57 protein-coding genes and 1 pseudogene (1 of these 58 cut by a window edge) are annotated in these 55,306 nt (G+C 71.3%); 28 read left to right on the top strand and 30 right to left on the bottom strand.

The window, feature by feature from the left end:
- Positions 1-335, bottom strand: partial view of an alpha/beta fold hydrolase gene (locus ABZX11_RS17170; RefSeq protein WP_354913907.1) — the 5' portion only. The gene continues 514 nt to the left of window position 1, outside the view; the window shows 335 of its 849 coding nt (coding positions 1-335); its start codon is at positions 333-335; the stop codon falls past the left edge of the window.
- A gap of 88 nt (positions 336-423) precedes the next feature.
- Between ABZX11_RS17170 and ABZX11_RS17165 the strand changes: the two genes are divergently transcribed.
- From ABZX11_RS17165 to ABZX11_RS17140, 6 genes are all read left to right on the top strand, one after another.
- Positions 424-1,473 carry an acyl-CoA dehydrogenase family protein gene (locus ABZX11_RS17165; protein WP_354913905.1) on the top strand — a complete coding sequence of 350 codons (1,050 nt, stop codon included), beginning with the start codon at positions 424-426 and terminating at the stop codon, positions 1,471-1,473.
- Between the two features lie 5 nt (positions 1,474-1,478).
- Positions 1,479-2,633, top strand: a complete 1,155-nt coding sequence (locus tag ABZX11_RS17160; RefSeq protein WP_354913903.1) for an acyl-CoA dehydrogenase family protein — start codon at positions 1,479-1,481, stop codon at positions 2,631-2,633.
- Entirely contained in the window at positions 2,630-3,538 is a 909-nt protein-coding gene (locus ABZX11_RS17155) for an OB-fold domain-containing protein (protein ID WP_354913901.1), read from the top strand. Before ABZX11_RS17160 ends, ABZX11_RS17155 begins: the two co-directional genes overlap by 4 nt.
- Positions 3,535-3,921 carry an acyl dehydratase gene (locus ABZX11_RS17150; RefSeq protein WP_176176014.1) on the top strand — a complete coding sequence of 129 codons (387 nt, stop codon included), beginning with the start codon at positions 3,535-3,537 and terminating at the stop codon, positions 3,919-3,921. Before ABZX11_RS17155 ends, ABZX11_RS17150 begins: the two co-directional genes overlap by 4 nt.
- On the top strand, positions 3,918-5,087 hold the full coding sequence (locus ABZX11_RS17145) for a lipid-transfer protein (protein ID WP_176176015.1): 1,170 nt from the start codon (positions 3,918-3,920) through the stop codon (positions 5,085-5,087). The genes ABZX11_RS17150 and ABZX11_RS17145 overlap by 4 nt, the downstream gene beginning before the upstream one ends.
- Positions 5,088-5,168: 81 nt before the next feature.
- Positions 5,169-5,711 carry a DUF5134 domain-containing protein gene (locus ABZX11_RS17140; protein WP_354913898.1) on the top strand — a complete coding sequence of 181 codons (543 nt, stop codon included), beginning with the start codon at positions 5,169-5,171 and terminating at the stop codon, positions 5,709-5,711.
- An 86-nt stretch (positions 5,712-5,797) separates the two neighbouring features.
- On the opposite strand, the gene ABZX11_RS17135 is transcribed toward ABZX11_RS17140, so the two are convergent.
- Genes ABZX11_RS17135 through kstD form a run of 6 tightly spaced genes read right to left on the bottom strand, consistent with a single transcriptional unit; the run spans position 5,798 to position 11,220 of the window.
- Positions 5,798-6,253 (bottom strand): riboflavin kinase, encoded by a 456-nt coding sequence (locus ABZX11_RS17135; RefSeq protein WP_354913896.1) that lies wholly within the window; start codon positions 6,251-6,253, stop codon positions 5,798-5,800.
- Positions 6,254-6,285: 32 nt separating this feature from the next.
- A complete protein-coding gene (locus tag ABZX11_RS17130) occupies positions 6,286-7,134 on the bottom strand; it encodes a MaoC/PaaZ C-terminal domain-containing protein (protein ID WP_354913894.1) in 849 nt (282 codons plus the stop codon).
- Between the two features lie 10 nt (positions 7,135-7,144).
- A complete protein-coding gene (locus tag ABZX11_RS17125; protein ID WP_354913892.1) occupies positions 7,145-8,176 on the bottom strand; it encodes a ferredoxin--NADP reductase in 1,032 nt (343 codons plus the stop codon).
- Complete coding sequence (locus tag ABZX11_RS17120) at positions 8,169-8,426, bottom strand: hypothetical protein (RefSeq protein ID WP_310974809.1); 258 nt, start codon at positions 8,424-8,426, stop codon at positions 8,169-8,171. Before ABZX11_RS17120 ends, ABZX11_RS17125 begins: the two co-directional genes overlap by 8 nt.
- A complete protein-coding gene (locus ABZX11_RS17115; RefSeq protein ID WP_354913890.1) occupies positions 8,423-9,559 on the bottom strand; it encodes a Rieske 2Fe-2S domain-containing protein in 1,137 nt (378 codons plus the stop codon). The genes ABZX11_RS17120 and ABZX11_RS17115 overlap by 4 nt, the downstream gene beginning before the upstream one ends.
- Positions 9,556-11,220, bottom strand: coding sequence for a 3-oxosteroid 1-dehydrogenase (gene kstD / locus ABZX11_RS17110; protein ID WP_354913888.1), 1,665 nt, complete (start codon positions 11,218-11,220; stop codon positions 9,556-9,558). The genes ABZX11_RS17115 and kstD overlap by 4 nt, the downstream gene beginning before the upstream one ends.
- Before the next feature lie 99 nt (positions 11,221-11,319).
- On the opposite strand from kstD, the gene ABZX11_RS17105 reads away from it, so the two are divergent.
- The 7 genes from ABZX11_RS17105 (at position 11,320) to ABZX11_RS17075 (ending at position 17,963) form a co-directional block, all read left to right on the top strand.
- On the top strand, positions 11,320-12,921 hold the full coding sequence (locus ABZX11_RS17105; protein WP_354913886.1) for an FAD-binding protein: 1,602 nt from the start codon (positions 11,320-11,322) through the stop codon (positions 12,919-12,921).
- A gap of 35 nt (positions 12,922-12,956) precedes the next feature.
- Positions 12,957-14,120, top strand: coding sequence for a 3-hydroxy-9,10-secoandrosta-1,3,5(10)-triene-9,17-dione monooxygenase oxygenase subunit (gene hsaA / locus ABZX11_RS17100; protein WP_176176023.1), 1,164 nt, complete (start codon positions 12,957-12,959; stop codon positions 14,118-14,120).
- Positions 14,120-14,965, top strand: a complete 846-nt coding sequence (hsaD, locus tag ABZX11_RS17095) for a 4,5:9,10-diseco-3-hydroxy-5,9,17-trioxoandrosta-1(10),2-diene-4-oate hydrolase (protein WP_176176024.1) — start codon at positions 14,120-14,122, stop codon at positions 14,963-14,965. The genes hsaA and hsaD overlap by 1 nt, the downstream gene beginning before the upstream one ends.
- A complete protein-coding gene (gene hsaC, locus ABZX11_RS17090; RefSeq protein WP_354913883.1) occupies positions 14,965-15,876 on the top strand; it encodes an iron-dependent extradiol dioxygenase HsaC in 912 nt (303 codons plus the stop codon). The genes hsaD and hsaC overlap by 1 nt, the downstream gene beginning before the upstream one ends.
- Positions 15,873-16,412 carry a 3-hydroxy-9,10-secoandrosta-1,3,5(10)-triene-9,17-dione monooxygenase reductase subunit gene (hsaB, locus tag ABZX11_RS17085; RefSeq protein ID WP_354913881.1) on the top strand — a complete coding sequence of 180 codons (540 nt, stop codon included), beginning with the start codon at positions 15,873-15,875 and terminating at the stop codon, positions 16,410-16,412. Before hsaC ends, hsaB begins: the two co-directional genes overlap by 4 nt.
- Positions 16,413-16,542: 130 nt before the next feature.
- The gene (locus ABZX11_RS17080) at positions 16,543-17,142 is read left to right on the top strand and encodes a hypothetical protein (protein ID WP_354913879.1); all 600 of its coding nucleotides are present in this window, start codon (positions 16,543-16,545) and stop codon (positions 17,140-17,142) included.
- Positions 17,143-17,210: 68 nt separating this feature from the next.
- Entirely contained in the window at positions 17,211-17,963 is a 753-nt protein-coding gene (locus ABZX11_RS17075; RefSeq protein ID WP_354913877.1) for a hypothetical protein, read from the top strand.
- Between the two features lies 1 nt (position 17,964).
- Here the strand turns inward: ABZX11_RS17075 and ABZX11_RS17070 are convergent, their stop codons facing one another.
- The 9 genes from ABZX11_RS17070 to ABZX11_RS17030 form a co-directional block, all read right to left on the bottom strand.
- Complete coding sequence (locus ABZX11_RS17070; protein ID WP_354913875.1) at positions 17,965-18,231, bottom strand: Smr/MutS family protein; 267 nt, start codon at positions 18,229-18,231, stop codon at positions 17,965-17,967.
- Positions 18,216-19,277 carry an MBL fold metallo-hydrolase gene (locus ABZX11_RS17065; protein WP_176176029.1) on the bottom strand — a complete coding sequence of 354 codons (1,062 nt, stop codon included), beginning with the start codon at positions 19,275-19,277 and terminating at the stop codon, positions 18,216-18,218. Before ABZX11_RS17065 ends, ABZX11_RS17070 begins: the two co-directional genes overlap by 16 nt.
- Before the next feature lie 26 nt (positions 19,278-19,303).
- A complete protein-coding gene (locus tag ABZX11_RS17060) occupies positions 19,304-20,320 on the bottom strand; it encodes an acyl-CoA desaturase (RefSeq protein ID WP_354913873.1) in 1,017 nt (338 codons plus the stop codon).
- A 109-nt stretch (positions 20,321-20,429) separates the two neighbouring features.
- Entirely contained in the window at positions 20,430-22,787 is a 2,358-nt protein-coding gene (locus ABZX11_RS17055) for an excinuclease ABC subunit UvrA (protein WP_354913871.1), read from the bottom strand.
- Positions 22,784-23,023, bottom strand: a complete 240-nt coding sequence (locus ABZX11_RS17050; RefSeq protein ID WP_354913869.1) for an AraC family transcriptional regulator — start codon at positions 23,021-23,023, stop codon at positions 22,784-22,786. The genes ABZX11_RS17055 and ABZX11_RS17050 overlap by 4 nt, the downstream gene beginning before the upstream one ends.
- A complete protein-coding gene (locus ABZX11_RS17045; RefSeq protein WP_354913867.1) occupies positions 23,008-24,213 on the bottom strand; it encodes an MFS transporter in 1,206 nt (401 codons plus the stop codon). The genes ABZX11_RS17050 and ABZX11_RS17045 overlap by 16 nt, the downstream gene beginning before the upstream one ends.
- A 32-nt stretch (positions 24,214-24,245) precedes the next feature.
- Positions 24,246-24,656, bottom strand: coding sequence for a VOC family protein (locus ABZX11_RS17040; RefSeq protein ID WP_354913865.1), 411 nt, complete (start codon positions 24,654-24,656; stop codon positions 24,246-24,248).
- 10 nt (positions 24,657-24,666) lie between these two features.
- On the bottom strand, positions 24,667-25,107 hold the full coding sequence (locus ABZX11_RS17035) for a helix-turn-helix transcriptional regulator (RefSeq protein WP_176176035.1): 441 nt from the start codon (positions 25,105-25,107) through the stop codon (positions 24,667-24,669).
- Between the two features lie 218 nt (positions 25,108-25,325).
- Positions 25,326-26,216, bottom strand: a complete 891-nt coding sequence (locus ABZX11_RS17030; RefSeq protein WP_354913862.1) for a LysR family transcriptional regulator — start codon at positions 26,214-26,216, stop codon at positions 25,326-25,328.
- A gap of 111 nt (positions 26,217-26,327) precedes the next feature.
- Here ABZX11_RS17030 and ABZX11_RS17025 point away from each other — a divergent pair, with 111 nt between their 5' ends.
- Positions 26,328-27,734: an MFS transporter gene (locus ABZX11_RS17025; RefSeq protein ID WP_354914134.1), complete on the top strand. Its 1,407-nt coding sequence runs from the start codon at positions 26,328-26,330 to the stop codon at positions 27,732-27,734.
- A gap of 363 nt (positions 27,735-28,097) precedes the next feature.
- On the opposite strand, the gene ABZX11_RS17020 is transcribed toward ABZX11_RS17025, so the two are convergent.
- The 5 genes from ABZX11_RS17020 to ABZX11_RS17000 are packed head-to-tail and all read right to left on the bottom strand — an operon-like array spanning position 28,098 to position 31,758.
- Positions 28,098-29,540 (bottom strand): FAD/NAD(P)-binding oxidoreductase, encoded by a 1,443-nt coding sequence (locus ABZX11_RS17020; RefSeq protein WP_176176037.1) that lies wholly within the window; start codon positions 29,538-29,540, stop codon positions 28,098-28,100.
- Positions 29,533-29,763, bottom strand: coding sequence for a ferredoxin (locus ABZX11_RS17015; RefSeq protein WP_013224408.1), 231 nt, complete (start codon positions 29,761-29,763; stop codon positions 29,533-29,535). Before ABZX11_RS17015 ends, ABZX11_RS17020 begins: the two co-directional genes overlap by 8 nt.
- 1 nt (position 29,764) lies before the next feature.
- Entirely contained in the window at positions 29,765-30,382 is a 618-nt protein-coding gene (locus ABZX11_RS17010) for a ferric reductase-like transmembrane domain-containing protein (RefSeq protein WP_176176038.1), read from the bottom strand.
- On the bottom strand, positions 30,375-31,178 hold the full coding sequence (locus tag ABZX11_RS17005; RefSeq protein ID WP_176176039.1) for a DUF4142 domain-containing protein: 804 nt from the start codon (positions 31,176-31,178) through the stop codon (positions 30,375-30,377). Before ABZX11_RS17005 ends, ABZX11_RS17010 begins: the two co-directional genes overlap by 8 nt.
- A complete protein-coding gene (locus ABZX11_RS17000; protein WP_176176040.1) occupies positions 31,162-31,758 on the bottom strand; it encodes a hypothetical protein in 597 nt (198 codons plus the stop codon). The genes ABZX11_RS17005 and ABZX11_RS17000 overlap by 17 nt, the downstream gene beginning before the upstream one ends.
- Before the next feature lie 240 nt (positions 31,759-31,998).
- Between ABZX11_RS17000 and ABZX11_RS16995 the strand changes: the two genes are divergently transcribed.
- From ABZX11_RS16995 to ABZX11_RS16980, 4 genes are all read left to right on the top strand, one after another.
- The gene (locus ABZX11_RS16995; RefSeq protein WP_176176041.1) at positions 31,999-32,559 is read left to right on the top strand and encodes a sigma-70 family RNA polymerase sigma factor; all 561 of its coding nucleotides are present in this window, start codon (positions 31,999-32,001) and stop codon (positions 32,557-32,559) included.
- A 7-nt stretch (positions 32,560-32,566) separates the two neighbouring features.
- Positions 32,567-33,355, top strand: a complete 789-nt coding sequence (locus tag ABZX11_RS16990) for a zf-HC2 domain-containing protein (RefSeq protein WP_176176042.1) — start codon at positions 32,567-32,569, stop codon at positions 33,353-33,355.
- A gap of 274 nt (positions 33,356-33,629) precedes the next feature.
- On the top strand, positions 33,630-35,018 hold the full coding sequence (locus ABZX11_RS16985) for a DUF1996 domain-containing protein (RefSeq protein WP_354913858.1): 1,389 nt from the start codon (positions 33,630-33,632) through the stop codon (positions 35,016-35,018).
- Positions 35,019-35,048: 30 nt separating this feature from the next.
- Positions 35,049-35,972 carry an SCO0930 family lipoprotein gene (locus ABZX11_RS16980; protein WP_354913856.1) on the top strand — a complete coding sequence of 308 codons (924 nt, stop codon included), beginning with the start codon at positions 35,049-35,051 and terminating at the stop codon, positions 35,970-35,972.
- A gap of 942 nt (positions 35,973-36,914) precedes the next feature.
- Here the strand turns inward: ABZX11_RS16980 and ABZX11_RS16975 are convergent.
- Positions 36,915-37,979 carry an Lrp/AsnC family transcriptional regulator gene (locus ABZX11_RS16975; protein WP_354913854.1) on the bottom strand — a complete coding sequence of 355 codons (1,065 nt, stop codon included), beginning with the start codon at positions 37,977-37,979 and terminating at the stop codon, positions 36,915-36,917.
- Between the two features lie 68 nt (positions 37,980-38,047).
- Here ABZX11_RS16975 and ABZX11_RS16970 point away from each other — a divergent pair, with 68 nt between their 5' ends.
- The 4 genes from ABZX11_RS16970 to ABZX11_RS16955 are packed head-to-tail and all read left to right on the top strand — an operon-like array spanning position 38,048 to position 42,055.
- Positions 38,048-39,241: a M20 family metallopeptidase gene (locus ABZX11_RS16970; protein ID WP_354913852.1), complete on the top strand. Its 1,194-nt coding sequence runs from the start codon at positions 38,048-38,050 to the stop codon at positions 39,239-39,241.
- On the top strand, positions 39,241-39,444 hold the full coding sequence (locus ABZX11_RS16965) for a hypothetical protein (protein ID WP_176176046.1): 204 nt from the start codon (positions 39,241-39,243) through the stop codon (positions 39,442-39,444). Before ABZX11_RS16970 ends, ABZX11_RS16965 begins: the two co-directional genes overlap by 1 nt.
- The gene (locus ABZX11_RS16960; RefSeq protein WP_354913850.1) at positions 39,441-40,856 is read left to right on the top strand and encodes a sodium:solute symporter family protein; all 1,416 of its coding nucleotides are present in this window, start codon (positions 39,441-39,443) and stop codon (positions 40,854-40,856) included. Before ABZX11_RS16965 ends, ABZX11_RS16960 begins: the two co-directional genes overlap by 4 nt.
- Positions 40,853-42,055 (top strand): amidohydrolase family protein, encoded by a 1,203-nt coding sequence (locus ABZX11_RS16955; RefSeq protein WP_176176048.1) that lies wholly within the window; start codon positions 40,853-40,855, stop codon positions 42,053-42,055. Before ABZX11_RS16960 ends, ABZX11_RS16955 begins: the two co-directional genes overlap by 4 nt.
- A 35-nt stretch (positions 42,056-42,090) precedes the next feature.
- Here the strand turns inward: ABZX11_RS16955 and ABZX11_RS16950 are convergent, their stop codons facing one another.
- Positions 42,091-42,888, bottom strand: coding sequence for an alpha/beta hydrolase (locus tag ABZX11_RS16950; protein WP_176176049.1), 798 nt, complete (start codon positions 42,886-42,888; stop codon positions 42,091-42,093).
- A gap of 43 nt (positions 42,889-42,931) precedes the next feature.
- Here ABZX11_RS16950 and ABZX11_RS16945 point away from each other — a divergent pair, with 43 nt between their 5' ends.
- Entirely contained in the window at positions 42,932-43,321 is a 390-nt protein-coding gene (locus ABZX11_RS16945; protein ID WP_354913848.1) for a RidA family protein, read from the top strand.
- Here ABZX11_RS16945 and ABZX11_RS16940 read toward each other — a convergent pair.
- The gene (locus ABZX11_RS16940; RefSeq protein ID WP_354913846.1) at positions 43,305-44,462 is read right to left on the bottom strand and encodes a steroid 3-ketoacyl-CoA thiolase; all 1,158 of its coding nucleotides are present in this window, start codon (positions 44,460-44,462) and stop codon (positions 43,305-43,307) included. The genes ABZX11_RS16945 and ABZX11_RS16940 overlap by 17 nt on opposite strands.
- A gap of 232 nt (positions 44,463-44,694) precedes the next feature.
- Between ABZX11_RS16940 and ABZX11_RS16935 the strand changes: the two genes are divergently transcribed.
- Positions 44,695-45,921, top strand: a complete 1,227-nt coding sequence (locus tag ABZX11_RS16935) for a cytochrome P450 (RefSeq protein ID WP_217709685.1) — start codon at positions 44,695-44,697, stop codon at positions 45,919-45,921.
- Here the strand turns inward: ABZX11_RS16935 and ABZX11_RS16930 are convergent.
- Positions 45,893-46,474, bottom strand: a complete 582-nt coding sequence (locus ABZX11_RS16930) for a dienelactone hydrolase family protein (protein ID WP_354913843.1) — start codon at positions 46,472-46,474, stop codon at positions 45,893-45,895. The two genes, ABZX11_RS16935 and ABZX11_RS16930, sit on opposite strands and share 29 nt — an antisense overlap.
- Before the next feature lie 35 nt (positions 46,475-46,509).
- Between ABZX11_RS16930 and ABZX11_RS16925 the strand changes: the two genes are divergently transcribed.
- Positions 46,510-47,301, top strand: a complete 792-nt coding sequence (locus tag ABZX11_RS16925; RefSeq protein ID WP_176176054.1) for a transglutaminase family protein — start codon at positions 46,510-46,512, stop codon at positions 47,299-47,301.
- A 49-nt stretch (positions 47,302-47,350) separates the two neighbouring features.
- Positions 47,351-48,370: a YhjD/YihY/BrkB family envelope integrity protein gene (locus tag ABZX11_RS16920; RefSeq protein WP_354913841.1), complete on the top strand. Its 1,020-nt coding sequence runs from the start codon at positions 47,351-47,353 to the stop codon at positions 48,368-48,370.
- On the opposite strand, the gene ABZX11_RS16915 is transcribed toward ABZX11_RS16920, so the two are convergent.
- The 4 genes from ABZX11_RS16915 to ABZX11_RS16900 all read right to left on the bottom strand — a co-directional run bounded on the left by ABZX11_RS16915 (position 48,371) and on the right by ABZX11_RS16900 (position 52,400).
- Positions 48,371-49,534 carry a thiolase domain-containing protein gene (locus tag ABZX11_RS16915; RefSeq protein ID WP_354913839.1) on the bottom strand — a complete coding sequence of 388 codons (1,164 nt, stop codon included), beginning with the start codon at positions 49,532-49,534 and terminating at the stop codon, positions 48,371-48,373.
- On the bottom strand, positions 49,531-50,544 hold the full coding sequence (locus ABZX11_RS16910) for a thiolase domain-containing protein (RefSeq protein ID WP_354913837.1): 1,014 nt from the start codon (positions 50,542-50,544) through the stop codon (positions 49,531-49,533). Before ABZX11_RS16910 ends, ABZX11_RS16915 begins: the two co-directional genes overlap by 4 nt.
- 7 nt (positions 50,545-50,551) lie before the next feature.
- On the bottom strand, positions 50,552-51,529 hold the full coding sequence (locus ABZX11_RS16905) for an OB-fold domain-containing protein (RefSeq protein ID WP_354913836.1): 978 nt from the start codon (positions 51,527-51,529) through the stop codon (positions 50,552-50,554).
- A gap of 82 nt (positions 51,530-51,611) precedes the next feature.
- Positions 51,612-52,400, bottom strand: coding sequence for a crotonase/enoyl-CoA hydratase family protein (locus ABZX11_RS16900; RefSeq protein ID WP_176176060.1), 789 nt, complete (start codon positions 52,398-52,400; stop codon positions 51,612-51,614).
- 62 nt (positions 52,401-52,462) lie between these two features.
- On the opposite strand from ABZX11_RS16900, the gene ABZX11_RS16895 reads away from it, so the two are divergent.
- On the top strand, positions 52,463-54,079 hold the full coding sequence (locus ABZX11_RS16895; RefSeq protein ID WP_354913834.1) for an acyl-CoA synthetase: 1,617 nt from the start codon (positions 52,463-52,465) through the stop codon (positions 54,077-54,079).
- 13 nt (positions 54,080-54,092) lie between these two features.
- Entirely contained in the window at positions 54,093-55,193 is a 1,101-nt protein-coding gene (locus ABZX11_RS16890) for a nitronate monooxygenase family protein (RefSeq protein ID WP_354913832.1), read from the top strand.
- A gap of 28 nt (positions 55,194-55,221) precedes the next feature.
- On the opposite strand, the pseudogene ABZX11_RS16885 reads toward ABZX11_RS16890, so the two are convergent.
- Positions 55,222-55,296, bottom strand: a pseudogene (locus ABZX11_RS16885) (TetR family transcriptional regulator); the annotation flags it as partial.
- Positions 55,297-55,306: the final 10 nt, after the last annotated feature.

Raw genomic sequence — 55,306 nt, 5'->3', positions numbered from 1 at the left:
CCGGCGAGCGCGAACCGCGCCAGGCCGAGCGCGTCGGCGACCGCGGTGACGTCCTCGGCGCAGTCGGCGAGCCGGAACCGCGGCGACCGGATGCCCCGGCCGTGCCACCGCTGGTCGAACACGACGACGCGGTGACGGCGCGCCAGCGCTGCCAGGGCCGGATACCAGGTCAGCAGGCCCGTGCAGGCCACCGAGTGCAGCAGGACGAGCGCGGGTGCGTCCCGCGGGCCGACGTCGGTGACCACCGTGCGGCCGCGGCCGGGCAGCTCCACCGGGGCCGGCTCGGGCACGCCCGCGGTCGGCGGCACGGTGATCAGCCGTCGTCTTCCCGCCACCTGCGCCACCCCCGGGGGTTGCCGTGCCCACCCTTTCCGGTTAAGACTAGAACAGGTTTCAATATTGCGCCCGATCCGGAGGACAGGCGTGGACTTCGCCCTTGACGATACGCAGACCGAGATCGCCGCCCTCGCCGCGAAAGTGCTCGGAGCACCCGACGATCCCTGGCGCGCGCTGGCCTCCTCGGGCCTGCTCGCGCTGGCGCTGCCCCCGGAGCTCGAAGGCGACGGCCTGGGCGTCGCGGAGGTCGCCCAGGTCCTGACCGAGGTCGGCCGGGTCGCCGCGCCGGTGCCCGCGTACGCCGCGCTCGCCATGGGCGTCCTGCCGGTCGAGTCGCTCGGCACCCCCGCCCAGCGCGCGGAGTTCCTGCCACCGGTCGCGGCCGGGGAGGCCCTGCTCACCGCGGCCCTGCACGAGCCGTCCGCGCCGCTGGCCGCCGAACCCGCCACGACCGCCCGGCCGGCGGACGGCAAATGGCTGATCAGCGGCGTGAAGACGGCGGTACCGCACGCGGCGGGCGCCACCCGGATCCTCACGCCGGTGAGCACCGCGCACGGCAGCGCCGTCTACCTGGTCGACCCGCACGCCGACGGCGTCACGCTCGTCCCGACACCCACTTCGGCCGGGACGCCGGAGTTCACCGTCCGGCTCGACGACGTCGCCGTCGAGGAAACGGACCTGCTGTTCGACCGGGGCGCGGTCGCGGCCCTGCACCGGTTCGCGCTGGCCGGCGCGCTGGCCTTCGGCGACGGCCTGCTGGCCGGCGCGCTGGCGCTGACCGTCAAGCACGTCGGCGAGCGGACCCAGTTCGGCCGGCCGCTCTCCGCCTTCCAGGCCGTGGCGGGCCAGATCGCCGACGTCTACGTGGCCGCGCGGACCGTGCACCTCGCCGCGACCTCCGCGGTGTGGCGGCTGGCTTCGGGGCTCGACGCCGACGCCGAACTGGACGTCGCCGCCTACTGGTTCACCTCGCAGGCCCCGCAGGCGCTGGCGACCTGCCACCACCTGCACGGCGGGATCGGCGTCGACGAAACCTACCCCCTGCACCGGTATTCGTCGGCGGTCAAGGACCTGGGCCGGGCTCTCGGCGGGGCCGCGCACCGGCTCGGCCGGCTCGGCGAACGAGTGGCGGGGTGAGCCGGGTGCACGTCGAACTGACCACCGCGCAACGGCAGCTGCGCGCCGAGCTGCGCGAGTACTTCGCCGGCCTGATCAGCCCCGAGGAGCGCCGGGCGATGCGGCGCGAGCGGCACGGGCCGGTGTTCCGCGAGATCGTCCGCCGGATGGGCCGCGACGGCAGGCTCGGCGTCGGCTGGCCGGTCGAGTACGGCGGCCAGGGCTTCGGCGGGATCGAGCAGCACCTGTTCGTCGACGAGGCCGCCCGCGCCGACGTCCAGCTGCCGTCGGTCACGCTGCAGACGGTCGGCCCGACGCTGCAGGAGTTCGGCACCGACGAGCAGAAAGCCTTCTTCCTGCCGAAGATCCTGGCCGGGGAGATCCACTTCGCCATCGGCTACAGCGAACCGGAGGCGGGCACCGACCTCGCGGCGCTGCGGACCACGGCGGTGCGCGACGGCGACGAGTACGTCGTCAACGGCCAGAAGATCTTCACCACCGGGGGCCACGACGCCGACTACGTCTGGCTCGCCGTGCGGACCGCGCCGGACGCGCCCAAGCACAAGGGCATCTCGATCCTCATCGTCGACACGAGCGACCCCGGCTACTCCTGGACGCCGATCATTACCTGCGACGGCGCCCACCACGTCAACGCGACGTACTACTCGGACGTCCGCGTGCCGGTGAACCGCCTGGTGGGCCGGGAAAACGCGGGCTGGCGGCTGATCACGACGCAGCTCAACCACGAGCGCGTGATGCTCGGCCCGGCCGGGCGGATCGGCGGGCTGTACGACCGCGTCCGCGCCTGGGCGAGCGCGCACGGCCTGCTCGACCTCGCCGACGTGCGGGCCGTGCTCGCCGAGGCGCTGGCCGTGACCCGGGTGAACGAGCTGCTGAACTGGCAGGTCGCGGTGTCCTCGGCGAGCGCGCCGGTGGGCGTGGCCGACGCCTCGGCGACCAAGGTGTTCAGCTCCGAGGCCATCCAGCGGATCGGCCGGAACCTGGAGGAGGTCGTCGGCCGCCACGGCGACCTGGCCGATCCGGACACCGCCGAGCTGGCCGAATGGCTGGACCTCACCGCGAAACGCAACATCGTGCTGACCTTCGGCGGGGGCGTCAGCGAAATCCAACGGGAGCTGATCGCCTCGATCGGCCTGGGTCTGCCGAGGGTGCCACGATGAACGTCCGGGAAGCCGCCGACGCGATCGCCGCCGCGGGGGAATCCGCGCCGGGCCTGGCGCGGGATCCGGTCAACCAGGCCATGGTGAACAACTGGGTCGAGGCGATCGGGGACACCAACCCGGTGTACACCGATCCGGAGTTCGCTGCCGCGAGTGTCCACAAGGGACTGGTCGCGCCGCCGGCGATGGCCCAGGTGTGGACCATGAGGGGCCTGCACGGCACCCGGGCCGGGGACGACCCGCTCGGCGCGATGATGGCGGTGCTCGACGAGGCCGGGTTCACCTCCGTGGTGGCCACGAACTCGGAGCAGACCTACCACCGCTACCTGCGGCCGGGGGAGCACGTCGCGGCGACCACGCGGCTGGAGGACGTCGTCGGGCCGAAGAAGACCGCCTTGGGCGAAGGCTGGTTCGTGACCACGCGGACGACGTGGTACGTCGGCGAAGAGGCCGTCGCGGAGATGGTGTTCCGGGTGCTCAAGTTCCGCCCGCCCGCGCCGGAACCGCCGCCGTCGCCGGTGCTGCGGCCGGTGATCAGCCGGGACACGGAGTTCTTCTGGGAGGGGCTGCGCGAGGGCGAGCTGCGGATCCAGCGCTGGGGCGAGACGCTGCGCCACCCGCCGGGGCCGATGCCGCCCGACGGCTCGCTCGACACCAAGCCCGACTACGTCGTCGCCAGTGGCCGCGGGACGGTGTATTCCTACGTCGTGCACCACCACCCGGCGGTGCCGGGCAAGCTGCTCCCGTTCGTGGTGGCCCTGGTGGAACTGGAGGAGGGCGTGCGGGTGATGGCCGAGCTGCTCGACGCGGCGCCGGAGGAGGTCCACATCGGACTGCCGGTGGTCGCGGCGTTCGTTCGCGTCGACGACGACCTGACCCTGCCGGCGTGGAAGGTGGCCCGATGACCGTCGCCGAAGGGACCGAGCTGCCGCCGCTGACGATCGAGGCGACGCCGACGTTCGTCGTCAGCACGGCGCTGGCCACCCGGGACTTCCAGGACGTCCACCACGACCGCGACTCGGCGGTGGCCCGCGGCTCGAAGGACATCTTCCTCAACATCCTCACCGACACCGGACTGGTCCAGCGGTTCGTCTCCGCGTGGGCCGGGCCCGAGGCGCTGATCCGGTCGATCAAGATCCGGCTCGGCGTGCCCTGCTACGCCTACGACACGCTGACGTTCACCGGACGGGTGGTCTCGGCTTCGGGACGGGACGTCGTCGTCTCGGTATCCGGTGTGGACAGTCTCGGCGAGCACGTCGCCGGCACCGTGGAGGTGACGCTGCCGTGACGCTCTCGGGCAGGGCGGCGATCGCCGGGATCGGCGCGACGGAGTTCTCCAAGGACTCCGGGCGCAGCGAACTGCGGCTCGCGGCCGAGTGCATCTCCCACGCACTGGCCGACGCCGGACTGAAGCCGTCCGATGTGGACGGGCTGGTGTCGTTCACCATGGACGGCAACGCGGAGATCGCGGTCGCGCGGGAACTGGGGATCCCCGAGCTGAAGTTCTTCAGTCGCATCCACTACGGCGGCGGCGCCGCGGCGGCGACCGTGCAGCAGGCCGCGATGGCGGTGGCGACCGGGGTCGCCGACGTCGTCGTCGCGTACCGGGCGTTCAACGAGCGGTCCGGGCACCGCTTCGGCCAGGTGTCGTCCGCGGCGGCCGGGCAGGTCAACTCCTCGGGCGTGGACAACGCGTTCCACTACCCGATGGGCATCGCGACCCCGGCGGCGACGGTGGCCATGGTCGCGCGGCGGTACCTGCACGACTACGGCGCGACGAGCGAGGACTTCGGCCGGGTGGCGGTGATCGACCGCAAGCACGCGGCGACCAACCCCAACGCGTGGTTCCACGGACGGCCGATCACCCTCGAGGAGCACCAGGCGTCGCGCTGGGTGGCTGAGCCGCTGCACCTGCTCGACTGCTGCCAGGAGAGCGACGGCGGGGTCGCGCTGGTCGTCACGAGCGTTTCGCGGGCCCGTGACCTGGCGCGGCCGCCGGCGGTGATCGCGGCGGCGGCGCAGGGGAGCGGGCCGGACCAGTACGTGATGACCAGCTACTACCGCGACGACCTGGCCGCGCTGCCGGAGATGGGTGTCGTGGGGCGGCAACTGTGGGGCCAGTCGGGGCTGCAGCCGTCCGATGTGGACGTCGCGGTGCTGTACGACCACTTCACGCCGTACGTGCTGATGCAGCTGGAGGAGCTGGGCTTCTGCGGCCGCGGCGAGGCGAAGGACTTCATCGCCGACGGCGCGCTGGAGCTCGACGGCGCGTTGCCGCTCAACCCGCACGGCGGGCAGCTCGGCGAGGCGTACATCCACGGCATGAACGGCATCGCGGAAGGTGTCCGCCAGATCCGCGGGACGGCGGCCAACCAGGTCAAGGGGGCGGCCCGGGTGCTGGTCACGGCGGGTACGGGCGTGCCGACCAGCGGACTGGTCCTGACGGGTGACTGAGGCGTCACCTCATTGACGGCTGGTGCCCGGCCGTCGTGGGTGTCACGGTGGAGACACGACCCACGACGGAGAGTGAGGCCGATGGTCCACTGGGTGCTCACCGCGGTCTTCGCGGCGCTGGTGCTGCCGTGCGTGCTGCGCCTGGTCCGCCTCGACTACGCGCGGCTCGGGCCCGGGGTGCGCCACGGCGACCTGGCGGAGCTGCTGCTGGTGGTGGCGATGGTGGCGATGTTCTCCCCGGTCGGCGGCCCGATCCCGGCGGCGGGCTGGCAGGCGGTGCTGGTCCTGACGACGGGCTGGTTCGCGGCGGCCTGGTGGCGCGGCCGCGCCTGCGCCCACCACGCGCTGTCAGCGGCGGCGATGCTGTACATGGTGACGGCGATGCCCCATGCGGGGGACCACGGCCCGTGGCTGACGATGTCGGCGATGGACGCCCGGGTGGCGGTGCCCCTGGCCGGGTTGGTGGCGGCGGGGTACTTCGTGGCGGACGCGGCTTGGTCGGGGGTGTCGGCGGTGCGGGGCTCGGCGGCCGTGGGGGTGGGGTCCGGTCAGGCTTCGCGTGCGGTGTGCCGAGTGGTGATGGGCGCGGGGATGGGCTACATGCTGTTGGCCTCGTCCTTGTGAGCACGGCGCCGGGAGGTCCCCGCCCCGGGGGACCCCCGAATTTCACGTTACCGGAGACCACCGACATTTCCGGGCGGCGAGGCGACTCAACCCGTGATCCGCCGCACCTCGCCGAGCGGGGTCTCCTCGACGACGGGGAGCGAAGCCGCCGGGTGGGTCGCCGTCCACTGCGTCGCCGCCGCGATGTCGTTCTTCAACGCCGTGATCAGGTCCTCCGCCGAGGCGTACTTCTGCTGGTTCCGCAGGTGGGCGCCCAGCCACACCACCAGCGTCTCTCCGTACAAATCGCCCGCAAACTCCAGGACGTGCGCCTCCAGCAGGCGGTACCCGTCCGCGCCGTAGTACGTCGGGCGGCGGCCCACCGAGATCGCCGCCGGGAGGCGGGTGCCGTCCGGGCGGCCGATCCAGCCCGCCCACACCCCGTCGCCCAGGCTGCCGTCCTGGTCGCGCAACGCGATGTTGGCCGTCGGAAAGCCCAGCTCGCGGCCGCGCTTGTCGCCCGGTTCGACCGTTCCACGCACCACGAAGTAGTCCGAAGTCACTCCACCACGGTAGCGGCTCGGACAACCCCGGCTCAGGACGCGGGCACCAGCACCGTGTCCGCCAGCACCGGCGCGTCGTCCCGCTCGGCCGCCGACGTGGTGACCAGCAGCCGGTCGTCCGCACGCCACACCCGGATGCGCAGCGTCTCGCCCGGGAACACCACCCCGGCGAACTTCGCCGCGAACGACGCCACCCGCGCCGGGTCGCCGTCGAGGAGCTCGTTGACCAGGACCCGCGCCACGATCCCGTACGTGCACAGCCCGTGCAGGATCGGCCGGTCGAACCCCGCCGCGTGCGCGAACTCCGGGTCCGCGTGCAGCGGGTTCCGGTCGCCGCACAGCCGGTACAGCAGCGCCTGCTGCGGCAGCGTCGGCGCCTCGAAGACGAAGTCCGGCTCCCGCGAGGGAAAAGCCACCCGGTCCGAAGGCCCCCGCGAGCCACCGAAACCGCCCTCCCCCCGCGCGAAAATGCTCGACCGGGCTGTCCACAAAGGATCGCCGGACGACGACGTGACCGAAACCTCCTGGACCACCACCGCCGCTTTGCCCTTGTCGTACACGTCCGATATCCGCGACCGCGCCACCGCCTTCCCCGACGTGGGAATCGGCTGGTGCAGGGTGATCTCCTGCTTGCCGTGCAGCACCTTCGCCAGGTCGATCTCCACCCCCGGGAACGACACCGCCGGCGGGTCGAACACGCGCAGGTTCGCCGCCACCGTCGCGAACGTCGGCAGCACCACCAGGTCCTGCTCGTAGGTGTACCGCAGCTCGTCCGGGCCCGCGCCCAGCGCCAGGTGGTACAGCAGCACGTCCGACGACGTCCAGGCGAAGCTCACCTCGCCGATCTCGGCACCGATGGCGACCTCGGGGTCGATGGGCACGCGGGGACTCCTATTCGTAGCTGATCGAGACCTCGTCGGTGACCGGCAGCGACTGGCAGGCGAGCACGATGCCGTCCGCCATGTCCTCGGCGTCGAGCACCTCGTTGTGCAGCATCTTCACCTCGCCCGAGACGATCCGGCACGCACACGCACTGCATTGTCCCTCGCGGCACGAATACGGCGCGTCCATTCCGGCGTCCAGCAGGTGGTCGAGGAGCTTCCGCTGCCGCGGCCACGGCATGGACCGCGTGCCGCCGTCGAGGGTCACCGTCAGCGCGGCGGGGGACGCGTCCGAGACCGGCTCCTCATCGGCGGAAGCGGCTTCGAACGGGTTCCCGGTCAGCGAGGTGAACTTCTCGACGTGCACCCGTTCCCGCGGCACGCCGAGCTGCCCGAGCGCCTCCCGCACGGCCGCCATGAACGGCGCCGGCCCGCACAGGAACGCCTCGTGCGAGGTGTATGCCGAAGCCAGCCCACGCAGCTGCGAGACGTCCGGCAGGCCCTGAACGCTCTCCAGCCAATGGATGACGACCAGCCGGTCCCCGTACCGCTTCGCCAGGGACGCCAGTTCGCCGGCGAAGATCACCGAGCGCTCGTCACGGTTCGCGTAGACCAGCACGACCCGACCCGACCCGGTCTCCAGCGCCGTCTTCAGGATGGCCAGCACCGGCGTGATGCCGCTGCCGCCGGCGAAGAGCAGGAAGTCCTCGTCGACCGAAGCAGGGCAGAACACCCCGGCCGGCGCGAGCACGTCGACCTGCATCCCCGGCTGCAGAGACGAGCAGATCCAGCTCGACCCGTAGCCGCCGTCGGTCCGCTTGACCGTCACCTGCACCCGGTTCTCGTGCGGCGCGCTCGACAGCGAATAGCACCGCGCCACCGAACCGGTCTTTTCGCTGGGAATGCGCAGGGTCAGGAACTGTCCGGCCCGGTAGGAAAAGGCCGAAGCGTGCTCCGGCGGGATCTCGAAGACCACCGACCGCGCGTCCGGGGTCTCGACGACGACGTCGGCGACGGTCAGCGTGTAGACCCGCTCAGCCATCGGCCACCGCCAGCGTGCCCTCGCGCACCGCGTCGCCGATGCTGTCGGCCAGCTTCGGGCACGTGTCGAGCAACGCCGACGGCCCGTCCGCGTCCGCGAACACCGGGCAGGTGTCGGCGGGCCGGGACGTCCACTGGATGCTCGTGTGCTGGATGCTGTTCTTCTTCACCAGCACGCACGTCCCGCAGCTGCGGCACTCGTGCGGCCGCAGCCCGCCCGAAAGGAACTCGGTCTGCTCGGCGGTCGTCACACTTCCGCCTCGGTCTTCTGCCGCGCCAGGTTCTCCGCGACCTCCGCCGCCCACGCCTCGTTCGCCTTCGTCGTGTCCACCTCGAACTCGAACCGCTGCGTCATGTCCTCGGAGACGTCCGCCGCGTCGACGTAGAACTGCTGGTACCACCGGCGAAGCTGGTAGACCGGACCGTCCTCTTCGCACAGCAGCGGGTTGTCGATCTGCGTCTTGTGCTTCCAGATCTCGACGTCCTGCAGGAACCCGGCGCCGATCCCGCGGGCCAGCTTCGCGGCGATCTTGTCCGCGTGCTCGTCGGAGATCCCCGGCAGCTTCTTGACCTTCATCCCGTACTGCAGCACGAACGACGTCGGCGTCACCGGGTAGTGGCAGTTGATGAGCACGCTCTCGATTTCGTAGCCCTGGAACGAGTTCACCAGTTTGTTGATCATGTACGACGGCCCGAAGTACGACGCCTCCGACCGCAGCAGGTTGTCCTCGCCGCCGTAGTTCGAAGCCATGCCCATGTCCGGGCGGCCCTTGGTGTTGAGGTACTGGGTGGCGATGTGGCCTTCGAAGACGTTCTTGAAGTACGTCGGGTAGGCGTAGTGGATGTAGAAGAAGTGCGCCATGTCCACGACGTTGTCGATGATCTCCCGGCAGTTGGACCCGTCGATGAAGATCTCGTCCCAGGTCCAGTTGCTCCATTCGTCGCTGTGGGCCGCCTCGATCCGCGGGATCGCCAGCTCCGGGGGCGGCGGGTTGCCTTCCGGGTCGTGCCAGACGAGCAGCTGCCCGTTCTGCACCTCCGACGTCCACGACCGCGTCCGCGCGCGCAACGGAACCCGCTTGGCGTAGGGGATCGAGACGCACTTGCCCTTGCCGTTCCAGCGCCAGTCGTGGAACGGGCAGGCCACCTCGTCGCCCTTGACGCTGCCCTGGGTGAGGTCGCCGCCCATGTGCCGGCAGTAGCCGTCGAGCACGTGCAGCTCGCCCGCCGAATCCGCCCACACCACGAGCTTCGTGCCGAACGCGGTGACGGCGTGCGGTTTCCCGTCGCGGAAGGTCTCCGCCAGGCCCAGGCAGTGCCAGCCGCGGGCGAACCGGGTCGGCGGCTCGCCGGCGTAGATGGTGCGTACCGATTCCTGCGTCATCGCTGCCCTCCCGTGGTCCCCTGATCTTCGTTCGCCAGCCGCGTCGCCGCAAGGTAGCCGAACACCATGGCGGGGCCGATGGTCGCGCCCGGCCCGGCGTAGGTCCGGCCCATCACGGCCGCGCCGGCGTTGCCCGCGGCGAACAGGCCCGGCACGGCCGAGCCGTCCTCGCGCAGCACCTGCGCGTGTTCGTCGGTGCGCAGCCCGCCCTTGGTGCCCAGGTCGCCCGGCACGATCTTGACCGCGTAGTACGGCGCCTTGTCCAGGGGGCCGAGGCTGGGGTTGGGTTTGTTGCGCGGGTCGCCGTAGTAGTGGTCGTACTTGCTGACACCGCGGTGGAAGTCCTCGTCGACGCCTCGGCGGGCGAAGCCGTTGAAGCGCTCGACGGTGGCCTCCAGCCCGGAAGCCGGGACGTCGATCTTCGCCGCCAGCCCGGCCAGCGTCGACGACTTCGCCGCGATCCCGGCCTTGAACCAGCGGCCGGGCAGCGGCTGGCGCGGCCCGATGCCGGTGAACATGTACCGGTCCTTGTAGCGCTGGTCGAACACCAGCCAGGTCGGGATGTGCTGCCCCGGACCGTCCCCGGGTCCGTACATCGCGTGCACGGCCTCGACGTACGGCGCCGATTCGTTGACGAACCGCTCGCCGCGCGCGTCGACCATGATGCTGCGCGGCCGCGACCGCTCGGCCAGCGCGAACCACGGGCCGCCGGTCAGCGGCAGTGACGGGCCCCACCAGGCGTCGTCCATCAGGTCGAGTGCCGCGCCCAGCTTGAGGCCGGCGGTGATGCCGTCGCCGGTGTTGGCCTCCGCGCCGACGGTCCAGTCGACGCCGATCGGCGCGCGCTGGTACTTCTCGCGCATTTCGAGGTTCCGCTCGAAGCCGCCGCTGGCGAGGATCACGCCCCGCCGGGCCCCGACGACACCTTGCGGGGTGACAACGCCGGTCACGCGGTCGCCGTCGACCTGCAGATCGACCAGCGGGGTGTTCAGCCGGACCTCGACCCCGGCCCGGGCGAGCCCGGCGCGGAGGCCGGCCGCAAGCGCTTGCCCCATGCTCAGCAACTGCTGCCCGCGAAGCTTGCCGACGAGCCACTGCCGTCCCAGCGACAGCAGCCGGACGGCACCGCGCGGGTGGCGGGCGAGCAGGCTCAGCCAGCGGTAGTCGGCCTGGGTGATCGGCACGCCGAGCGGGGGAGCGCTGTACGGCGGTTCGAGGTGGGCCAGCTCGGCACCCAGCAGCTTGCCGTCGAGGGCGACCGGTTCGACCGACCGGCCGCCGGGCCGCCCGCCGGGGGCTTCGGGGTGGTAGTCGCTGTAGTCGCGGACCCAGCGGAACTCCAGGGGCGTGTGGTCGCAGACGAACTCGAGCACCTCGGGCCCGTGCGCGAGGAACGTGTCGCGCCGGACGGCCGGGACGACGTCGCCGACGATCGAGGCGAGGTACTCGCGCGCCCGCTCGGGTGGTTCGTCGATCCCGGCGGCGCGCAGCGCGTGGTTGCCGGGCAGCCAGACGCCGCCGCCGGAGCGCGCGGTCGAGCCGCCGAAGCAGGCCGCCTTCTCCAGGACCACTACGCTCAGGCCATGGTGGGCCGCAGCCAGCGCGGCGGTCATCCCGGCGGCACCGCTGCCGACCACGACGACGTCGAACTGCTCGGTCATCTCACCTCGCTATAACGTGTTCCACGAACGAAGTCTCCAGTTGAGAGCCGCTTTCGGTCACCATAGACGAGAACGTGTTTCAGTTCTAGGGTAGCGACCATGGACGCACTCGTCGCGGACGTGGTCATCGTGGGGTTCGGGGCGGCCGGCGCCTGTGCCGCCCTCGAAGCGGCCGACGCGGGCGCCGATGTCGTGATCGTCGAGCGCTTCGCCGGCGGAGGCGCCAGCGCGGTCAGCGGTGGCGTGGTCTACGCCGGTGGCGGCACCGGACAGCAGCTCGACGCGGGCGTCGACGACTCCGTCGACGCGATGTACGCCTACCTGCGGCTGGAAACCGGGGACGTCGTCTCGGAGCGGACGCTGCGGCGGTTCTGCGAGGGCAGCCGCGAGATGATCACCTGGCTGGAGGGCAACGGCGTGCCGTTCGAAGGCAGCCTCTGCCCGTACAAGACGTCGTACCCGAGCGACCAGCACTACCTCTACTACTCCGGCAGCGAAGCGGCCGGCGGGTTCCGCGACGCGGCGAAACCGGCTCCGCGCGGTCACCGCGTGAAGGGGCCCGGGACGTCGGGGAAGATGCTGATGGCGCGGCTCAAGGCGGCCGTGCGCGCCCGCGGCATCCGGGTGCTGACGCAGACGACCGCGCGGACCCTGATCCGCGACGACGCGGGCCGCGTCACCGGGCTCGTCGCCGACACCCTGAGCGGCGCCTCCGCGTCGGTGCGGGCGCGGCACCAGCGCTTCGCGCAGTACGCGGCGAAGCCCGGGATCTACGTGCCGTCGCTGCGCAAGTCGCTGCACCGCCGGGTCGAGCGCTTCGAACGCGCACACGGCCGTGAGCTGCGGATATCCGCCCGGCGCGGGGTCGTGCTGGCCGCCGGGGGGTTCATCGCCGACCGGGAGATGGTGCGCCGGCACGCCCCGCAGTACCGCGGCGGGCTGGCCCTGGGCACGTCCGCCGACGACGGCTCGGGCATCCGGATGGGGGCCGAGGCCGGTGGCGCGACCGGTGAGCTGGGCCGGATCTCCGCGTGGCGGTTCGTCACCCCGCCCAGCGTGTTCCTCGGCGGGATCATCGTCGACGCCGCGGGACGGCGGGTCATCGACGAGTCCCGCTACGGCGCCGCGGTTGGCGAGAAGCTCATCGAGCACCACGAGAGCAAGGGCTGGCTCCTCGTCGACGCGCCGATCGTGGCCGAAGCGCGCCGGGACGGCCGCAAGCAGAGTCAGTGGTTCCAGTGGCTCCAGCTGCGGTACCTGCTGCGCCGCGGCCGGGTCGTGGGGCAGACGGTCGAAGAGGTGGCGCGCAAGGCCGGCGTCGATCCCCAGGGGCTGCGCGCGAGCGTCGAGGCCTACCACGGCGACCGGGATCCGGTGGGCAAGCCGGCCGAGTTCGTGCGGCGCCTGGACAACCCGCCGTACTCGCTCATCGACATCTCGGTGCGGCCCAACCTCGGGTACCCCACGCCGATGCTCACGCTGGGCGGGCTGGTCGTCGACGAGGACACCGGCGCGGTGCGGAGCACGGCCGGGCAGCCGATCCCGGGGCTGTACGCCGCCGGCCGCACCGCCGTGGGAATCTGTTCCAGGTCCTACGTGAGCGGCCTGTCGCTGGCCGACTGCGTGTTTTCCGGCCGCAGAGCGGGGATCAACAGTGCCCTGGCGCAGGGCGTTCTCGACAAAAACGAGAACGTGTTCTAGTCTTCTCGGTAGAGCGAAACGAGAGAGGACTGCGCATGAGCGAGCAGGTGATCGCCGGGGTCCGGGACCTCCTGCCGGTCCTGCGGGATCGGGCCCAGGACACCGAGGACGCGCGCCGCGTCCCCGAGGAGTCCGTCAAGGCCCTGCAGGAGGCCGGGTTCTTCAAGCTGCTGCAGCCGAAGCTCCACGGGGGCTTCGAGGCCGACCCGGTGAGCTTCTACACCGCGGTGAAGCTGATCGCGAGCGCGTGCGGGTCCACCGGCTGGGTCGCCTCCATCCTCGGCGTCCACCCGTGGCACGTCGCCCTGTTCGACGCGCAGGCGCAGCAGGAGGTCTGGGGCGAGGACCAGGACGTGCGGATCTCCTCGTCGTACGCGCCGATGGGCAAGGCCGAGGTCGTCGACGGCGGCTACCGGCTGACCGGCCGGTGGAGCTTCTCCTCCGGGTCCGACCACTGCACGTGGGTGCTGCTCGGGGGGCCCGCGTTCTCCGGCGGCAAGCCGGTCGACTTCTGCACCTACCTGCTGCCGATCGCCGACTACTCCATTGTGGACGTCTGGGACACGATCGGCCTGCGCGGTACCGGCTCGAACGACATCGTCGTCGAGGACGTCTTCGTGCCGCAGCACCGGGCGCTGAGCTTCATCGCGACGTCGAAGTGCCGGGTGCCGGGCCAGGCCGTCAACCCCGGGCCGCTGTACCGCCTGCCGTACGGCTCGGTGCACCCGACGACGATCACCGCGCCGATCATCGGCATGGCCCAGGGTGCCTACGACGCGCACGTCGAGCACCAGCGCAAGCGCGTCCGGGCCGCGTACGCCGGTGAGCAGTCCAAAGAGGACCCGTTCGCCAAGGTGCGGATCGCCGAAGCGGCCAGCGAAATCGATGCGGCGTGGCTGCAGCTGACCCGCAACATCGAGGAACTGTACGAACTGGCCAAGCGTGAGGAACGGCTGCCCGTGGACCTGCGGCTGCGCGTCCGGCGCGACCAGGTGCGCGGCACCGAACGCGCGATCTCGGCGATCGACCGGCTCTTCGAGAACTCCGGCGGCCGCGCGATCCAGCGGGGCACGCCGATCCAGCGCTTCTGGCGCGACGCGCACGCGGGCCGCGTCCACGCGGCCAACGACGCCGAGCGCGCGTACGTCATGTACGGCACCGGCGCCTTCGGGCTCCCCGTCGAGAACGCGATGTACTGATGACCGCTCCCGAAGGCAAGTACGTCCAGGCGGGTTCGCTGAAGCTGCACTACCACGAGGCGGGCGCCGAGCACGCCGAGACGGTCATCCTGCTGCACGGCGGCGGGCCCGGCGCGTCGGCGTGGAGCAACTTCGGCCGCAACCTGCCGGAGTTCGCCAAGCACTACCGGACGATCGCCGTCGACCAGCCCGGCTTCGGGCGCTCGGACAAGCCGACCGAGCACCCGCAGTACTTCCGGCACAGCGCGGACGCCGTCCTCGGGCTCATGGACGCCCTCGGCATCGACCGCGCCCACTTCGTCGGGAACTCCCTCGGCGGGGGCGCGGCGGTGCGGTTCGCGCTCAACCACGGCAAACGTGCCGGGCGGCTGGTGCTGATGGGGCCGGGCGGGCTGAGCGTCAACCTGTTCGCGCCCGACCCGACCGAAGGCGTCAAGAACCTCGGCAAGTTCGGTGCGCACCCCAGCCGCGAACGCATGGAAGCGTTCCTGCGGATCATGGTCCACGACCAGTCGCTGGTCACCGACGAGCTGATCGACGAACGGTTCGCCGCGGCGAACACGCCCGAGTCGCTCGCCGCGATGCGGGCGATGGGCAAGTCGTTCGCGCACCCCGAAACCTACGAAGAAGGTATGCTCTGGCGCGAAGCACACCGCCTGCGCCAGCGTGTCCTGTTGATCTGGGGGCGTGAGGACCGCGTCAACCCGCTCGACGGGGCACTGGTGGCGCTCAAGACGATTCCGCGCGCGCAGCTGCACGTCTTCGGCGGCTGCGGGCACTGGGCCCAGCTGGAGAAGTTCGACGAGTTCAACCGGCTGGCCCTCGACTTCCTCGGGAGTTCCTGATGGGCATCCGTTCACTGGGCTACCTCCGCATCGAAGCGACCGACATGGCGGCCTGGCGCGAGTACGGCCTCAAGGTGCTCGGCATGGTCGAAGGCAGCGGCACCGACCCGGACGCGCTCTACCTGCGCATGGACGACTTCCCGGCGCGGCTGGTCATCTCGCCGGGCTCCGCGGATCGCCTGGCCGTCACCGGCTGGGAGGCGGCCAACGCCGGCGAGCTCGCCGAAATCCGGTCGCGTTTGGACAGTGCGTCGGTGTCGTACAAGGAAGGCACGCCGGAGGAGCTGGCCGACCGCCGCGTCGACGAGCTGATCAGCTTCGACGACCCGTCCGGCAACACCCAGGAGGTGTTCCACGGCGTCGCGCTGCAGCACCGGCGGGTGGTCAGCCCGTACGGCCACAAGTTCGTCACCGGCGAGCAGGGCCTCGGCCACGTCGTCTTGTCCACAAAGGACGACGAGGCGTCGCTGCGGTTCTACCGGGACGTCCTCGGCTTCCGGCTGCGCGACTCGATGCGCCTGCCACCGCAGCTGGTCGGCAGGCCCGCCGACGGGCCGCCCGCGTGGCTGCGGTTCTTCGGCTGCAACCCGCGCCACCACAGCCTGGCGTTCCTGCCGATGCCGACGCCGTCCGGGATCGTGCACCTGATGGTCGAGGTGGAGAACACCGACGACGTCGGCCTGTGCCTCGACCGCGCGATCCGGCGCAAGGTGCCGATGTCGGCCACCCTCGGCCGGCACGTCAACGACCTGATGCTGTCGTTCTACATGAAGACCCCCGGCGGCTTCGACGTCGAGTTCGGCTGCGAAGGCCGCCAGGTCGACGACGACAACTGGATCGCCCGCGAGAGCACCGCGGTCTCGTTGTGGGGCCACGACTTCTCGGTCGGCGCGCGGCCACCGGGCGCATGACCTCGGTGGCGGTCGACCAGACCGAGTTCCGCAGCGTGCTCGGGCACTTCTGCACGGGCGTCACGGTGGTCACCGGCCGCGACGGCGACACCCTCGCCGGGTTCGCCTGCCAGTCGTTCGCGGCCTTGTCGCTGGACCCGCCGCTGGTGCTGTTCTGCCCGGCGCGCACGTCACGCACCTGGCCGGTGCTGGCCGCGGCGGGGAAGTTCGCGGTCAACGTGCTGGCCGAGGACCAGCAGGAGGTCAGCGCGGTGTTCGGCGCCCGCGGCGAGGACAAGTTCGCCCGGTTCGGCTGGACCCCGGCGCCGTCCGGCGCGCCCCTGCTCGACGGCGCGCTGACCTGGATCGACTGCGCATTGGAGGCCGTCCACGAGGCGGGCGACCACTACGTGGTGATCGGCCGGGTGACCGCGCTCGGGGCGCCGTCCGACGCCCGCCCGCTGCTGTTCCACCGGGGGCAGTACTCGGTCACCGAACCGGTCCGGGACGCGTTCTCGGCCATGCTGCCCTGGCCCCGTCCCGACGACTGGCTGTAACCGGACTGACCCCACCGGGTGGTTGTGCACGGGTTCACAGGTGGGCCGCATCCCATTCGCAAGAGAAAGCCGAGACACGGCGCGCACACTGTTACCGAGAAGACATCTTCCCGGGAGGAGTGAGTCGCGCATGCGTGGGCCCAGCGGACGGATCGCCCGGTTCGGGCGGCGGGTGCACCCCGGCCGCAACCCGCTGGCTCGGGCGGGTGACCGCGTCGAGGCCCTCCTGCTGCTGCTCGCCATCGCCGGCGCGATCCTCGCGATCCCGTTCGCGGCGGCGTTCGGTTCCGAGACGTACGCCGCGCAGACGACCCGCGCGGCAGAGGAGCGCGCCACCCGCCACCCGGCAACGGCGGTCTCCCTGGAGGCGGCGTCCGGCCAGCCGTACAGCACGGACGGCGCGGGCGCGCCGGCCGCCCAGACCTCGGTCCCGGCGGCCTGGTTCGACACCCGCGGCGCCCGCCACACCGGCGAGGTCCTCGTCGACCCGGGCAGCCCCGCGGGAACCCGCGTATCGGTGTGGCTGGACCAGCGCGGCGAGCTGGCGGCCGAGCCGCTGTCGCCTTCGACCTCGGCGGCGGACGGAGTGTTCGCGGCAATCCTCCTGTGGTCGGCGATCACGGGCGCACTGGTGGGGTTGTACGCGACCGTCCGATTCATCGTGACGCGTTTCCACGCGGCGGCGTGGGACCGCGCGTGGTCGCAAGCCCGCCACGACAGCCGCTTCTGACTTCGTAACGCCGCCATCACGCCGGACGACTTCGTGTGTCGAGTCGATTCGTCGGGGAGGGCGCGATTGTGTCGAGGCTGGCCACCGAAGTCGAGCACCGCGTCAGACGAGGAATCCTGCTGTTGCTGCAGGCGGCGCTCGGTGGGCTGACGGTCTTCTACGTCGTCGCGATCTTCGTCAACCGGGAGCTGGGGTTCGTCGAAAAACTCGAACGACCCCTGATCCTGACGGCGCTGCTGTTCATCCTGACCATCCTCGCCCGGATCGAGCGGCTGCTGGCGGAGCGAGCCGGTGCGACGGTGAAGGTGTACTCCGACCGGATACTCTTCTACCAGGCCACCCGCAAGGCCGCCGAGAACGCCCGCCGGCGGATCTACGTGACCTACTTCCGGTCGACCAGCCCGACCGAACTGGATGCCGCGGTCGAACAGCACTTCGAGGCGTGCCGGAGATGGGCGCGGAGCTCACCGAACCACGTGTTCCGGCGTGTGCTCCTGAACTCCGACAACCCGTCGATGATCGATCACCTGCGCCGGGAGCTCGCGGTCGTCGCTCGAGCGCAGGCGGCCAAGAGGCACTACAACGTCAGCGTCCTGAACGACGTGGCTCAAGACGTGGGCGCCATCAGCCTCGGGATCTACGACGACGAGCAGGTCTTCATTTCCTACGCCAGCGGCCGCGACCGGATCGTCGGTCTCGGGATCCGCAGTCGTGAGGTCGTTCGCGACTGCTTCGAGCACTACTACGACCACCTGTGGTCGAACGCGACGCCGATCCAGAAGTGCCTGGAAGGCCCGGCTCACTCACCCGAGCGGGGCTGACTCACTTCCAGCGGAAGTGCACGAACACCCGGCCGAAGTTGTCCTTGTCCTTCTCCACCCGGTGGTAGAGCGCCTTGACGTCCTTGCGCTCGAGGAACCGCAGCACGTGCTTCTTCAGCTGACCCGACCCCTTACCGGGGATGATCTCGACGAGCGGGGCCTTCTTCGCCACCGCCTCGTCGATCACCGCCTTGAGCGCGCGGTCGATCTCGCCGCCGCGGTTGTAGATGTCGTGCAGGTCCAGCTTGAGCTTCACAGCGCCTGCCACCAGCCGTCCACCGCGGGTGGGGCCTCCGCGTCGATGCGCTCGCCCGGGCGGGGGATCGCCAGCGGGAGGTCCGCCTCCTTCGCCTCGCTCCACACGCGGTCGGCCGGCTCGCCCCACGGGTGCATGGCCAGCTGGAACGTCGCCCAGTGCACCGGGACCAGCAGCTTCGCCCGGACGTCGAGGGCCGCCGCCACGCCCTCCTCCGGGGTCATGTGGATGTCCGGCCAGTGCGGGGCGTACGCGCCCACCTGGATCAGGGCCGCGTCGAACGGGCCGTGCTCCGCGCCGATCGCCGCGAAACCGTCGAAATACCCTGTGTCGCCGCTGTAGAACACCCGGTGCTCCGGCCCCAGCAACGCCCAGGACGTCCACAGCGTGTCGTCGTTCGTGATGCCGCGGCCGGAGAAGTGCTGGGCCGGCGTCGCGACGAAGCGGACGCCCGCCACCGTGGCCTCTTCGTGCCAGTCGAGCTCGATGATCCGGCCGGCCGGGACGTGCCAGCGCTCCAGGTGCGCGCCCACGCCGAGCGGCACCAGGAAGGGGGCGTCCGAGGAGCCGACCAGCTCGCGGACCGTGGCCAGGTCCAGGTGGTCGTAGTGGTCGTGCGAGATCACCACGGCGTCGATCCGGCCGAGCCCGGACAGCGGTACCGGCGGCTCGTGCAGCCGCCGCGGGCCGGCGAACGCGGCGGGGGAGACCCGCTCGCTCCACACCGGGTCGAGCAGCACGCGGGCGCCGTCGAGCTCGACCAGCGTCGAAGCGTGGCCGTACCAGGTCAGGTGCAGGCCGTCGGCCGACAGCACCGGCTCCGCCGCCACCAGCGGCACCGCGCCGGCCGGTTTGCGCAGCTCACGGTGCTCGCCGAAGAACATCTCGCGGAAGATGGTCCGCATCGACGACGCCGTCATCGGGTGCCGCGGTGCCGCGTTGCGGAACACCTTGCCGTCGAACTGCGGCGAGGACCGGACCCGCTCGGCCCGTGCGCCGGTGGCTTTCGCGCCGAACGCCGCCGGCAGGTCCCGCAGGGCCGCGACCGTCTTCTTCATCGTGCCGTCTTCTCCATGCCCCGAGTCTACGAACGCTTCCTGAGAGGCGCCCCAGCTTCATGCAGGTGGGTGAGGGCCTGCCGGTAGGACTCGACGAGGCTCGTCTGCAGGTAGGGGATGCCCAGCTCGGCGCAGTGGGCTCGGACGATCGGCTGGGCCCGCCGCAGGTGCGGCGACGGCATGCTCGGGAACAGGTGATGCTCGATCTGGTAGTTGAGCCCGCCGAGGGCGACGTCGGTGACGAGCCCGCCGCGGACGTTGCGCGAGGTCAGCACCTGCTTGCGGAGGAAGTCGAGCTCCGTGCGCCCGGTCAGCGTCGGCATGCCCTTGTGGTTGGGCGCGAAGATCGATCCCATGTAGACACCCCAGAGCCCCTGGTGCACGGCGAAGAACAACAGCGCCATCCCGGGGGAGAGCACGGTGAGCAGCGCGCTGAAGTAGAGGACGAAGTGCGCGGCCAGCAGGGCGGCTTCCGTCTCACGGCGCCGCAGGCCCGGCTTGCGGACCGCGCGGATCCCGGACCAATGCAGGTTGAGGCCTTCGAGGGTGAGCAGCGGGAAGAACAGGAACGCCTGGTACCGCCCGATGAACCGCGGCACGCCACGGCTGGCGCGCGCCTGGTCCTTCGACCAGACGAGGATGTCCGGGTCGACGTCCGGGTCGAGCTCCTCGTGGTTCGGGTTGGCGTGGTGGCGGGTGTGCTTGTCCATCCACCAGCCGTAGCTCATCCCGATCCCGAGGTTCCCGGCGAGCATCCCGGCGATTTCGGTGGGCCGCCGGCGCCGGAACACCTGCTTGTGGGCGAGATCGTGCGAGAGCAGGGCGACCTGCCCGAACATGACGGCCATGAACGCGGCGACGGCGAGCTGCCACCAGGAGTCGCCCAGCAGCGCGAAGGCCACCCAGCCGGCGGCGAACAACCCGGCGACGAGCCCGATCCGGGCGGTGTAGTAGCCGGGCCGGCGCTTCATCAGGCCGGCGGCGGAGATGCGGTGGCTCAGCCGGGCGAAGTCGCTGCCGACCTGGTTCTCGGTGGTGGTCACCCACCCGAGTCTTCGCGCCCGCGGGGTGTCCCGGAATGTGGTGCGCTCGAAGGACTTTCGGGGGGCCAGCCCTACCGGCCGCGCTGGTATACGCGCGGCCGGCCGGGTGTCAGCTGATGTACTCCGCGAGGTGCTTCCCCGTCAGCGTCTTCTTCCGGGCCTTCACCAGCTGGGCCGGCGTCCCCTCGAACACGACCCGGCCGCCGTCGTGGCCGGCGCCCGGGCCGAGGTCGACGATCCAGTCCGCGTGGGCCATCACCGCCTGGTGGTGCTCGATCACGATCACCGACTTGCCCGCGTCCACCAGGCGGTCCAGCAGGCCCAGCAGCTGCTCGACGTCCGCCAGGTGCAGGCCGGCCGTCGGCTCGTCCAGCACGTACACCCCGCCCTGCTCCGCCATGTGCGTCGCCAGCTTGATCCGCTGGCGCTCGCCGCCGGACAGGGTCGTCAGCGGCTGGCCCAGCGTCAGGTAGCCCAGGCCGACGTCGGACAGGTGCGTCAGGATCTTGTGCGCCGCCGGCAGCGCCGCGTCACCGGACGAGAAGAACTCCAGCGCCGAAGACACCGGCATCGCGAGCACCTCGCTGATGTCCCGGCCGCCGAACGTGTACTCCAGCACGTCGGCGTTGAACCGCTTGCCCTCGCAGACTTCGCACGGCGTTGCCGTCCCCGCCATGATGCCCAGGTCGGTGTAGACCACGCCGGCGCCGTTGCAGTTCGGGCACGCGCCCTCGGAGTTCGCGCTGAACAGCGCCGGCTTGACGCCGTTGGCCTTGGCGAACGCCTTGCGGATCGGCTCCAGCAGGCCGGTGTAGGTCGCCGGGTTGCTGCGGCGTGAGCCGCGGATGCCGGTCTGGTCGACCGTCACCACGCCTTCGCCGCCGGACACCGAGCCGTGGATCAGCGAGCTCTTGCCCGAGCCCGCCACGCCGGTCACCACCACCAGCACCCCGAGCGGGATGTCGACGTCGACGTCCTGCAGGTTGTGCGTCGCCGCCCCGCGCACCTCCAGGAAGCCCGACGGCTCACGCACCGACGGCTTCAGCGAGGCGCGGTCGTCCAGGTGCCGCCCGGTCAGCGTGCCACTGGAGCGCAGACCGTCCACAGTGCCCTCGAAGACGATCTCGCCGCCCTCGGTGCCCGCGCGCGGGCCCAGGTCGACGACGTGGTCGGCGATCGCGATGGCCTCCGGCTTGTGCTCCACCACCAGCACCGTGTTGCCCTTGTCGCGCAGCTGCAGCAGCAGGTCGTTCATGCGGCGGATGTCGTGCGGGTGCAGCCCGATCGTCGGCTCGTCGAAGACGTAGGTGACGTCGGTCAGTGACGAGCCGAGGTGGCGGATCATCTTGGTGCGCTGGGCTTCCCCGCCCGAGAGCGTCCCGGATGGACGGTCCAGCGAGAGGTAGCCCAGGCCGATCTCGACGAACGAGTCGAGCGTGTGCTTCAGCGCGTCCAGCAGCGGCGCGACCGACGGCTCGGACAGCTTCCCGACCCACGCGGCGAGGTCGCTGATCTGCATCGCGCAGGCGTCGGCGATGCTGATCCCGCCGATCTTCGACGAACGCGCCTCCGGTGACAGCCGCGTGCCGTTGCAGTCCGGGCAGGTCTGGAAGGTCACCGCCCGCTCGACGAACGCCCGGATGTGCGGCTGCATCGCGTCGACGTCCTTGGACAGGAAGGACTTCTGGATCGCCGGGACCAGCCCCGAGTAGGTCAGGTTGATGCCCTCGACCTTGATCTTCGTCGGTTCCTTGTAGACCAGGTCGTTGAACTGCTTCTTGGTGAACTTCTTGATCGGCTTGTCCGGGTCGAAGAAGCCGGAACCGCGGAAGATGCGGCCGTACCAGCCCTCCATGCTGTAGCCCGGGATGGTGATCGCGCCTTCGTTGAGCGACTTGTTCTCGTCGAACAGCGCGGTGAGGTCGATGTCGTTGACCTTACCGCGGCCCTCGCAGCGCGGGCACATGCCGCCGGTGATGCTGAAGCTGCGGCGTTCCTTGATCTGCCGGCCGCCCTTTTCGATGGTGACCGCGCCCGCGCCGCTGATCGAGGCGACGTTGAACGAAAACGCCTGCGGCGAGCCGATGTGCGGCGTCCCGAGCCGGCTGAACAGGATGCGCAGCATCGCGTTCGCGTCGGTCGCGGTGCCGACGGTGGAGTGCGGGTTCGCGCCCATCCGCTCCTGGTCGACGATGATCGCGGTGGTGATCCCGTCGAGCACGTCGACGTCCGGTCTGGCCAGCGTCGGCATGAACCCCTGCACGAAGGTGCTGTAGGTCTCGTTGATCAGCCGCTGCGACTCGGCGGCGATCGTGCTGAACACCAGTGAGCTCTTGCCCGAGCCGGAAACCCCGGTGAACACCGTCAGCCGCCGCTTGGGCAGCTCGACGCTGACGTCCTTGAGGTTGTTCACGCGCGCACCGTGGACGCGGATCAGGTCATGGCTGTCGGCCACGTGCTTGCTCATCGGGATCTCCAGTTTTTGGTTCGGGCCTCGGCGGCTTGCCGGTATTCGTGCGGGGAAAGGCCGTAGGCGTCGCGGAAACGGCGGATGAATTGCGCGACGGGCAGATCCACCGTGCTCGCGAGCTTTTCGACGTCGAGGGGAGCCGTGCATTCGCGGTCGATGCGATCGCGGACGCGGCGCAATACCGCCAATTCACGCAGGTGATGGTGCGCGGCGGCTTTCAGGCCGAGGCACATGCCGGGTTCCTTTCCGGAAGGCGGCCGAGCACGGCCCTGGCCGCGATCGGGAGCAGCAGGAGGGTCAGCACGCCGGACAGCGCGAGGCCGCCCGTGCTGCCGGTCAGGTCGATCAGGGGGCCGCCCAGTGCCAGCCCGAGCGGGGCGGCGACCGTGGCGCCGGTCGTCCACAGCGTGACGACCTGCTGCTGTTCGCCGGGGGCGAGCCCCGACTGCAGGAAGCTGTAGGCGACCGGCGTGAACGGCGCGTACACCAGGCCGCCCAGTCCGAAGACGAGCAGCGCCACGGTGAGGTCGCCGGTGACGGCGAGCGCGATCGGGCACAGCGCCCACAGGCCGATGATCGCCACCAGCAGCGGCCGCTGCGGCAGGTTCCGCAGCCGGCTGACGAGCGCGGAGCCGAGGAACGCGCCCACCCCGAGCGCACCCCACAGCACCCCCAGCCCGGACGCGCCGGCGTGCAACGTCCCGCTCACGTACAGCGGGAGCGCCACTTCGACCGGCATGTACAGGAAGTTGAAGAAGAACTCGACCACCAGCAGCCGCGCGGCGACCGGGCGGCGGCGCAGGATCCGCCAGCCCGACTCGGGGGCGCCCTCGTCGCGCAGCGCGTTGCGGTCTCCGGCCTCGCGGGGAACGCAGGCCAGCAGGACCAGCGCGCCGGCCGCGTCGACGAAGAGCGCGAAGCCCGCGCCGGTCGTCGCGACGAGGATTCCGCCCAGCACCGGGCCGGCGATGTAGAGCGCGAATGTCGTGTTCAGGCCCAGCAGGCCGTTGACCGAGAAGCGCCCGGCCTCGCCCGCGGCCGACGTGGCGAGCAGGCGCCGGCTGCTCGACCCGGCCAACCGGAACGTCGCGCCGAAGAGGAGCCCGGCGACCAGCACCGGCAGCGTGAGCCGGCCCGTGACGGCCAGGACGCCGAGGGCGGCGAAGGTCAGCGACCGCAGCACGCAGTCGGCGACGAGCAGCGTGCGCGGCGGCACCCGCACCCGCCCGAGGCCGATGGCCAGGGCGAGCACGGTGGAGAGGACGAACGGCGCGGCCTCCACGAGCCCGATGGCGATGGCCTTCGGGACGTCACCGTGCAGGGACAGCGTCTGGACGGGCATGGCGACCAGCAGCATGCCGGTGCCGACGTTGGCCAGGAGATCCCCCACCAGGAGCCCGGCGAGCCGCCGGTCGCGCAGCACCTCGCGGTAGCCGCGCGCGGGGGCGGTCGTGGTCAGCGCAGCTCCTGGATGCGCAGCAGGTTGCCCGCCGGGTCGCGGAACGAGCAGTCGCGGATGCCGTAGGGCTGGTCGACCGGCTCTTGGACGACCTCGGCGTTGGCCGCCTCGAGCTTGGCGAACAGGGCGTCGAGGTCCTTGGTGGCGAGGTTGACCGAGGCGTAGGTGCCCTTGGCCATCATCTCGTTGATCATCCGGCGCTCGTCGTCGGTCAGGCCCGGCGTCGCGGCCACCGGCGCCAGCACGATCGCGGTGTCCGGCTGGTTCGGCGGGCCGACGGTGATCCACTGCATGTCGCCGTACTTGACGTTCTGGCGGACCTCGAAGCCGAGGAGGTCGCGGTAGAAGGCGAGCGAGGCTTCCGGATCCGTGTGCGGGAGGAAGCTGGAGTGAATGGTGACGTCCATGGTCGTCACCCTAGGTGGCCGTCGACGGCCGCGCTTCTCGATTCCTGATCGGTCGCGTGACCTGTTTGGCGACGCACGGCGGCATGCCGACGGTGGCCTCGGCCTGCTGCTCGCGGTAGGCGCTCGGAGGCATCCCGACCAGCTCGGCGAACCGGGTGCTGAAGGTGCCGAGCGACGAGAACCCGACGGTGAAGCAGACCTCGGTGACGCTCAGCTCACCCTTGCGCAGCAGCGCCATGGCCCGTTCGATCCGCCGCGTCATGAGGTACGAGTACGGTGACTCACCGTAGGCGCGCCGGAACTGCCGGCTGAGGTGCCCGCCGGACATGTTCACGCCACGCGCCAGCGCCTCGACGTCGAGCGGCTGGGCGTACTCCCGGTCGATCCGGTCGCGCACGCGCCGCAGCAGCGCGAGGTCGCGCAGGTACTGCTCCGTGGACGTGCTGGTCACCCCTGGATCCTGCCACAGCGGACGGGCCCGGCGGAGGGAATCGTGTCGACCCCCTGATCACGCGTGTCGACCCTTCGATCACGCGTGTCGACCGTTCCCGCACGGCATCCGCGGTGACCGGAAGCGGATCTCGCGTGATTGGAGGCGGATCTCGCGTGATTGGAAGGCGATCTCGCGTGATTGGAGGGGCATCACGCGTGATTGGAGGGGCGACACGGTCAGGGGAAGGCGTCGCGGAGGGTGTTGCGGAGCCACTGCTGGGCCGGGTCGGCGTCGAGGCGGGCGTGCCAGGACAGGCAGACCTCGAGGCCGGGCAGGTCCGCCGGGACCGGGAACCAGCGGAGGCCGAGCGGCTCGCCGTACTGCTCGGCGAGGCGCCGCGGCAGCAGGCCGACGTACGGGCTGGACGCGACCACCAGCGCGGCCACCGCGGCCGTGGGGACGACGGCGGCGACGTGGCGGCGCAGGCCCGCCGCCTCGAGCGCCTCGTCCAGCGGGCCGCGGGCGAGGCCGCGGCGGGAGGCCGCCACGTGGGGGTGCCGGCACAGCTGCGCCAGGGTCGGCCGGCGGACCCGGCCCAGCGGGCTGTCCGCGCGCACGGCCGCCACCAGGTGGTCGTGGTAGAGCACCGCCGTCCGGATGTCGGGGGACGGGTGCCCGCCCACGCCGATGTCCAGGTCGACCGAGCCGTCACGCAGGGCCTCGGCGCTCTCGTCCCCTTCGGCCACGAACCGCAGCGTGACACCCGGCGCGGCCGACGCCACCGCGTCGGCCGCGGCCGTGGCGAGGGTCGCGGCCACGCCGTCGTTGATGCGGATCGTGAACGTGCGGTCCAGGGTGGCGAGTGAGAAGTCGGTGCTGACCAGCGACGCCGCTTCCTCCAGCAGCGAGCGCACCCGAGGCGCGGTGCGCAGCGCGAACGGCGTCGGCGCCAGCCCGCGGCCGGCCCGCACCAGGATCGGGTCGCCCATCGCCCGCCGCAGCCGGCCCAGCGCGCGGCTGGTCGCCGGGATGGACAGGTGGAGGCGCTCGGCCGCCGCCGTCACGCTGCCGTCCCGCAGGAGCGCGTCGAACACGCGCAGGAGGTTCAGGTCGAGCTGCTCGGGCATGGTTGCAGCGTACGCAAAACAGTCTTGTCGAAGTTGCGTCGCGCGCAGAGGTCCGTCGTTCCTACCGTCGGCCCCATGCACCTCAAGCAAAGAACGAGCCTGCTCCCGCTCATGTGCGCGTGCGTCGTGCTCGTCGTGGGCATGGTCGCGGCGGTCAACCTGGCCGTCCCGCTGCTCGCCGCGAGTCCGTTGCACCCGTCGGCGCCGGCGCTGGTCTGGATCGTCGACACCTACGTCATCGTGTTCGCCTGCCTGGTGATCCCCGGCGGGGCGGCAGGCGACCGGTTCGGCCGCAAGGGCGTCCTGCTGGCCGGGCTGGTGCTGTTCGCGGTGGGCGCGCTGCTGTCGGCGGTGGCGCCCGGCGTCGCCGTCCTGCTCGCCGGCCGGGCGCTCACCGGGGTCGGCGCGGCCGCGGTCCTGCCCAACTCGCTCGCCGTCCTGCTGCACGCCGTTCCCGCCGGACGCCGGCCGGCCACCATCGCGACCTGGGCGTCGATGACCGGTATCGGCGGGGTCGCCGGTAACGCCGGCGGGGGGCTGCTGCTGGCGGGCGGATCGTGGCGCTGGCTCTTCGCGGCCGCCGTGCCGGCCGCGCTCGCCGCGGCCGTCCTGGTCGCCCGCACGGCGCCGGTTTCGGCCCGCCACGATCGCCCGCTCGGCCCGGTGGCCGCGCTGTTGCTGGTCGGCGCGTCGGTCGCGCTGCTGGTCGGGATCGTCCAGGGCCCGGAGTCGGGCTGGGGCAGCACGCTCGTCGTGACCGGCTTCGCCGGTGCCACCGTGCTGTTCGCGGCGTGGGTGGTCGTCGAACTGAGGTCGGAGCACCCGCTCCTGGACCCGCGGCTGTTCCGGATCGCCGGCCTGCGCAGCGCCTGCCTCGGCATGACCGCGATCTTCTTCGGGATGTTCGCGCTGTTCTACGTCAACGCGTCGTTCCTCCAGTACGCCAAGGGTTTCGGGGTACTGGCGACCGGGCTCGGGATCGTCCCGCTGACCGTGCCGATCGTCCTCGGCGGACGGCACGTGGGTCGCCTGTCCCGGCGCATCGGGGTCGACGGGACCGTCGCGCTCGCCTTCGCGTTCGTCGGAGCCGGCTTGCTCGGACTGTCCACGAGCGACGCGACCACCCCGTACGCCGGGTACGCGGCTTGGCTCGTCGTGACCGGGATCGGGGTGACGCTGGCGTTGCCGACGCTGTCGGGCGTGATCGCGGGCGCTCTCCCGGCGGCGCAGGCGGGGGTGGCCACCGGGTTGCAGGCCACGACCCGGGAGTTCGGCAGCGCGCTCGGCGTCGCCGTGGTCAGCACCGTCTCCACCGCGTGGTTCACGGCCGCGCTGCCGCCGGAGGGCCGTGGGGCGCACACGGTGGCCGAAGCCCTCGCCCGGACGCCCCGCGCGTCCGACGTGGTGGCCGCGTTCGTCTCGGGGACGGACGCCGGGCTGCGCGTCGCCGGGGTGGCGGTGCTCGTCCTCGGCGGTCTCGTCGCAGGGGAGTCGTGGTGGTCGCGGCGACGGCGGTGAAGACCGTCCCGGGAGTTCCCGTGCCCCCGGGACGGCCGTGCACCGGTGCTGCAAAGACCGTGGCGGTCCTTCCGGCGGCATACCCGTCCACCGGGACGACTTCCACGACCCGTGCGCCGAAGCGGAGTGACCCGCCGCGGCGCTCGACCCCGGGCCCCCGCCCGGTGCGCCGGAAGAAGGCCACCCCGGGGGCGTCGGGTTCCCTCGGGATGGCCCTCTCCTGGCCCGCCGGGCGCTCGGTTGTCCAACGCGAGGCGGGCAGGGGGACGCTGGGGCCGGCCACCACACCACCCAGCCGCGGAGGGAGTGTGGTGGCCGGCAAGGGACGGCGGCCGCCGCGCGCAGCCGGCGTCCCGGCTTTCTCTACCTCCCCATCGGGATGGCCATGGTCGGCAGCGCGGCGCCGGGCTGCGCGGCGAACGCCGTGGTCGGCGGGGCCGGCAGCGACTGCGCGGGGAACGCCGTCGTCGGGATGTCGTTGGCGAACTCGCTCTCGAACTCCCGCTCGAAGGCCTGGTGGTCGAAGCCGCTGTCGAACTCCGGCGGCACCTCGGCCGCCAGCGCGGCGAGCGCCGGTTCGACGGTCGGCACCTCGGGGACCTCCGCGACGGGAGCGGGCTCCGGCTCCGGCACGTAGTCGGGTGCCGGCAGCCGCCGGTCGAGCTCGGCCATCCAGTCGAGCATCGCCCGCGGCTTGTCCCAGCAGGAGATGCCGACGAGCCTGCCGTCGCGGACGAAGCCGGTGATGCCGTCGGCCAGCGACACGGTGTCCTCGGCCAGCGACGGCATCCCGCACATCTGCAGCCGGGTGTCGTACAGCGTCGACCAGGCGCGGGGGAGCGGGGTGAACGGCTTCGCGCTCGAGTGGCCCACCAGCAGGTTGTCCGCCGCGTGCCGGGCCGACTCGACGGCGTTGATCCAGTGCTCGACCCGCCGCGGGGTCTCGTCGAAGCGCAGGTTCGGCCAGCGCGCGATGTCGCCGGCGATGACGACGTCGGAGGCGCCCTCGGCGAACAGCTTCGAGTCGCAGAGGACGCCGTCGCTGATGTCGAGGCCGGAGCCGCGCATCCAGTCCACCGACGGGACACTGCCGATGGCCAGCACGACGACGCTGGCGACCAGCAGCTGGTTGTTCGTCAGGTGCAGCCCGACGGTGTCCTTCGTGCTGATCCAGTGCCGGACTTCGCTGCGCATCGCCAGGTTCGCGCGGTGCTCGTGGTGCGCCTCGACGATGCCGCTGGAGACGCGGTCGCCGAAGCGGTGCAGCGGGGCCTTCGCGTGCCCGATCAGGGTGACGTCCCGGCCGATGTGCCGCATGCTCGCGGCGAACTCGTTGCCGATCAGGCCGGCGCCGATCACCACGGCCGGCTTCTTGCTGGCGTTGAGGCAGCGCCGCACCGCCATCGAGTCCTCGACCGTGCGCAGGATCCGCACCCGCGGGTCGTGCCGCGGCGCGCCGGGCAGGTGCCGCGGGTAGACGCCGGTGGCGGCGATCAGGCCGTCGTACCAGAGGGACTCCCCGCCGGGCAGGTGCACGACCCGCTCGGTGGTGTCCAGGTGCGTGACCCGCGCGCCGAGGCGCCAGTGCACGTCGAGGTCCGGCAAGTAGTGCGAAAGGCCCACGTCGCTGGGCCGTTCGGTCCCCATTACCAGCGCCTTGGAGACCATCGGGCGGTGGTAGGGCCGCCGGGCCTCGTCGCCGATCAGGACGATCTCGCCGTCGAACTTCTGTTCCCGCAGTCGCTCCGCGGCGCGCAACCCTGCGACACCCGCGCCGACGATGACGATCCGGTCGCCGTCAGCCATCCAGGTCCCCTCTCATCACGACCGCCTGCATCGGGCAGCAACGGGCGGCCATCTTCGCCTGTTCAATGGTGGTTTCGTCCAGCAGCCGCGTGTGGAAGCGCAGGCGGCCGTCCTGTCCGAGGTCGAACACGTCCGGCGCCTCCATGGCGCAGATGCCGTAGAGCTCGCAGCGGTCGTTGTCGACGCTGATCCGGGGCCCGCCGCCGGGCAGACGGAACGGCATGTCAGGCCACCTGCTCTTCCACGAGGCCGATCCGCTCCAGCGTGCGGGCCGGCATGAACCGCAGCATCGACACCGTCACGGCCGGCACGAGCAGCGTGATGCCGCCCAGCCAGGTCACCGAGAGGTGGCCGTTGGCGATGGCGCCGAACCAGGAGTGGACCGCGATGAGCCCCACGGCCGGGTACGCGCAGCGGTGCAGCCACAGCCAGCGCCGGTAGGAGGTGAAGCGCTGCAGGCCCGCGGTGAGGAAGATGGCGAACATGACCTCGAAGCCGACGATGCCGGCGATGTGGCGGGCTTCCTGGCCGGAGCCGAACGGGATGAACATGTAGGCGAAGCTGTACGGCTGGACGGTCAGGTAGGTGAAGCCCAGCGCGTGCACCGCGCCGAAGATGATCGTCGCGGTGGCCAGCACCATGTGCGTGCTGCGCAGGCCCTTCCGGCCGGTCACCGAGCGGATCCAGCCGGTCGCGGTGAGCACGCCCCAGGTGAGGGTCAGCATCGCCGCCCCGTAGGAGGTCCTGGCGGCGAACGCGGCCAGGCCGCGGGCGGCCGGGTCGGTCTTCGGCTGGAACTGCTGGGTGAGGAAGATCGTCGCGTCGTGCCAGGTCTCAACCATGGCTACCCCCGGTTCTCGCGGTGGCCGGCCGGGACGACGTCCTGCCGCGGCCACGGTTGCTCTTGACTTGGCGCAGCACGTAGAAGAGGCCGCCGCCGAGGAGCAGGAACAGGCCGCCGACCACGGCGATCTGCGACGGGTCGAGCCCGAGCTGGATGCCGGTGGGTGCCGAGGTGGTCGAGACCACCGGGGCCGGCAGCGCGGTGTAGTCGACCATCCCGGTGCTCTCGAGCATCGTCATGTGCCGCATCACGGCCTGGTTGCCGACGGTCGCGAAGGCCCGCACGTCGTCGTTGCGGGTGCCGGCGCGCAGCTGCGCCAGTACGGCGAAGACCTGCCCGTGCGCCGCCCGCAGCCGGTTGGCGAAGACGCGGTCGAACTCCGGGCCGGGGGAGGCGGCCATCTCTTCGGCGAGCCAGCCGCGCTGTTCCTCGGAGGGCTGGTCGGGGACCGGCGAGTTCAGCTTCTGCGACAGCGCGCGGGTCGCCACGTCCAAGCGGCCGTGGTCCATCATGATCGCGAAGCCGACCTTCTGGACGATCGGGCTGCCCTTCTCCATGGCCATCATGCCGGAGGGCATTTCCCACAGGCCCGCCTGGCGGACCTTGGTCAGCAGCACCGCGTCGGTGTCGGACACCGAGTTCACGGCGCCGGTCTGGGCGAGGGAGGCCGAGCCCGGCGCGAGCAGCGCCAGCACGAGCGCCACGACGAACAGGATCCGGACCAGCGGCCGGGAACGCTCGAGAACCGACGCGGGTTCGAAGTCGAACCCGGCGAGCTCAGACGCCGAACGCATTTTGCCTCCACTCGTCCTGGGTCAGGGTGATCTTCTTGCCGTCCGGCGCGATCGGGTACCACGCCTGGTCGGCGCCCTGGCCGGACGTGTCGGCCGGTTCCTCGTCACCGGTGAAGTGGTATAGCGGCCAGCCGGCGAGGGTCTGCTGCACGCTGCCGTCGTCGCGGGTGATCTGGCCGACCAGCGACCGGTCGACGTCGATCGGGGCCAGGGTGCCCGGCTTGACCGGGATCCACTTGGCCGCGCACGCGTCCGTGCAGTTCGACCGCGAGGGGTTGGGGGTGTCCCGGTCGTACCGGTAGATCGTGTACCCGGTCCCGTCGACGAGCAGGAGTCCGAGGTCGAACGTCTTCGCGGCCCTGAGCTGGCTCTTCGCCGGGTTGTTCGGGTCGGCGGTGATGCCCTGCGGCATCGGCAGGACGACCTGGCCCTGCTGCATGCCGGGCATCTGCATCCCGGCGCCGCCGGCGGCGTACCCGCCACCCGAGGTGGTGGCGGCGCCGGCGGTACAGGCAGTGAGCAAGGCGAGTGCAGAGAGGCACACGGCGGCGGGGACCACCGGGCGGGGAATGCGGATCACTGCTCCTCCGTGGGGCATGACTACGCGCTGTTGCCGGTAGTGCAACGGAAAAGGGCGCGAAAGATCCACAGTGGACATTCGGTCCGGAGTGGATGCGGAGCGTTGCGGGGGACAACGCCTGGTCGGGGTCTTCGGTAGGGGATACGGACACGGTCCGGAAACGGTTCAAAAAAGTTTTGCCACCGGTTTGCGGGCCCCGGGTACTGGACGCCGGGGCTCGCGCACACCAGGATGTCCCGCGTGGGACGGCACACCCGAGCGCTGAGATCCGTCGGTGATCAGGAAGCCGTCGTCGAGCCCGACGGCGGCCACGACGATCTGGCGAAGGCGCTCTACCAGGAGTTCGGCGGGTCCCTCATGGCGTTCGCGCTGCGGCTGACCGGCCACGACCGGCAGTGGGCCGAAGACGTCGTGCAGGAGACCCTGATCAAGGCGTGGCGGAACGCCGACAAGCTCGACCGCCAGCCCGAGATGCTGCGTGCCTGGTTGTTCACGGTGGCCCGCCGTATCGTCATCGACGGCTGGCGCAGCCGCAGTGCCCGCCCCCAGGAGATCGAGGAGATCGAATCCGACGCGATCGCGGTGTCCGACGAATCGGACCGGACGCTCGCCGCGATGATCGTTTACGAGGCGCTGCAGGGTCTCTCGCCCGAGCAGCGGGAGGCCATCCAGCAGACCTACCTGCGCGATCGGACCGTGAACGAGGTCGCGGCGACCCTCGGCGTGCCACCGGGCACCGTGAAGTCCCGCATCCACCACGCCGTCCGCGCGCTGCGCCGGGCCCTGCGCGAGCGGGGGTGAACTGAGCGTGGCCGGATCACCGCACACCGACGTCGCCGCCTACGTGCTGGGCGTCCTCAGCGAAGCCGAGAACTCCCAGTTCGAAGCCCACCTGATGAACTGCCCGCACTGCCAGCTCGACCTGATCGAGCTCTACCAGCTGCCGGACGTGCTCGACCTGGTGAAGCGCAGCTGGCCGGAGCCCCCGATGCCCGCGCCCGGTCCGCGCACGCTGTCCCCGGGCCCGCGGGTGCTGCGCGGCCTGATGGAAGAGGCCGCGGTCAAGCGCCGCCGCCGTCGCCGGATCGGCATCCTCGCCGGGGCCGCGGCCGCGGCGGCCGTGATCGCCGGCCCGCTGGTGACCCTCGCGGTCCGGCCGGCCGACGCCGTCCCGCCCGCTTCGCTCGCCGCCCCGAGCAACAAGCAGCCACCGCCGGCGACGAGCGTCCCGGCGACGTCCACCGCGCCGCCCGGCGGTGCCCCCGGCCAGCCCGGCGGCGGCCAGACCTACGGCCGCGGCAGCGGCGGGTCCGCCGTCAGCGCCCTGGTCACCGTTTCGCCGGTGGAGTGGGGCAGCCGCGTCGAGCTCGAGCTGCGCGGGATCGTCGGGCCGGTGAAGTGCCAGCTGGTCGCCGTCCCGGCCACCGGGGCCGAGCGCGTCGTCTCCAGCTGGTCGGTGCCGCCCAAGGGGTTCGGCATCCCCGGCTCGCCCGAGCCGTTGCGGCTGCAGGGCTCGGTCTCCCTGGCGATGGACCAGATCAGCCGGTTCGAGGTGCGCGGCGAAGACGGCACGGTCCTCGTCGTCGTCCAGCGCTGAATCTCTTTCTTTTCGGTGAAACGTCGTGACCTGGGTGAATGCTGTCCGGTTGCGTTCTTGTAGATAACGAACAGATAACGGACCGGTCGCTTTTGAACCTCGGGCCGCTCGGGTCCGTATCCCCCAATGCATCCCCCGATGCATCCCGACAGCCGGAACCGCAAGCATCCCCACTCGGGTTCCGTGCGATCTCGAGCTCAATAAACGGTAGTTCTTGCCCGGGCTGCCGCGCCGTTGGCGCGCGCCCGGAATAACGAACGAGGTGAACTAGTCTATGGCCCGGAATTCTCGGTCCCCCGTGACGGGCAAGCACCGCGTTGCCCGCCGAACCAAGATCGCGATGGGTGCGATCGGCCTGGCGATCGCCGTCGGCGCACTCGCCGTCGCGGTCACCGCGGGCCGCACGGGCGAAGCCAGCGCGGACCCGGCGGACCCGTCGTTCTACATCGACATCAACAAGGTTCCCGCCGGCAGCAACGTGAACGCGGCCCTGAAGGGGAAGGGCGCGAAGGGCTCCTTCACCGTCGACTGTGGAACGAACGCGGACGGCTCGCACCACAACCCGGACAACTTCATCGCGCAGCCCGGGATCAAGAACGGTGCCCAGCACCTGCACGACTACGTCGGCAACGTGACGACCGACGCCGACTCCAGCCTCAAGAGCCTCCTCGCCGGCGGCACCACCTGCAAGAACGGTGACAAGTCGGCGTACTTCTGGCCCGTCATCCGGATCGACCGCGAGGACAACGCGACCAACCAGAGCAAGAACCAGAAGGCCAAGCAGGAGCAGCAGGGCAAGACCGGCGACGTCCAGCAGGACAAGAGCCAGCAGGACGCCAAGGACGCGCAGGAGCAGCGTCAGGGCGGCGGCCAGGCCGGCCGGGGCGCCCGGCAGCAGGGCGACCAGAACGACGGTCAGCAGCAGGACCGGCAGCGCCGTCAGCAGAACAACCAGCAGCAGGACCAGAACCAGCAGGACCAGAACCAGCAGAACCAGCAGGACCAGAACCAGCAGCAGGACAAGAACCAGCAGGACCAGAACAAAAACCAGCAGAACCAGCAGAACCAGAACCAGGCGCAGCAGGAGGAACTCGGCGGTCCGCAGGGCGCGAACGAAGAGGTCGGCGACAACGACGGCGAGATCATCGAGCCGGAGTCTGCGACGCTGAAGTTCATCGGCGGCGGCGCGCGGAACGTCGTCGCGATGCCGCTCGGCCTGAAGATCCTCTACGGTGACGCCAAGCAGAGCACCAACGGCCCGAAGAACGCCCGGCCCAGCTGGACCTGCACCGGGTTCGAGGACCGGCTCACCGACAAGTACCCGATCTGCCCGCAGGGCAGCAAGGTCGAGCGGATCCACGCCTTCCCGAACTGCTGGGACGGCAAGAACACCGACAGCGCGGACCACCGCAGCCACATCGTGTTCGCCGACCAGCAGGGCAAGTGCCCGCAGGGCTTCAAGAACGTGCCGCAGCTGCAGGTGACCCTGGTGTACAACGTCCCGCAGGACGTCCAGCAGAACAAGCAGTACAAAGTGGACGCTTTCGCGCAGGAAGAGCACAACCCGAAGTCCGACCACGACGACTTCGCGAACGTGATGAGCAAGCAGATCATGGGCCGCCTGGTCAACTGCATCAACTCCGGCAAGGTCTGCGCCGAATAACCCCTCTGCAAGCGGGAAGGAGAACCTCCGATGAACCGTGCTCGCCCGGCTGCCGCCGCATCGATCACCTTCGCCGGACTCGCGCTGGTCGCGGCCTGCGGGACCAACCCGTACGCCACGTCCGGAGCCGTCCAGCCGGTGGTGCTCGGGGCGCAGCAGCAGCCGGCGAGCGCGGTTCCGGCCGGTGCCACGGCGCAGCTGATGACGTCTACAGTGGACGCACTGGGCACGGTGCTGGCCGACGGTGAAGGGCACACGCTCTACCGGTACGCGAAGGACACGGCCGAGCCGTCGAGCGCGAACTGCGCCGGCCCGTGCGCGACGACGTGGCCGCCGCTGATCTCCGACGCCCCGGCGGTGGCCGCCGGGATCGACAGCGCGCTGGTCGGCCAGGTCACCCGGCCCGACGGCCGCAAGCAGGTCACGGTCGCCGGCTGGCCGGTCTACCGGTTCGCGAAGGACACCGGGCCGGGCCTCGCGCTCGGCCGCGGGGTCAGCGCGGACTGGGCCCCGATCACGCCGGCGGGGGAGAAGGCGGGCACCGAGCGGCCGACCCTCGGCATCACGCAGATCGACGGCCTCGGGCCCGTCCTCACGGACGCGGACGGCCGTTCGGTGTACCTGTTCACCAAGGACGGCCGCGGTGCCGGCAAGTCCACCTGCACCGGCGCGTGCGCGCAGAAGTGGCCGCCGCTGCTCGCGAACGGCCGCATCACGGTCCCCGACGGGATGGACGCGGGCCTGGTCGGCCGCATCCGCCGGGAGGACGGCACCACACAGGTGACGGTGGGCGGCTGGCCGGCGTACACGTACGCGGCGGACGAGCCCGGAGAGGCAACCGGCCACGGAACGGACGGCACGTGGTTCGCGCTGGAGCCGAACGGCTGCAAGGCGGAGCCCACGCAGCGCCCACCGGTCCAGCAGGCCAGAGCGACGAACCCCGGCGGGTACTGACCCGCCCCACGATCCCCGGCCCGGCGGACACTTCCCTCCACCTCACCCCCCGAGTCCGCCGGGCCGGTTGCACCACCCCTCGACCGCGGGACTCCCTCCCGCACCACCTGCGGGCCCCCGCCCGCCCGACCCGCGAGACCCAGGTCCCCCACCCACTGCGGGATTCACTCCCGCACCCGAGCCCCGGCCCGGTGGACGCTTCCCTCCACCTCACCCCCCTTGTCCGCCGGGCCGGTTGTTTCACCGCAGGAAATCGCGGGGCTTCGGTCCCGCACCCCGAGCCCCGGTCCGGTGGACGCTTTCCCTCCACCTCACCCCCCAGTCCGCCGGGCCGGGATACCTCACCACCGATCCGGTCAGCCGGATCAGCGAAGGAGGAGAAGGCGGGAGTCGCTCCCGCCCGAGAGTTCCGGCCCGGTGGACACTTCCCTCCACCTCACCCCGGTCCACCGCGCCGGAACCTCCCCAATCACGCGAGATGCCCTCCCAATCACGCGAGATCCCCCTCCAATCACGCGAGATGCCCTCCTGATCACACGAGATACCCGCCCAGTCACACGAGATACCTCCCCAGTCACACGAGATACCCCTCCAGCGAGCGAGATCCGGCCCCGATCACGCGACTTCCGTGGCTGATCACGCGACTTCCGCCCCGAATCACGCGAGACACGCCCCGAAGCCCCGGCCGGTGACCGCCCCTCGGTCACCGGGCCGGATCCGAGTCAGTCCGAAGTAGGCCCGGACCAAACCCGAACAGCGGTAAAAGCAGGGCCGAGCGGGGCCTAACTCAACCGGCCCGCACAGAACCAAGCCAGACCGGAGCGAGCCGAACCGGCTGAAGCAAAACTGAACCGAGCCGGCCGGAACCAAGTCCGCTCCACCTGGGCCGACCGGCCCCCAGAACCCCGGTCCCGGGGGATGCTTCCCTCCACCTCACCCCCCTCATTCCCCGGACCGGTGAACGCTGCGGTCCCCGTGCTCCGGCACGGGGACCGTGGCCCAGAAGTCCAGCGGCACCCGCCCGGCGCCCCGGCCCGCGGAGTCGAGCAACCGGCCCATCAGCTTGACAGTCCGCAGCGTCACCGCCCGGCCGGTGATCTCCAGCCACGGCAGCTTCGCCGCCAGCCGGGCCTCCACCGCCAGCACGTCGTGCGGGGATGGCAGCCACAGCACCAGCATCAGGTTCTCCGCCCCCGCCAGTGCCGCGCACATCCGGACCTCCGGCACCACCGCCAGCGACCGCGCCGTCGTCTCCAGCTTGTCCGGCGGTACCCGCAGCCACAGCGTCACCGTCACCGGAGCCGGGGACGCCGAGCGGGCGATCTCGCACCGCACGCGGATCGCGCCACGGCCGAGCAGTCCTTCCAGACGGCGGCGCACCGTCGTCGCGCCGAGGCCGAGCGACTCCGCCAACGCCGCCGCCGAGGCGCGGGCGTCCGCGCCCAGCGCCAGGATCAGGGCCCGGTCCGCCGCGTCGAACCGCAGCGGGGCACGACGGCGGGCCGGCTTGGCCGACAGCGCCTCCCGCTGGCCCGGCGAGATCGCCCGGACCCGCCAGCGGCTGCCCTCGGTGAACATCCGCGGGGACACCGTCGTCCGCACCCGCGTCACGCCCGGCACCGCCGCCACCCGGCCCGCCACGTGCGCCCCCAGCTCGCGCAACGACGGCGCGACGACGTGGGCGAGCAGGTCGCACGGCCCCGCCACCTGCTCGACCGTCGCCACGTGGACGTCGGAAGCCAGCGCGGCAGCCACCGAAAGCACCGCCCCCGGCTCACAGTCGACGGCGACGAACGCCAGCACCAGCCGCGAGACCACCTCCCCGCCGGCGTACGCGGTGAGCCACGCGTCCCCGCGCTCCACCAGTGCGTCCCAGCGGCGGGCCACCGTCACCGCGCTCAGCCCCAGCGCGTCCCCGAGCGTCGACCACGACGCCCGCGGCGCCGCCTGGAGCGCGTCGGCCAGTTTGAGGTCCTGCTCGGCCAACATGGCGGATTCTTCGCTCATCAGCCCTCGAAACGGTGGTTCCGTCGATTTTCCCCGGCCATTGTGCTCGACTCTCCCATGATCGGCGGATGAGCCTGCGATCCGATGCCGCCGCCCTGCTCGACGACCTGGTCGCCCTGCGCCGCGACCTGCACCGCATCCCCGAGATCGGCCTCCACCTGCCGCGCACCCAGGAACGCGTCCTCGCCGCCCTCGACGGCCTGCCGCTCGAAATCACCCTCGGCAAGAACCTGTCGTCGATCACCGCCGTCCTCCGCGGCGCCCGGCCCGGCGGCACCGTCCTCCTGCGCGGCGACATGGACGCGCTCCCGGTCACCGAGGCCAGCGGCGAGGAGTTCTCTTCGACCCTCGACGGCGCCATGCACGCCTGCGGCCACGACCTCCACACGGCGGGCCTGGTCGGCGCGGCCCGCCTGCTCGCCGCCCGCCGGCAGGACCTCGCCGGCGACGTCGTCTTCATGTTCCAGCCCGGCGAAGAAGGCTGGAACGGCGCCGGCCACATGATCGACGAAGGCGTGCTGACGGCGTCCGGCAGGCAGGCCGACGCCGCGTACGGCCTGCACGTCTCCGCGGCGAGCTACGCCAAGGGCCACTTCGTCGCCCGCCCGGGCACGCTGATGGCGGCGTCGGGCGCGCTCGAAGTCCGGGTCAAGGGCGACGGCGGCCACGGCTCGTCCCCGCACGACGCCCGCGACCCGATCCCGGCGGCCTGCGAGATGGTCACCGCGCTGCAGACGATGGTCACCCGCACCTTCGACGTCTTCGACCCGGTCGTGGTCACCGTCGGCTCGTTCCACGCCGGCACCCGCCGCAACATCATCCCGGACGACGCGGTCTTCGAAGCCACGCTGCGGTCGTTCTCGCCGGAGGTCGCGGCCCGGGTCGGCGAGCGCGCGGTGCAGGTCTGCCGCGGCATCGCCCAGGCGCACGGCCTCGACATCGACATCACCTACGAACCCGAGTACCCCGCGACGGTCAACGACGCCGGCGCCTACGACTTCGTCGCCGCCACCATCCGCGACGTCTTCGGCGAGGACCGCTTCACCGAGATGGCCGATCCGATCACCGGTTCGGAGGACTTCTCCCGTGTCCTGGACCGGGTTCCGGGCGCGTACCTGTTCCTCGGCGCCTGCCCGGGCGACCCGGCGACCGCCCCGGACAACCACTCGCCGCGGGCCCGGTTCGACGATCATGTGCTCGGCGACGGCGCCGCGCTGCTGGCCGAACTCGCCGTCCGCCGGCTCGCGCTCCTGGCCGGGTGATGCCCGTGCGCAGCTACCACTGGCCCCCGCTGCTGCCCGTGCTCGCCCTGGTCCTGATGCCGTTCCTGCCGTTCGTCAACACCACCGGGCTGTGGCTCGGCCTGCCGCGGATGATCGTGTGGGGCGCGTTCTGGTGCCTCATGTTCACCCCGGCGCTGCTGCTCTCGGAACGCCTGATGCGCGCGGGGGAGGGCGACGGATGATCCTCGCCTTCACCCTCGCGGGCATCGCGCTGATCGGCGTCCTCGGCTTCGTCGGCCGCCGCCGTCCGGCCGCGGACCTGGCCGAGTGGACCGTCGGCGGCCGCCGCTTCGGCGCCGTGACGATGTGGTTCCTGCAGGCGGGGGAGGTGTTCACCACCTTCACCTTCCTCGGCATGGCCGGCCTCGCCTTCTCCGGCGGCGTCGCCGCGATGTACGCGCTGCCGTACGTCCCGATCGCCTACGTCGTGCTGTTCTTCCTCGCGAAACGCCTGTGGACGCTGGGCAAGGAGCGCGGCTACCTCACCCAGGGCGACTTCCTCGAGGACCGCTACCGCAGCCGCACGCTCGGGACGCTGTCCGCCGTGCTCGGCGTGGTGTTCGTGCTGCCGTACCTGCAGCTGCAGATCACCGGGCTCGGGCTGATCGTCCGGCTGGTCACCGGCGACACCGCGTCCGGGACCTTGAGCATGGTGGCCGGCAGCGTGCTGGTGGTCGCGTTCGTGCTGTGGGCCGGCTTGCGCGGCGTGGCGGCGACGTCGTACTTCAAGGACGGCATCATGCTCGTCGCGCTGGTGGTGCTGATCGTCGCCGTGCCGACGCACTTCGCCGGCGGCATTCCCGCGGTGTTCCGCAAGGTCGAGCAGCTGCACCCGGAGAAGTTGTTCCTCCACAGTGGACCGAACGACCACGTCTGGTTCGTGACCAGCATGCTGGTCAGCGCGATCGGCGTCGGGCTGATGACGCTGCCGCACTCGTGGCCGGCGCTGATGTCCGCGCGCGACCCGAAGGTGCTGCGCCGCAACTACGCCTGGATGCCGGTGTACGAGCTGTGCCTGCTGCTGCCGATGGTCATCGGGTTCGCGGCGATCCTCGTGGTACCCGAAGGGAGCGACCCGAATGGAGTATTGCTGACGCTCTCGAAGGACGCCTTGCCCGGGTGGGTGACGGGGATCGTGGTGGTCGCCGCGACGGCCACCGCGATGGTGCCGGCGGCGGGGATCCTGATCGGCATCTCCTCGCTGGTGGCCCGGAACATCGTGCGCGTCCGCAGCGGCCGCCGTCAGTTCTGGATCAACCACGGCACGGTTGTGGTCGCGAGTACGCTGGCCCTCGTGCTCGGCATCTTCCGGCCGGATCTGCTGGCCAACCTGCTGTTGCTGACCTATTCGGGCTCGGTCCAGCTGGCGCCGGCCAACCTGCTGGGGTTCCTGCGGCGCGTGCCGGTCGGCAAGGGCCCGGTGCTGGCCGGGCTGGTCGCCGGCGAGCTCGTGGTGCTCTGGCTGACCTTTGTGGACACTCAGCTGGTGGGCACGGTGAACGTCGGCCTGGTCGGGCTGGGCGTGAACGTCGTCGTGCTCGCTTCGGTCGCGGCGGTGGCGCCGCGGAAGACGGCTCTCGTGGAGGCGGCGTGACGCGCACGGTGTTCACCGGCGGCTCGGTTTTCGACGGCACCGGAGCGGACCCCGCCCCGGCCGACGTCGTCGTCGAGCACGGCCGGATCGTCGACGTCGGCACCGGCCTCGACGGCGACGAGGGCGTCGACTGCACGGGCACGGTGCTGCTGCCCGGGCTGTTCGACTGCCACGTGCACGTGACGGTTTCGGACATCGGCCTGCTGGCGCGGGTGCAGAAGCCGTTCTCCTACCAGTTCTACGAAGCCGCGCGGAACCTGTGGGCGACGCTGGGCCTGGGCATCACGACGGTCCGCGACGCGGCGGGTGCCGACCTCGGCATCAAGCAGGCGGTGGACGACGGCCTGATCCCGGGGCCGCGGCTGCAGATTTCGGTCGGGCTGATCAGCCCGACCGGCGGCCACGGCGACGCGTGGCACCCGTCCGGGTTGTGCGTGCCGCTGATGGTCCCGCACCCGGGCCGGCCGGAGACCACGGTCGACGGCCCCGACGAGATGCGCCGGGTGGCCCGGACGCTGCTGCGCGCGGGCGCCGACGTGCTCAAGGTGTGCACGACCGGCGGCGTCCTGTCCCCGCGCGACGACCCCCGGCACTCCCAGTTCACGCCGGAGGAGCTGGACGTCCTGGTCACGGAGGCGGCGATGCAGGGCCGCCCGGTGATGGCGCACGCCCAGGGCGCGGCGGGCATCAAGAACGCGGTCCGCGCGGGCGCGCGCTCGATCGAGCACGGGATCTATTTGGACGACGAAGCGATCGAGCTGATGCTGGGCCACGGAACCTGGCTGGTCCCGACGCTGATCGCCCCGGTCAACGTGGTCCGCGCGGCGGACGCGGGCGTGGACCTCCCGGCGGCGGTGGTGGCGAAGGCCCGCGAAGTGGTGGAGGTCCACCGGGAGTCGGTCCGCCGCGCGTACGCGGCGGGGGTCCGCATCGCAATGGGCACGGACAGCGGCGTGGGGCCGCACGGGACGAACCTCGAGGAACTGGCCCTGATGGCGGCGTGCGGCATGCCACCGGGTGAGGTCTTGGAGGCAACGACGTCGTCGGCGGCCCGGTTGATGGGGCTGGACGGCGAACTGGGCCGGCTGGAGCCGGGGCTGCGCGCGGATGTTGTGGTGGTGGAGGGGGATCCTTACGACTTCCCGGCGCTGGCGTCGAACATCCGCGAGGTCTGGAAGGACGGCATCCGGGTGGTCTGACGCCGTGTCGTCCACCCCGGTACGCGTGTCGTCCGTCAGGATTCGGGGTTCAACAGGTCCTTCAGCGCCGCAGCGAATTTCGCCGGGTTCCGCTGTGGTGCCAGGTGGGATCCCGGCATCTCGGTGAACGGCAACCCCAGCTCCAACGCCAGGATCTTCGCCGGCTGGTAGTGGTACCGGCCCCGGCTGCCCTCGCCGGCCACCGGGATGATCTCCGTGCTCGCCTTCCGCAGCGCCCGCAGGTCCGGCAGGTAGTCGAAGAACTCCGTCAGCTCGCGGTCGAACAACCGGATCCAGTCGGCCTCGTGCGGAAGGCGGAGGTTGGGCAGGTTCGGCAGGGCCGCTCCGGCGATGGCGTCCGCGAACCGGGTCACCGCCGTCATCAGCTCGCCCGCGCGGGCCAGCCGGACCTGTTCCGCCGCCGCCTCCAGCCAGCCTTCCGCGTCCGGCATCAGGTGGACCGCCGGGGGCTCGTGCGCCACCAGCGTCGTCACGTGGTCCGGGTGGCGGGCGACGAGGTCGAGGCCGATCAGGGCACCCGCGCTCGAGCCGAACACCTGGGCCGGGCCGCCGGCCGCGTGCTCGAGGACCGCCAGCGCGTCGTCCGCCTGCAGGGAAACCGGGACCGGGCCGGTCGTGGTGTCCGTGCTGCCGAAGTGGCCTCGGCGGTCGTAGGTGATCACGGTGTAGTCCGCGTACAGCTGCTTCGCCAGCGCGCGGTAGGCGTCGCCCGATCCGGTGCCGCCCGCGATCAGCAGCAGGGCCGGGCCCTCCCCGCCGCGGCGGACGAGGAGCTCGCCGTCCTCCACCGGGCAACGGCTTTCCGAGATCATGCATCGAAGTGAAGCACAAGGGCCGCAAGCTAATGTGCGCGGTATGACGGAACGGCGAGCGATCCTCAGCGGGTCCGTGTTCGAGGAACACATCGGCTACGCCAGGGCCGTGGTGCACGGCGACCGGGTGTACGTCTCGGGCACCACCGGCTTCGACTACGCGACGATGACGATCGCCGAAGACGTCGTCGAGCAGGCGGCCCAGTGCCTGCGCAACATCGAGGCGGCGCTGGCGGAGGCGGGCTGCACGTTCGCGGACGTGGTCCGCGTCCGCTACCTGCTGCCCGCGCGCGCGGACTTCGAGCCGTGCTGGCCGGTGCTGCGCAAGGCGTTCGCCGAGGTCCGCCCGGCCGCGACGATGCTGGAGTGCGGCCTGGCGGACCCGCGCATGAAGATCGAGATCGAGGTGGACGCGGTCAGAGCCGCTCGATGATCGACGCGGTGGCCAGTGCTCCGCCCGCGCACATCGTCACCAGCGCCGTCGAGGCGTCCCGGCGCTCCAGCTCGTGCAACGCCGTCGTCAGCAGGCGGGCTCCCGTGCTGCCCACCGGGTGACCGAGGGCGATCGCGCCCCCGTTGACGTTCACCCGGGACGGGTCCGGCGCCACCACCTGCTGCCACGACAGCGCGACCGACGCGAACGCCTCGTTGACCTCGAACAGGTCCACGTCACCCACCGTCATCCCGGCACGGGCCAGCACGCGTTCCGTCGCGCGGATCGGGCCGTCCAGGTGGTAGTACGGCTCCGCGCCGACCAGGGCCTGTGCCACGATCCGGGCGCGCGGACGCAGGCCCAGCTCCGCCGCGCGGTCCGCGTCCAGCAGGAGCAACGCCGCCGCGCCGTCGGAGATCTGGGACGACGTGCCCGCCGTGTGGATGCCGTCCTCGACCACCGGCTTCAGCCGCGCGAGCCCTTCGACCGTCGTCTCGCGCAGGCCCTGGTCGCGGGCGACCAGGCGGGTCTCCCCGGTCGGCGAGCCGTCGGAAGACAGCACCGGCGCCTTCACCGGCACGACTTCGCGGTCGAAATGTCCGGCTTCCCACGCCGCCGCGGCCTTCTGCTGCGACAAAGCGCCGAACGCGTCGACGTCGGACCGGGTCAACCCGCGGCGGACCGCGATCCGCTCGGCCGCGCCGTACTGGTTCGGCAGGTCGATCGACCACGACGACGGCCGCGGGGACGCGCCCGCGCGGTTCGTGCCCAGCGGCACCCGGCTCATCGCCTCGACCCCGCACGCGACGCCGGCCTCGATGGCGCCGGCCGCGATCAGGCCGGCGATCAGGTGGGTGGCCTGCTGCGCCGAGCCGCACTGCGCGTCGATCGTCGTCGCGCCCGCCGTCTCCGGCAGGCCCGCGTGCAGCCACGCCGTGCGCGTCACGTTGTTGGACTGCTCACCGGCCTGCGTGACGCAGCCGCCGATGAGCTGCTCGACCAGCGCGGGGTCGATCCCGGCGCGGTCCAGCAGGGCGAGCTGCGCGGCGCCCAGCAGCTCGGCCGCGTGCAGGCCGGCCAGCAGACCGTTCCGCTTGCCGATCGGGGTCCGCACGGCTTCGACGATGACCGGCACGCCCATGTCGTCCCTTTCGTCGGGAAACACTGTTCACTGCCCCAAAAACTAGAACAAGTTATCGTTCTGTGCAAGTCTGCCCAGCTTCGGCCCGTTCTTGATCTTCCCGAGGTGAGCGCACGCTCACCTGGGCATCATCGGTTAAGTAAACGGGTTTCACTTACGGTCTTCCGTTGGTAAACGCCGTATGCTTCAATCCAACCTAGAACGTGTTCCAAGCCGAACCGTGGGAGGCAACGTGGCCGCTCCGCTCATCCCCGCCGGGTTCGACTTCACCGATCCCGATCTCCTCGCAGAACGGCTCCCCGTCGCCGAGTTCGCGGAACTCCGGCGGACCGCTCCGGTGTGGTGGAACCCCCAGAAGCACAACACCGCGGGCTACCGCGACGACGGCTACTGGGTCGTCTCGCGCCACGCGGACGTCAAGGAGGTCTCGCGCGACAGCACGCTGTACTCGTCGCGGGAGAAGACCGCCATCATCCGCTTCGACGAGAACATGACCGAGGACAACCTCGAGGCGAACCGCCTGGTGCTGCTCAACATGGACGCCCCGCAGCACACCAAGCTGCGGCGGATCGTGTCGAAGGGCTTCACCCCGCGCTCCATCTCGAGGCTCGAGGACACCCTGCGCGACCGCGCCGAGCGGATCGTGCACGAGGCGCGCAAGAAGGGCTCGGGCGACTTCGTCACCGACGTCGCGTGCGAGCTGCCGCTGCAGGCCATCGCCGAGCTGATCGGCATCCCGCAGGACGACCGGCTCAAGATCTTCGACTGGTCCAACCAGATGGTCGCCTACGACGACCCCGAGTACGAGGTCGCCCCGCTGGAGGCCTCCGCCCAGCTGGTCGGGTACGCCTGGAACATGGCCGAGGACCGGCGCAAGTGCCCGATGGACGACATCGCCACCAAGCTCGTCCAGGCCGACGTCGACGGCGAATCGCTCGGCTCCGACGAGTTCGGCTTCTTCGTCATCCTGCTCGCGGTGGCCGGCAACGAGACCACGCGCAACGCCATCACCCACGGGATGAAGGCGTTCCTGGACCACCCGGACCAGTGGGCGCTGTACAAGGAGGAGCGGCCGAAGACCGCGCCGGACGAGATCGTCCGCTGGGCCAGCCCGATCGTGGCGTTCCAGCGCACGGCCACCCGCGACACCGAGCTCGGCGGAGCGCAGATCAAAAAGGGCGACCGGGTCGGCATGTTCTACAGCTCGGCCAACTTCGACCACGAGGTCTTCCAGGACCCGGAGAAGTTCGACGTCCTCCGCGAGGACAACCCGCACGTCGGCTTCGGCGGAACGGGCTCGCACTACTGCATCGGCGCCAACCTGGCCCGGCTGGAGATCGACCTGATCTTCAACGCGATCGCGGACGTGATGCCGGACATCACCGAGGCGGCACCCCCGGTGCGGCTGCGGTCGAGCTGGCTCAACGGGATCAAGCACTACCCCGTCGACTACGGCTGAGGAACTCCTCGACGCGGTCCCAGGTGAGCGCGGCCGCGGCCGCGTCGTACTCCGGGCCGTCCGCGTCGGTGTAGAAGTGGCCGAGGCCCGGGTAGGCGAACACCCGGGCCTCGGCGCCCACCCGTTCCGCGGCCGCGCGCCACGCGGCGACCTGCGCCGGGGGCGCGATCGGGTCGGGGTCGGCGACGTGGACCTGCACCGGCAGGCCCGCGCGGACCCCGGCCGGCAACGCCCCCACGGCGTGCACCAGGACCACGCCCGCGGTACCCGGCCGGTGCGGCAGCACGGTCCCGACGACCCCGGCGCCCATCGACACGCCGATGAGCGCGGTCTCGGCGGGCAGGTCGCGCACCGCGTGCAGGGCCCGGTCGGTGATGGTCTCCCAGCCCACGGCATCCTTCAGTGCGAAGCCCTCTTCGAGCGTCGAGGCCGTCCGGCCGGCGTAGAGGTCCGGGGTGGTGACGCGGTGCCCCGCCGCCCGCAGGCGGCCGGCGAGGCCGAGTTCGACGGGCCGCAGTCCCAGCACGGAGTGGAACACCACGATGTCGCTCACCCGGCAATCCTGCCAGGAGGTGACAGAATGGGCCGATGGCAGTGCGAGCGACCGTGGACGTCGAATTCGCCGTCCGCGTCACCAAGCCCGGGCCCGCCGCGATCTCCGTCTCCGCGGCGCACGCCGACACCGAAGAGCTGACCGTCTCCTGGCACGGCGAGAGCGAGCCGGTCGAGTTCGAGCACGGCACCCGCGCCGAGGTCTTCGACCTGCCCGAAGGTGAGCACCGCATCACCTACCACGCCGAGCGGGCGCTGACCGACCCCGAACCCGAGCCCGTCACCCTCAAGGACGTCGCCGTGTTCACCCGGCCGAGCCGGTACTGCCCGTCCGATCGCGTCGGCGGGCTGGTGCCGCCGGAGATCGTCGAGCTCGAAGACCGGCGGGAGCAGGTCGAAGCCATCGTCCGGCACGTCCACGCGCGACTGTCCTATGTGGTCGGTTCAAGCCGGCCCGCCGACGACGCGATCGACACCCTCCTGGCCGGCGAAGGCGTCTGCCGCGACTTCGCCCACGTCTGCATCACCCTCTGCCGGTTCCTCGACATCCCCGCCCGGTACACCGGCGTCTACGCGCCCGGGCTCGCGCCGATGGACTTCCACGCCGTCTTCGAAGCCGCCGTCGACGGGCATTGGTACGTCTTCGACGCCACCCGGCTCGCGCCGCGGCAGACCCTGCTGCGGATCTCCACCGGGCGGGACGCCGCCGACACGGCCTTCCTCGCCACGTTCGGGTGCGAGCTCGACTTCCTGGGCAGCACCGTCTTCGCCACCACCGACGCCGCGCTGCCCACCGACGACGGGTCCGGGCTGGTCGTTCTGGGTTGACCCGCGTGTTGCCTGCGCGAACTCGGCCGCGGCTGGGTAGACAGTCTTCGTGAAGAGTTCCCCGAAGGCGCCGAGCCCCTGGGCCCGGGCACGCGCCCGGTACCGGTGGCTGGACCACCTCGCCCGCGCGACCAACCGCTACATCGACTCCGGCGGGTACCACTACGTCGCCTCGATCACCTACTTCAGCCTGCTGTCGCTGGTGCCGCTGCTGATGGTCGCCTCGTCGGTCGCCGGGTTCGTGCTGGCCACCCAGCCGCACCTGCTCGACACGCTGGTGCACGCGATCGTGTCCACGCTGCCCGGGGCGCTCGGTGACAAGGCCACCGAACTGCTCACCGGCTTCGTCGAGCAGCGGACCAGCGTCGGGGTGCTCGGCCTGGCCATCGGGCTGTACTCGGGCTGGAACTGGATGAACGCCGTGCGGGACTCGCTGACCGCGCTCTGGGGGCAGAACCGGTCGGACCAGTCGCTGCTGCGGCTGATCCTCGTCGACCTGCTCGCGCTGCTCGGCCTGAGCGCGGCGCTGATCGTGTCGTTCACCCTCACCATCTCCGGCACCGCGCTCGGCGGCTGGCTGCTCCGGCTCGCCGGGCTCGACGACACGAGCTGGGGGCACCAGCTCGTGTCGGCCTCCTCGGTGCCGCTGTCGCTGGCCGCCGACTGGCTGGTGTTCCTCTGGGTGCTGACCCGGCTGCCGCGGCAGAAGGTCGGCGTGCGCAGCGCGGTCCGCGGCGCGGTCGCGATGGCCGTCGGGTTCGAGGTGCTGAAGCTGGCCGGCGGGTTCTACTTGCGGCTCATCGGCGACTCGCCGACCGGGATCGCGTTCGGCTCGGTCATCGGCCTGATCTTCTTCATCTCGCTGGTCGCCCGGCTGCTCGTCTTCGTCACGGCGTGGACGGCAACCGGCTCGGACGCACCGCCGCGGCCGGTCCAGCCGCCGGCCCCGGTGGTGCTGGAGCCGACGGTCGTGGTGGATCCGCCGATCGCCGTGCCCGCGACGGTCGGTGTGGTCACCGGGGTGCTCGGCACTCTGCTCGCGCTGCGGTGGCGGCGCTCCCGGCGGTGATCAGCTCGGCTTCTCCGAGCCGACCAGCCACATCGAGAAGTACTGGGACCCGCCGCCGTAGGCGTGGCCGAGCGCGCGGCGGGCGCCGTCGACCTGGTAGTCCCCGGCCCGGCCCATGACCTGCTTGGCCGCTTCGGAGAACCGGAGCATGCCGGACGCGCCGATCGGGTTGGAGGACAGCACGCCGCCCGAGGGGTTGCACGGCAGGCGGCCGCCGATCGCCGTCTCGCCCTTCTCGGTGACCTTCCAGCCCTCGCCCTCCGGGGCGAAACCCAGGTTCTCCAGCCACATCGGCTCGAACCACGAGAACGGCACATAGATCTCCGCGACGTCCACTTCGGACATCGGGTCGGTGATGCCCGCCTCGGCCCACAGCGCGGCCGCGGCCTCGCGCCCGGCCCGCGGGTTCACCTGGTCGCGGCCGGCGAACGTGGTCGGCTCGGTGCGCATCGCCGTCGCGTGCACCCAGGCCGCGCCGCCTTCGACCGCGTCCCCGGCGGCCTCGTCGCCGAGCACCATCGCGCACGCGCCGTCGGACGACGGGCACGTCTCGTCGTAGCGGATCGGATCCCACAGCATCTGCGACGCCCGCACCGACTCCACCGTGATGTCCGGCTGCCGCAGGTGCGCAAAGGGATTCAGGGCGCCGTTGCGCCGGTCCTTCGCCGCGACGATCGCCCCGACGTGCTCGGGCGCGCCCGACCGGCGGATGTAGGAGCGCACGTGCGGCGCGAAGTAGCCGCCCGCACCGGCGCCGACCGGCATCTGGAACGGCGGCAGGATCGACAGGCCCCACATCGCGTTCGACTCGGACTGCTTTTCGTAGGCCACCGTGAGCACCCGCCGGTGCACGCCCGCCTGGATCAGCGACGTCGCCACCAGCGCCGTCGAGCCGCCCACCGAACCGGCGGTGTGCACGCGCAGCAGCGGTTTCCCGGTCGCGCCGAGCGAATCGGCGAGGAACAGCTCGGGCATCATCACGCCCTCGAACAGGTCCGGCGCCTTGCCGAGCACGACGGCGTCGATGTCGGCCCACTCCACCTGGGCGTCGAGCATGGCGCGGTCGATCGCCTCGCGCAGCAGGCCCGGCATGGAGACGTCCTGCCGCTTGGCGCGGTGGTGCGTCTGGCCGGTGCCGAGCACGGCGGTGAGCTGCTTGGTCATCGGGCCTCCAGCACGGTCACCAGGTTCTGTTGCAGGGCCGGCCCGCTCGTCGCGTGCGCCACGGCCTTGCGGGATTCGCCGCGGTGGATCCGGACCGCCGCTTCGCCGATCCGGGCGAGCCCGGCGGAGAACATCGGGTTCGCGGCCAGCGCGCCACCGGACGGGTTGATCTTCACGCCGTCGCCGAGTCCGAGCGCGCTGCGCAGGATGAGCTCCTGGTGCGTGAAGGGCGCGTGCAGCTCGGCGAGGTCGACGCCGTCGAGGTCCAGCGCCTTGGCCGCCGCCTCGGTGGACGGCGACCGCGTCAGGTCTCGGGCGCCGAGCACGGGGGAGTCGACGCGGTGCTCGATGCCGGTGAGCACCGCCGGACGCTCGACGATGTCCCGCGCACGTTCCACAGTGGACAGGACGACCACCGCGGCGCCGTCGGTGATCGGCGCGATGTCGTGCCGCCGCAACGGATCCGCGTAGTACGGCGTGTCGAGCAGCTCGGCGACGTCCTGGCCGGTCCCGCGCGCGGCGACCTCGGCGAGGTCCTTTTCGGACCACAGCCCGGCCTCCAGGCCCAGCCGCGCCTGGATCCCGGCGATCGACACCGAGTCCGGCCACAGCGGCGTGACGACGTACGGGTCGAGCTGCAGGGCGAGCACCCGGCGCAGCCGGCCGGCGCTGGACTTGCCGAAGCCGTAGACGAGCGCGGTCTCGACCTCGCCCATCTTGATCTTCAGCCAGGCCTCGTACAGCGCCCAGGCGGCGTCCATCTCGACGTGCGACTCGTGGATCGGCGGGAACGCCCCGATCGCGTCGACCGCGGCGATGAAGGAGAACGCGCGCCCGGCCAGGTAGTCCGACGAGCCGGAGCACCAGAACCCGATGTCCTTCTTGGACAGCCCGGTCTGCGCGAAGACCTCGGCGAAGATCGGGACGAGCATCTCGACGCCGTTGGTGGTGCCCGGCGTTTCGCGGACGTTGGGGGCCTTCGCGAAGCCCGCGATGGCGACGTCTGGCATCAGGACCTCACAGGTGGTGGGCGAAGGTTTCGTAGGCCGCGTCCGGCTCGCCGGTCGGCTCGAAGTGGCTGATGTTCTCCAGCGACGTCCACCACTCCTCGCGCGGCTTCCACGCGGCACGCACCCGCATGCCCATCTTGACGTCCTCGGCGGCGCAGCCGAGGACGAGGTGCAGGAAGGCGATGTCGGCGCCGTCGAGCAGGATGTACGCGGCGACGTACGGCGGCTTGATCCGCTGGCCGAGGAACGGGACGTTGACGATGCAGAACGTGGTGACGATGCCGGTGTCGGGCAGCTCGACCTCTTCGGTGGTCGGCACGCCGTCGGTCGGGCAGGCCCCGCGCGGCGGGATGTAGACCTTGCCGCAGGCGGGGCAGCGCTGGCCGATCATCTTGCCTTCGGCGAGCCCCCGCAGGTAGGTGCTCTCCTCGGGCGAGGCGGAGTGCATGTACTCGAGGTGCACGGGCGTGATGACGACGCTGATCGGGGCGCCTTCCTCGCGCTCGGCGACCGGGGGAGCGGGCTCGGTGGGCGTGGTGTCCTCGGCGTCCACCGGCAGGAAGTAGGCGATGTCGCGGATGTGCCCCACGGTCTCGTCGGCCCAGCGCACCCGCACCCGCTGTCCACTGTGGATCTTCGACGGCGACCCGGCGTCGACGGCGTGCAGCATCGGGGTGTCGGCCCCGTCGAGCTGCACGAGCGCCCAGGCGAACGGCCGGCTCAGCGGCTGGCCGTCGAGCGGCTCCGGGCACCACGACCAGGAGACGACGGTGCCTTCCTCGGCGACGGGGACGAACTCGCCGAGCTGTTCGGCGGTCACCGGGTCGTACTCGACCGGCGGGACGTGCACCCGGCCGTCGCTGCCCCGGATGCCCTCGATGCGGTGGTCACGCAGCGCGGTGACGAACCGCCCGAGAACGGGCCCGGTCGAGCGCGTGTAGTCGAAGCCGACGTTCAGTGGTGCCGCAAGCGGTGTCTCGGTCACGTCCTTGAGTGAAACATGTTCTCGTTCCGGCGACAAGATTCCTCCGCGGGCTGGATCTCTGTGAAAAGGAACGCGTTCTCGGTCAGCGGCCGTTGAAGTCGGGCTTTCGCTTCTCCGAGAAGGCTCGCGGCCCCTCCTTGGCGTCCTCCGACGCGAACACCTCGATCCCGTACTGCGAGTCCAGCTTGAACGCCTCTTCCTCGTGCAGGCCCTCGGTGTCGCGGATCGTCCGCAGGATGGCCCGCACCGCCAGCGGCCCGTTCGCGTTGACCAATGCGGCCAGCTCCAGGGCCTTCGAGAGCGCGGTCCCGTCCGGCACCACGTGCCCGATCAGGCCGATCGCCAGCGCTTCGGCGGCGGACAGGTGCCTTCCGGTCAGCAGGATGTCCGCGGCCACCGTGTACGGGATCTGCCGCGGCAGCCGGACCGCCGAGCCGCCCATCGGGAACAGGCCCCAGCGGGCCTCCGACACCCCGAAGCGGGCCGACTCGCCGGCCACCCGGATGTCCGTTCCCTGGAGGATCTCGGTCCCGCCCGCGATCGCCGGCCCCTCGACCGCCGCGATCAGGGGTTTTGTCAGCCGACGGCCCTTCAGCAGGCCCGGGATCCGCGAAGGGTCGAACTTGCCCGACGCGAACGACTCCGACGGCGAATTCTTCGACATCGACTTCAGGTCCGCGCCCGCGCAGAACGCGCCGCCCGCGCCGGTGAGGATGCAGCTGCGGATCGAGTCGTCCGAGTCGACGCGGTCCCAGGCGTCGACCATGATCGACATCATCTCGCCGGTGATCGCGTTGCGCGCCTCGGGCCGGTTCATCGTGACGACGAGGGTCTGCCCCTCCTGTGACACCAGCGCGTGCGGTTCACCCACGGAAGACCTCCTGAAGGAGCAGTGCCATTGCCCGGAACGATAACATGTTCTACTTTGAGGGCGTGGCACTCAACATCGCGGATCTTCTGGAGCACGCCGTCGACGCCGTGCCGGAGCGCGTCGCGGTCGTGTGCGGCGACCGGCGAGTCACCTTCGCCGAACTGGAGGCGCGGGCCAACCGGCTCGCCCACCACCTCGCCGCGCACGGCGTGGGACGCGGGTCCCACATCGGGGTCTATTCCCGCAACTCGATCGAGGCCCTGGAGGCGATGATCGCGGCGTACAAGCTGCGCGCGATCGCCGTCAACGTCAACTACCGGTACGTGCACGGCGAACTCGTCTACCTGTTCAACGACGCCGAGATCGTCGCGCTCGTCCACGAGCGCAGCTACGCCGACAAGGTGCGGGCCGCCCTGCCCGAGGCGCCGAAACTGAAACACGTTGTCGTGATCGACGACGGCAGTGACGGCGACTACGAGGGCTACGGCGGGGTCGACTACGAGGCCGCGCTCGCCGCGGAGAGCCCGGAGCGCGACTTCGGAGAACGCTCGGGCGACGACCTCTACATCCTCTACACCGGCGGCACCACGGGCTACCCCAAGGGCGTGCTCTGGCGGCAGGAGGACGTCTGGCGCGCGCTCGGCGGCGGGATCAACTTCGTCACCGGCGAATACATCCCGGACGAGTGGACGCTCGCCGAGCAGGGCAAGGCCGGGAGCCTGACCCGGCTGCCCGCCGCGCCGCTGATCCACGGCGCCGCGCAGTGGGCCGCGTTCGGTGCGCTGTTCACCGGCAGCCCGGTGGTCTTCGTGCCCCGCTTCGACGCCCACGAGATCTGGAAGGCCGTGCAGGAGCACAAGGTCCAGGTCCTCACCATCGTCGGCGACGCCATGGCGCGCCCGCTCATCGAGGCCTTCCGCGAGGGTGACTACGACGCTTCGTCGATCGTCGCGGTGTCGAGCCACGCCGCGCTGTTCTCGCAGTCGGTGAAGCAGGAGTTCGTCGAGCTCGTGCCCAACGCGGTGATCACCGACGCGATCGGCTCGTCCGAGAGCGGCTTCACCGGCATCGGCATGGTGGCCAAGGGCTCCGACCACAGTGCGGGCCCGCGGGTGAACTTCGGCCAGGACGCCATCCTGCTCGACGACGACGGCAACGTCGTCGAGAAGAAGCCCGGCGCGGTCGGGCTGATCGGCCGCCGCGGGCACGTCCCGCTCGGCTACTACGGCGATCCCGAGAAGAGCAAGAAGATCTTCGTCGAGGTCGGCGGCGTCCGGTACGTCGTCCCGGGCGACTACGCCCGCTACGAGGAGGACGGCACGGTCACGCTGCTCGGCCGCGGCTCGCAGTGCGTGAACACCGGCGGCGAGAAGGTCTACCCGGAGGAGGTCGAAGGGGCGCTCAAGTCGCACCCCGACGTCTTCGACGCGCTCGTCATCGGCGTCCCGGACGAGCGGCTCGGCCAGCGCGTCGCCGCCGTCGTCCAGCTGCGCGAGGGCGCTTCACCGGACCTCGCCGCCATCGAAGAACACGCCCGCGGGCAGATCGCCGGGTACAAGGTGCCGCGGACGGTCTGGCTGGCCGACGAGATCGGCCGCTCGCCGAGCGGCAAGCCGGACTACCCGTGGGCCCAGCGCTACGCCGCCGAGCACGAACCGGCCGCGGCCCAGCCCGTCTGAGGAGGACGAACACGTGCGGACACCCCTGTGCGACCGGCTCGGCATCGACCTGCCGATCGTCGGGTTCACCCCGTCGGAGCACGTCGCCGCGGCGCTCAGCCGCGCCGGCGGGCTCGGCGTGCTCGGCTGCGTGCGGTTCAACGACGCCGCCGAGCTCGACCGGGTGCTCACCTGGATGGACGAGAACACCGGCGGGAAACCGTACGGCGTCGACATCGTCATGCCGGCGAAGGTGCCCGCCGAGGGCACCCAGGTCGATCTGGCCAAGCTCATCCCGGACGGGCACCGCGCGTTCGTCGACCGCGTCCTGAAGGAGCTTTCGGTCCCGCCGCTGCCGGACGACACCGACGAGCGCGCGGGGGTGCTCGGCTGGCTGCACTCGGTCGCCCGCTCGCACGTCGAGGTCGCGCTGAACCACCCGATCAAGCTGATCGCCAACGCGCTCGGCTCGCCGCCGCCGGACGTCATCGGCCAGTGCCACGATCGCGGTGTGCCGGTGGCGGCGCTGGCCGGGAAGGCCGAGCACGCGGTGCGGCACGTCGAAAACGGCGTCGACTTCGTGGTGGCGCAGGGCTACGAAGCCGGTGGGCACACCGGCGAAATCGCGTCCATGGTGCTGGTGCCGGAGATCGTCGACGCGGTCGACGTGCCGGTGCTCGCCGCGGGCGGGATCGGGACCGGCCGCCAGGTGGCCGCGGCGCTCGCGCTCGGCGCGTCCGGCGTCTGGATGGGCTCGACGTGGCTCACCACCGAGGAGTACCTGGAGACCATGGCGACGTCGGGGGCGATCCAGCAGGCGCTCGTCGCGGCGTCGTCGTCCGACACCGTGCGGACGCGGATCTACACCGGCAAGCCGGCCCGGCTGCTCAAGACCCGCTGGACCGAGGCGTGGGCCGCGCCGGACGCGCCCGAGCCGTTGCCGATGCCGCTGCAGAACCTGCTGGTTTCCCCGGCCCACAACCGGATCCACGCGACGAACGACCCCGGCCTGGTGTCGATGCCGGTCGGGCAGATCGTCGGCCGGATGAACGCGGTCCGCCCGGTCGCCGAGGTCGTCGCCGAACTCGTGTCCGGTTACGAAGAAGCACTGTCCCGATTGGACAAGACGCGCTGAAGGGGGCCCGCCGCGGCGCCTTGGCGAGCCCGGCGCGGCGGGCGATGTCCGAGACCGACGCCTCGATGCCGTGTTCGGCGAACTCTTCCTCGGCCGCGGCCAGGACGCGTTCA

The organism is Amycolatopsis sp. NPDC004169 (assembly GCF_040610315.1).
Classification (GTDB): domain Bacteria; phylum Actinomycetota; class Actinomycetes; order Mycobacteriales; family Pseudonocardiaceae; genus Amycolatopsis.
Note: the sequence above shows the minus strand (reverse complement) of the source record. Positions and strands in the feature narration are given on the sequence as shown.

What these genes read in the sequence shown, in the direction of transcription:
- ABZX11_RS17065 (WP_176176029.1), bottom strand. Translation starts at nt 19,277, where the DNA reads ATGAAGAAGACGGTCGCGGCCCTGCGGGACCTGCCGGCGGCGTTCGGC.
- hsaC (WP_354913883.1), top strand. Translation starts at nt 14,965, where the DNA reads ATGGGCATCCGTTCACTGGGCTACCTCCGCATCGAAGCGACCGACATG.
- ABZX11_RS17005 (WP_176176039.1), bottom strand. Translation starts at nt 31,178, where the DNA reads ATGCGTTCGGCGTCTGAGCTCGCCGGGTTCGACTTCGAACCCGCGTCG.
- ABZX11_RS17055 (WP_354913871.1), bottom strand. Translation starts at nt 22,787, where the DNA reads ATGAGCAAGCACGTGGCCGACAGCCATGACCTGATCCGCGTCCACGGT.
- ABZX11_RS17015 (WP_013224408.1), bottom strand. Translation starts at nt 29,763, where the DNA reads ATGCCGTTCCGTCTGCCCGGCGGCGGGCCCCGGATCAGCGTCGACAAC.
- ABZX11_RS16960 (WP_354913850.1), top strand. Translation starts at nt 39,441, where the DNA reads ATGATCCTCGCCTTCACCCTCGCGGGCATCGCGCTGATCGGCGTCCTC.
- ABZX11_RS17080 (WP_354913879.1), top strand. Translation starts at nt 16,543, where the DNA reads ATGCGTGGGCCCAGCGGACGGATCGCCCGGTTCGGGCGGCGGGTGCAC.
- ABZX11_RS16985 (WP_354913858.1), top strand. Translation starts at nt 33,630, where the DNA reads ATGGCCCGGAATTCTCGGTCCCCCGTGACGGGCAAGCACCGCGTTGCC.
- ABZX11_RS17140 (WP_354913898.1), top strand. Translation starts at nt 5,169, where the DNA reads ATGGTCCACTGGGTGCTCACCGCGGTCTTCGCGGCGCTGGTGCTGCCG.
- hsaA (WP_176176023.1), top strand. Translation starts at nt 12,957, where the DNA reads ATGAGCGAGCAGGTGATCGCCGGGGTCCGGGACCTCCTGCCGGTCCTG.
- ABZX11_RS16980 (WP_354913856.1), top strand. Translation starts at nt 35,049, where the DNA reads ATGAACCGTGCTCGCCCGGCTGCCGCCGCATCGATCACCTTCGCCGGA.
- ABZX11_RS17025 (WP_354914134.1), top strand. Translation starts at nt 26,328, where the DNA reads ATGTGCGCGTGCGTCGTGCTCGTCGTGGGCATGGTCGCGGCGGTCAAC.
- ABZX11_RS16910 (WP_354913837.1), bottom strand. Translation starts at nt 50,544, where the DNA reads ATGCCAGACGTCGCCATCGCGGGCTTCGCGAAGGCCCCCAACGTCCGC.
- ABZX11_RS16950 (WP_176176049.1), bottom strand. Translation starts at nt 42,888, where the DNA reads ATGATCTCGGAAAGCCGTTGCCCGGTGGAGGACGGCGAGCTCCTCGTC.
- ABZX11_RS17020 (WP_176176037.1), bottom strand. Translation starts at nt 29,540, where the DNA reads ATGGCTGACGGCGACCGGATCGTCATCGTCGGCGCGGGTGTCGCAGGG.
- ABZX11_RS17030 (WP_354913862.1), bottom strand. Translation starts at nt 26,216, where the DNA reads ATGCCCGAGCAGCTCGACCTGAACCTCCTGCGCGTGTTCGACGCGCTC.
- ABZX11_RS17155 (WP_354913901.1), top strand. Translation starts at nt 2,630, where the DNA reads ATGAACGTCCGGGAAGCCGCCGACGCGATCGCCGCCGCGGGGGAATCC.
- ABZX11_RS17010 (WP_176176038.1), bottom strand. Translation starts at nt 30,382, where the DNA reads ATGGTTGAGACCTGGCACGACGCGACGATCTTCCTCACCCAGCAGTTC.
- ABZX11_RS17040 (WP_354913865.1), bottom strand. Translation starts at nt 24,656, where the DNA reads ATGGACGTCACCATTCACTCCAGCTTCCTCCCGCACACGGATCCGGAA.
- ABZX11_RS17105 (WP_354913886.1), top strand. Translation starts at nt 11,320, where the DNA reads ATGGACGCACTCGTCGCGGACGTGGTCATCGTGGGGTTCGGGGCGGCC.
- ABZX11_RS17150 (WP_176176014.1), top strand. Translation starts at nt 3,535, where the DNA reads ATGACCGTCGCCGAAGGGACCGAGCTGCCGCCGCTGACGATCGAGGCG.
- ABZX11_RS16915 (WP_354913839.1), bottom strand. Translation starts at nt 49,534, where the DNA reads ATGACCAAGCAGCTCACCGCCGTGCTCGGCACCGGCCAGACGCACCAC.
- ABZX11_RS16925 (WP_176176054.1), top strand. Translation starts at nt 46,510, where the DNA reads ATGGCAGTGCGAGCGACCGTGGACGTCGAATTCGCCGTCCGCGTCACC.
- ABZX11_RS16965 (WP_176176046.1), top strand. Translation starts at nt 39,241, where the DNA reads ATGCCCGTGCGCAGCTACCACTGGCCCCCGCTGCTGCCCGTGCTCGCC.
- kstD (WP_354913888.1), bottom strand. Translation starts at nt 11,220, where the DNA reads ATGACCGAGCAGTTCGACGTCGTCGTGGTCGGCAGCGGTGCCGCCGGG.
- ABZX11_RS16940 (WP_354913846.1), bottom strand. Translation starts at nt 44,462, where the DNA reads ATGGGCGTGCCGGTCATCGTCGAAGCCGTGCGGACCCCGATCGGCAAG.
- ABZX11_RS16975 (WP_354913854.1), bottom strand. Translation starts at nt 37,979, where the DNA reads ATGAGCGAAGAATCCGCCATGTTGGCCGAGCAGGACCTCAAACTGGCC.
- ABZX11_RS17125 (WP_354913892.1), bottom strand. Translation starts at nt 8,176, where the DNA reads ATGGCTGAGCGGGTCTACACGCTGACCGTCGCCGACGTCGTCGTCGAG.
- ABZX11_RS17115 (WP_354913890.1), bottom strand. Translation starts at nt 9,559, where the DNA reads ATGACGCAGGAATCGGTACGCACCATCTACGCCGGCGAGCCGCCGACC.
- ABZX11_RS16945 (WP_354913848.1), top strand. Translation starts at nt 42,932, where the DNA reads ATGACGGAACGGCGAGCGATCCTCAGCGGGTCCGTGTTCGAGGAACAC.
- ABZX11_RS16970 (WP_354913852.1), top strand. Translation starts at nt 38,048, where the DNA reads ATGAGCCTGCGATCCGATGCCGCCGCCCTGCTCGACGACCTGGTCGCC.
- hsaD (WP_176176024.1), top strand. Translation starts at nt 14,120, where the DNA reads ATGACCGCTCCCGAAGGCAAGTACGTCCAGGCGGGTTCGCTGAAGCTG.
- ABZX11_RS17050 (WP_354913869.1), bottom strand. Translation starts at nt 23,023, where the DNA reads ATGTGCCTCGGCCTGAAAGCCGCCGCGCACCATCACCTGCGTGAATTG.
- hsaB (WP_354913881.1), top strand. Translation starts at nt 15,873, where the DNA reads ATGACCTCGGTGGCGGTCGACCAGACCGAGTTCCGCAGCGTGCTCGGG.